Below are 57671 nucleotides of genomic sequence, written 5' to 3'. Positions count from 1 at the left end.
TGCCCTTCTACCCGAATCGACAGCGAGGGGTAGGCTTGCATGATCTGAATCAAGTCGTTGAGGTTTGAGCGCGAGTCAGTCGTGATCCGGGCCGACCCTGTCTCGAACGTCAGGTTATCGAACCGGAACGTACGCGGGGTCGATCGTTCTTTACCCGCCATAAACGCGGCCAGATTCGCGTTAAACGATTTTTCCGCCACGTTGATCTGCCGACCACCGGGTAGTTGCACAGGCGTTCGGATGCCCAGCGCACCGGGTACCGTGGAGTCGCTTGCCTGCCCGTTAGCGTCTTCAATATTCTGCAAAGTCGAGGCAGTCGTGTCTTCTACGGCGTCGGGTTCGGCCCGGCGCGTGGTATCGGTGTACACACCATCAACCCCGTTTTGCGGCTCACGGCACTTTTGCACAATCAACGCGATGACCAGCGCGGCTAAGGCAAACATGGCCCAGCGCAACCACCGTATGTTCTCGCGTTGGCGTTCGCCGTCGGTGCTTTTCGGAATGTTCGGATTGAGCGGAGTTCCACTAAAATAGTCGGCTCCCTGCACCTCGGCAGGGCCGCCGGTGGGCGTACGCAAGGCATCGAGCCCCAGTAGCCCGGCCACGCCCGACAGCCCAGCGGGCAAAGCCCCCCTGACGATGTCGGTTTGGCCTAGCAGGAGCGACTTCAGATTCAGGTCCGACAGGCCCTGTTCGTGTTGCTGCCGCCCCAGCACCCCCATCAGTACCGAGCCCGCCAGACTCATAATAGACAGGGCCGATGCCGGTTGTACTCCGCTGTACTGCGCAATGTGTTCGGCAATACGGGGGGCATTGTCGCCCAGAATGCCATCAACGAAGGTGCGTCCGTTGGCCACGGCCCGCCCGGTTTCTTCACGGGTATCCACCACCTGCGAGGCATCGATGGGCGTAGTTTCTTTGCTGTAGGTCCCTTTTTTGAGCAGATCGATGATGTCGTCAGCTCCGCCTTGCCCGGCCCGGCTTGCCAACCCACCCAACAGGGCAGGCAGCGTGCCACCCACGGCTTTCTGCACATGGGCGGGGGTCTCATTCAGATGTTGGCTCAGTTGATCGACAACCGAGGGTGAAAATTGATCAGTGAGGTAGGATAAAACGTTGAGCGCCATGACACGAGTGATTGTGTACATGACGCTAACCGGCCCTTTCGGGCGAATGTTCGGGAAAGAAAGGCAACGGGCTTACGACACGGCGGCTGCGGGCTGCATTACGATAGCGGGCTCATCTTTAATACGTTGCGTCCGGTGACGGAGCAGCGCTTCAATTTCCTCCTGACTCGAAAAGGCCCCGTTGATATTGACCACGTGGCTGGCCAGAACGTCGTACCGTTTGCGCATCAGGTTGTAAAATACACCCAGAAAATCGAGCCGGTCGAACACAATAGCCTTGTTCTGAGCATACTTGTCAACCGTTTTCAGAAAAAAGGCGGGGTGTTCGGTCCAGTGCAGACCGGGCCGGTAGTGGTGGCTGATGTGGTAGCCATCATTCCAGCACTTATGGTTGTACTTGACGTTGATGCAGGTAATGCTGTTTTTGTACGGATTCAGCGGCTCAGTGGGGCATACAAAGGCGTGTTGAGTCCAGTTACCGAGCATGGTAATAAGCCGGAACATGAAAAAAGGCAGGATAAACACCACCACCGTGGCTGGGAAATTGACAAACGACAACCCGATACAGAGGGCATAAAAACTCAGTTCGCCCAGCAAGGCCCGGTACAGCAGTTTCATACGGTTTTTCCGGCGCAGGTACGCAAGCAACTCAAGTACGCCAAAGAAAAAGAAGTCCAGAAAGTAAGCCAGAAAACTCCGCACACTATCGCGCTGATACGGCATCGTTGTACTCTCGTCGGGAGCCACGTTATTTTCGGCATGGTGCATGCCCATGTGGTGGCTGTAGTACGTTTCGGGGGTATTGCCGAAAAGCGGGGCCAAGACCCAGGTCCAGAAATAGTACGCGTTTTTGTACTCGGGTTTAAAGAGCGGCCGGTGGCTCGTGCAATGTAGCATGAGTCCAAAAGGCCCCTTAAACACCAGATTATTCAGATAAAAATACAGCACCGCCACCGCACCCCAGGCCCATCCGTTCAGAAACGGCATGTACAAAAGCACCGCTATCGGCATCAGTACCGCCACAATTCGGAGCGTTAGATAGATAAATGGCAAATCGCGCTCGTCTTTGAGAAATTGGAGCCAGAACCGGTCGAAACGGGTGTAGGCTGGCTGCACAAATCCGGGGTCGCTGAGGGGGCCGAGTGTACGCATAGGCTTGAAGGCTAAGGGAATACCTAAAAATAAAGAACGGCAATAGGACCTAACCCATTGCCGTCTACCAAAGATATAGTTTTAATTCAGTTAGTCAATAGCAGGTATGTTTAGCTATCAACCGCTTACTTACACGTTGCCAAAATCCCCTTGTGGTTTTTGATGTAGGCATCGTCACCGGCTTCCTGCGCCATTTTCAGGCCAGCCTCGGCGTCGGCACGGGCGGTTTTGCAGTCACCCTGCTTGGCGGCAATCTTACCCCGCAGGAAGTACGTCCAGTATTTTTTATCGGCTTCAACCACCTTATCAGCCCAGGCGCGGGCCTTGGTCAGGTCCCGGTTGGTATCGAAGTAGTAATTAGCCGCGGCCGAGAACACACCGGGCTTGGCATCGGGCTTGCTTACCTCCGCGTCGATCTGCGCCATAATTTGGGCATCGGAGTCCTGCTTGAGCGGGAATTTCACCTGCACATTTTCCCAACGCATGGCCAGATTGGCGGTAGTCGGTGTAAAGTCGGTAAATTCAACGGTAAAGTATTCAGCTGGTGTGCTCAGTTTCTCGGGCTTCACAGTAAAGCGCAGCACATCCTCCGCTTCTTTGTAATCGAATGCCCCAAACGCCTTGGTGTTTTTATTCAGAATGATGGTCCACTCGTTTTGGCCGGGAATAGTAAACAAGGCATAGCTACCCGCCGGTACCGCTTTCCCGTTTACGCTCATTTCAGCGTCGAGGGTAAGCTTGGTTGCCATGTTGGCCCCCGTACGCCATACTTTACCGTAGGGTACCTGATCACCAAACATTTTGCGGCCTTTCAGCGCCGGGCGGCTGTATTCAACCGTGGCTTTTGAGAGGCCAATACCCTGCGAAACAGTAGCCATTGGGCTGGCTTGTGGGGTCCGAATCTGAGCCTGTACGCTACCGGCAAGACTGGCAACCAGGGCCAGTGTCCATAGTGATTTGGTCATAGTGAAGTGATTTTAAACGAAGCCGCAAGTTACAAAGAAATAGGCGCGATTGGGGCAAAAAAAGCCTTGTCTACGCGTTTCAGCCGTACGCCCGATTTCCGCCCGGCTCCCTCGCCCACAAAAGGTCTGTTTAATTCCCCACTCTGTTCGCTGGGTGTAGGACAAGTTCTTTGTGATAGGGGTTCGACAGAAGTTTTTTTCTGACCGCCCGACGACCCGGAGGATTACAGGATAAACAGGATTTTTTTGGGGCTCAATCAATCCTGTTTATCCTGTAATCCTGTCAGAAAAATAAACTTGTCCTACCCCCTGTTCGCTAAATCCGATTAGATACCGCGTATTTTCGTGTTTCTTGGTGTAATACAAGCTGATTCAAGTTTTTCTCCCCCTCATACATGCACATTATCGCTCCTCCCCAAACTTTCGACGCCATCGTGGTTGGCTCTGGCGTCAGCGGGGGCTATGCCGCCAAAGAACTCACCGAAAAAGGCCTGCGCGTACTGATGCTCGACCGGGGCAAACCCCTCGAACACGTCACGGGCTACGAGTCGGCCATGAAAGACCCCTGGGAAATGCCGCACCGGGGTAAACTGACCAACGAGCAGATCAAAGCTCACCCCTACCTGAGCCGCGACACCATTTTTCAGGAAGCCAACGCGCAGTACTGGATCAATGACACCGACTCTCCGTACACCGAAACCAAACGGTTCGACTGGTTTCGGCCCGACATTGTGGGCGGTAAGTCGATTATGTGGGGGCGGCAAACCTACCGCTGGAGCGACCTCGACTTTGAGGCCAATGCCAAAGAAGGCATCGCCGTCGATTGGCCGATCCGGTACAAAGACATTGCCCCCTGGTACAGTTATGTGGAGAAGTTTGTGGGAATCAGTGGCGAAAAACTGAATCTGCCCCAACTACCCGACAGCGATTTTATGCCCGCGATGCAGATGAACTGCCTCGAAAAGCACGTAGCCTCGGCCATCAAGTCGACCTACAAGGGCGATCGGGTCATGACCATCGGGCGGGTAGCGAACCTGACCAATGCCCAGAAGCTTCATACCGACCTGGGCCGTGCCAGTTGCCAATTCCGAAACCTGTGCAGCCGGGGCTGCCCCTTCGGCGGCTATTTCAGCACCCAGGCGGCTACGTTGCCCGCAGCCCAGAAAACGGGCCGACTGACCCTCCGCCCCCACTCTATTGTGGCCGAGGTGCTGTACGATGAGCAGAAAGGCCGGGCCAAAGGCGTACGCGTGATTGACTCACAAACGGGCGAAAGCATGGAATTTTTTGCCAAGCTGGTGTTTGTCAATGGTTCTACGCTGGGTACGACTTTCGTTTTACTCAACTCGATCTCGAAGCGGTTCCCCAACGGGCTTGGCAACGATAGCGGGGTGCTGGGCCAAAACCTGATGGACCACCATTTCCGGGTGGGGGCTTCGGGTACGTACGACGGCTTCCAGGATAGCTACTACTACGGTCGGCGGGCCAATGGCATTTATGTGCCGCGTTACCGCAACATTGGCAACGACAAACGGGATTACCTGCGCGGCTTTGGGTATCAGGGCCGGGCCGCACGGACCCGCAACGAAGGCGCTGAAGGGTTCGGGGCCGATATGAAAGAGAAAATGACCCAGCCGGGCGAGTGGACCATGGGCCTCGGTGGCTTTGGGGAGTGCCTGCCCTACGCCAGCAATCAGGTTACGCTCGACCGCACAAAAACCGACAAGTGGGGCCTGCCCACGATGGTTTTCAACGCCGAATTCCGCGAGAACGAGAAAAAGATGCAGATCGACATGATGAACGATGCTGCCGAAATGCTCGAAGCCGCCGGACTCAAAAACATTCGGGCCTACAACAACCAAAGTGCGCCGGGCATGGCCATTCACGAGATGGGTACCGCCCGCATGGGCCGCGACCCCAAAACGTCTATTCTGAATGGTTGGAATCAGATGCACACTGTCAAAAACGTGTTTGTAACCGACGGAGCCAGCATGACCTCGTCGTCGTGCGTGAATCCCTCGCTCACCTACATGGCCCTGACCGCCCGCGCCGTCGACTACGCCGTGCGGGAAATGAAGAAGAATAACCTGTAAGGAATTAGGAGTTGATCGTTAAGAGTTCGGAGTTGCCCATTCGCTCTCCCCGAACTCTTAACGATCAACTCCTAACTTTTCACTATCCTACAGAAATACTATTCTAAGTCGACATACGTTGTTTCATTACCACAAAACCAACGCATGTCGGCATGAGTAACCGATTCACTCGCTTACCCCTATCGCTCGTTTTCTCTTTATTCTGGCTCGCATTGCTGACTTCCTCCGGTTGTCGGCGACCGGTGTCTACGGGCGAATCGGGCGGGAAAGCCACGCGAGCCAACCTCTCCGAAGCCATCGACTGGGCCGATAAACGGCGCCAAGGCATCGATTTCGTGGCTATGGGCACCGCCCCCGCAGCCACGACGATCGGCTGGCGACTCGACATCGACTTCTCGAAACAGATGCTGTTTCAGTCGTTCGACGGGCCTCAGCTGCTGACGCCCATTCCCAAACCGCAACCTATGGGCAAAACCATGGGTGTTGTGCTCGACGCGAAAGCAACACCCGTGTACGCATCCAACACACGCCGAACAGCCGCGAGCCGCAATGCAGCCCCCAAAGTAGCGCGGCTGAAGGTGTACATTGAGCCCATTGCCTGCCGAGACCCGGTCAGCAAACGCGACTATGCGTACACGGTTCGGATTGATGCCAACGGCAAACGATTTACGGGCTGCGGGGCGTTTATCAAGGGCAGCGACCGACTCAATGGTGCCTGGGTGCTCGAAACGTTTAAAGGGCAGCGCCTGCGCCCCGATCAGTTCGGCGACAAGCAACTGCCCTATCTGGAAATCGACCTGGCGGGACACAAATTAGTCGGCTCCACCGGCTGGAATAAAATCAAAGGGGCTATCGATGCCGAGGGCGACCATCTCGATCTGGTTCCCAAAACCACCACCCGCCGAACAGCCCCGGGTACGTTTGAGACCGATTTTCTGACGGCCCTCGATCAATCATCGCTATTTCGAATTGGTAAAGACCGGCTTACGTTGCTCGTCAATGGCCAGTATGCCATGACGTTTCGGAAGAAATAAGCCCGGTTTTATCATCGCGTACTTAGGCCATACATCCGCAACGGCTGGCTGTTGACACCAATCAGCAAACGGTCGCCCACGGGCACCACGGCGCGCACATCGCCCCGGAGGTCGAAGCCGGCCTGCTGTTGCGGCACCGCCGTGAACGTACCTTTGCCATCGCCCCGCAGCAGAAGCCCCCGGTTGGCATCGGCCCGCCCAAACCGCAACCGGGTCTGGTAGGTGTTGCCCGCTACGAGCAAATCTTTGCGACCGTCCTTATCAAAATCGACTGGGGTCAGCGTAAACACCGGCGACGCCTGTGCCGCCATCGGCAGCGGGGTAGCCGTTAGCTTGCCTGCGCCCGTGCTCATAAATACCATCGACCGAAACTCATTGGCGGTAAGTTTCTGCGCGTTTTGCAGTTCCTCGGCCGAAAACACATCAGTAAGGGTCGCGTTGGCGTAGCTGTCGTAGGTTGTAAACCGCTTGCGGAGCATCGCCATCTGATCGAGCAGTTCGTCGCGGGTGGCGTGAGGGTATGCTTTACCCTGTACGTATAAGCACAGCACCGGGTCGAGCGTGCCGTTGTCGTCAAAATCTTTATACACCAGCTCGGCCGGTTCGCGGTCTGAGGCCCGGCACTGCGTATTAAGGCCCAGATTACCCACCGCCAGATCGGGGCGGCCATCGCCGTTCAAATCGTCGACAGTGAGTTTGTTCCACCAACCCCGGTACTGTTTGCCCAAAAACGCGGTGGTCTGATCGGCCAGCTTCCCGCCCGACCAGGCCAGTACGGTTACGGGCATCCACTCGCCCACAAGCACCAGTTCGGGGGTACGGTCGCCGTTCAGGTCTGTCCAGGCGGCATCGGTCACCATCCCGATTTTTTCGAGTAAAGGAGCCATTTGTTTCGTCTGATCCACAAAGCGCGGGCTGGTTCCTCCCCCCGCATTGATCAGCAAGAACGACCGGGGCGTTTCGGGATACCGGCCCGGCACCACACGCCCACCCACAAACAGGTCGGGTCGGCCGTCGTTGTTCACATCGGCCACCCGCACGCAACTCGTACTGGTACGCAGGCTGGGCAAAGCCCCGGTTTGTTTGGTGAAATTGCCTTTCCCGTCGTTCAGATACAGCCGGTCGTCCAGACGCGGGTCAGTACCGGGTTGCAAATCGCCGTAGCCGCCACTGCACACGTACAGATCGGGAAAACGGTCGCCATTGGCATCAAAAAACAGAGCGTCGGTGTCTTCACAGGCTTTATCAGCCGAGAAAGCGGGCTGGGCTTTTTTCGTAAACGAGCCATTGGCCTGCTGCATGAGCAACACGCCCGGCTGTCCGGCGCTGCCGCCCGCATACACATCCTCGCGCCCGTCGCCATCTACGTCGGCTTTGGCCAGGCACGGCCCCGCATACGACTGCGCATTGACCAGCAACGGCTGCCGCTTAAAATCATTGACCGTAACGGCCGGGTACGTATGATTGACCACCGCAGGCAACTCCCGATACAACAAGGCCGGGGTAGTTGTAGACCGGAATGTAGCTTTGGCGTCCGTTTCGCGGAGGGTAAGAATCTGGTCGGCTTTAACGCTCGTCAGCAGCTGGGTTTTGCCCGTGGGCCACACCACCCGCACCGAGTCGACAGTAGCGGTAGTACCCAGACCCACATGCAGCCGGGGTGACACGCTCGACTGGAAACCGCGCGTCGGCATTTGCTCAACCAACTGCGACCGGCCGCCCTGATACACGGTCACTTTGGTCCCTACACCTTGGGTATTGGCCCCACTGCCCTGCAACGCAAATGCCAGATAGTGATGTTTGCGCAAACGGTTGGCATCGTTCTGAAAAATAAAGGCTAGCTGATTGGTGTTATTGACTACCAGATCCAAGTCACCATCGTTGTCGAGATCGGCGTAGGCTGCGCCGGTGCTGTTGGAAGGCTGATTCATGCCTCCAGCAGCGCCCATACTGGCAAAAGCTGGTTCAGACTCGCGCCCATCGCCCATCTGGTTCCTAAACAGGTAGTTGGTCACGTTTGACGCCGGCATCTGGTGTACCAACTCAAGTACATCATTGCGCTGCACATCGGTCGGCCGATTCTGCATAAAATCAGCCATGTACTTCAGAAAATCGAGGTTGGTATAGTCACGGACGTACCCGTTCGTAACAAACAGGTCTTTCCAGCCATCGTTGTCGTAATCGGCAAAGAGCGGAGCCCAGCTCCAGTCGGTATTCGATACACCGGCGAGCTGCCCCACCTCTCGGAAAACAGGCGTAGTTCCTCCTTCATTGATATGCAGCATGTTGCGCATATACTGATGATGAAATCCCGACTCTACCCCAAAAGCAAACTTCTCGTAATTGTCGGGAGCCATCAGGAGTTTTTGCCGCCGGTTGTCTTCGGGCAGCATATCGAGGGTCATCAGGTCAGGGCGGGCATCGTTGTTGATGTCGGCCACGTCGTTACCCATCGAGAAATTAGAGGTATGGCCGAGGCTTTTGCCCAGCACATCCCGAAACGCGACTCCCCCCTTACCAGCTGTGTTGAGGTAGAGGTAATCGGGCACGGCATAGTCGTTGGAAACGTAAATATCGGGCCAGCCATCGCCGTTGATGTCCGACACACCCGCGCCCAGCCCGTAGCTCAGCACTGAACTACTCAAGCCCGAACCGGGGGTTATGTCAACAAATTTCTGGCGTCGGTTTTCGAAGAGCCGCAACCCAATTTCCGGGTTCGATTCGCTCAGCAACACCGAGGTGGTTGCTTTATCGAGTACCGGCAGCGACTTGGGATTGTGGTTGAGGAGCAACAGGTCGAGGTCGCCATCGCGGTCATAGTCAAAAAAGGTGCCCTGCGTCGACTGAGCGGGCTTGTCGAGGCCAAACTGGGCCGTTTGGTCCGTAAACCGGGGCACGCCCTGCGCATCGGCCCCCTCGTTGATAAACAGTTGGGGCGTCCGTTTTTCGGGGCGCAGACTACCGGAGTAACACAGAAACAGGTCGAGCCGCCCGTCGCCATTGACATCGGCCATCGAGACCCCCGTGCGCCAGGGGCCTTCGCGCCCGGCCACGCCCGCAGCCGAGGTCACATCGGTAAATTTCATGCCGCCCCGGTTGAGGTACAACTGGTTAGGCACCATGTTGCCACTGAAATAAATATCCTGTAGGCCATCGCCGTTGAGGTCGCCCACGGCTACCCCGCCCCCGTTGTAGAAGTACTCGTACATGAGCACATTGGTGTTGAGACCTTCGCTCAGGTTATTGGAGAAAGTCACGCCCGTCTGATCGGGAGAGAGCGTCGTAAAAAGCGGAGGTCCGGCGGGTTGTGCGTCGGGTTTTGACTCAGTCGATTCACTCGATTGCCCACAAGCCGACAGCAGGAGTGCAACGAGCGAATACGGGAAAAGGAAACGGGTACGTAAGGCCATCAGAATAGGTAAATGAACCAGAAATTTACAAAAAATCCCCGTCGGTTCGGCGTCGACCAACGGGGATAAGCACTATTCCAACCTTGATTGTGAATTATAGTAAACCAACGTTAGTATCCGGGGTTCTGAACCAGCTTGTTGTTCCGGTTCATTTCATCGCGGTTAATGGGCAGGAAGTACATCTTATCAGACCAGGCACGGTTTTCTTTACCAGGGTCACCTTCTGCAACCCGATACGTGTAATCGTAGCTAGTCGGATCATACCGGTAAAGCGAAACGGTTTTACCGGGTTTCAGTGTACCCGTAATAGCAATCCACTGCACTTTGCGGCCGAGCGTAGTGGGAGCAATCATCCAGCGCCGGGCATCGTGGTAGCGTTGTTCTTCAAACGCCATTTCGATGCGTTTTTCGTTGCGCATACGCTGCCGAAGGGCATCGCCCGACTCTGTCAGGGCAGGCATACCGGCCCGGAACCGGATTTTGTTCAGCCAGGTGCGCGCTTCGGCATCCTGCCCTAACTCGATACAGGCTTCGGCGTAGTTGAAGACGGCCTCCGTGTAGCGCAAAAACGGCCACGGAATCTGCTGCCAGGTGTTCTGGTCTACAATACCTGGGTTAGGGTCAATGAACTTACGCATGTAGTAGCCGGTGTAGCTACCGTTCCAGTCCTCAATGGGGCTATTGCGCGTATCCAATCCGAAGTGGGTTACCTTGGCGCCTGAAGAGTTAACAACTTCGTAACGGCCGGTCTGAATTTGTCCGAGTGGGTCACGCGCAGCATTGGCCGCCGAACGGGGTTTCCACTGCGCTCCATCGTACAGAATAGATCCGTAGAAACGGGGGTCGCGGTTGGCATAGGGAGCACTGGCGTGGGTCGGGTTGGTCCAGCTAAACCGGGTTCCATCCATCATCTCGTAGTCATCTACCATCTGCTGAATAGGCGTGTTGCCGGCCCAGTTGTTGTAGCCATTGGGTCCGTTGAAAAGCCCCTGACGACCGCCGTCTTCCTGTTTGATGTTCGTAAACAAGCGAGAGAAGATGATGTCTCTCTCGCCCCCGTTGCGGGCCAAGGCGATGTTCATGTAGTTTTCCGTACCTACAGTAGGCGTTACCGGAGCCGCCAGGTTCATCTGGGAGCCAAAATTTGGCAGGTCCAGCACAGCTTTGGCAGCATTGCGGGCTTTAGTCCAGCGTTCAGTACGGCTACCACTCACATAACCCAGCAGTTCGGGTTTAGAAAAGGCAGCGTGTGCACTCGACTTGGCCTTTGCCGTAGCCACGTCGTAGAGATCACTGGCGGCATAGGTCAGGATACGGGCCTTCAGAGCCAGGGCGGCCCCTTCGTTGGCCCGGCCCAGTGCCATTGTCCGGCCCTTTAGCAGAGCAGCGGCATCGTCGCAATCCTTTGCAATGAAGTTAATACACTCCTCCATGGTATTGCGGGGTGCCGTATAGTCGGCTTCTCCGAGCTTATACGTCTCATCCACAATGGGTACACCACCGTAATACCGAACCAGTTGGTGGTAATAATAAGCCCGCATAAACTTGGCTTCACCGGTGAGCCGCTCCACAATATTGTTGGTATTGGGAAAGCCGGGCTTGGCCAGATTCTCAAGCGCCAGGTTACACGCCCGAATGCGCAGATACATCTGATTCCACTCGATGGTGTTGTTGATCCACCCCTGATCGGCCGGGTTCGAGCGCGACTCGGTAATGGTCGTGATGTTGCGACCGGGGTGCGTAAACTGCGTTTCGTCGGTGAGCGAAGCCAGCTGCTGCTCATTAAAACCACCTTGTCCCAGACCCGCATAAATACCGGTGATAAAGGCTTCGGCCAGGGCCGCATCGGACCAGACAGCCGTCCCCGACACCTGATCGAGGGGTTGGGTATTTACAAAACTATCGTTACAGCCCGTTACGGTCAAACCACCAATTAACAGGGTGAGAGCTATCGTTTTAACGTTACGTATCATCTTGAATGAGGAATTAGAATCGTAGCGAGGCACCAAAATTGATCACACGAGCCTGTGGGTAGTACTGCCCTGTCGAGTTGGACGATTCTGGATCGAACGAGCCCAATTTGTTGATTATGTTAGCTAAGTTCAGGCCGTTGGCATACACCCGCAGGTTGTTCAGTCCTACCCGGCGACCCAGGGCTTCGGGGATAGTGTAGCCCAGCTCAACGTTTTTCAACCGGATATAATCAGCCGAACGCAGCCAGTACGTATTCCCGTTGGAGAAGTACTGATCGCTCCGGTTGGCAATGCGCGGGTGTACGCTGCTGGGGTTGTCGATGGTCCAGCGATTCGTATAGAACTCCCGGAGGTAGTTACCAATGTTGCCCGACTCGCCCAAGCTAATGTACTGACGTGCGCCTGCCGAACCCTGGAACAAAACGGTCAGGTCGAAGTTCCGGTAAGAGGCTGTAATGTTCATACCGCCCTGGAACAAAGGCAGGTTAGTGCGCTCGAGCCGATACTGATCGTCGGGTGTGATTTTACCGTCGCCGTTGTAATCTTTATACTTCATATCGCCGGGGCGGAGCGTTTTCACAATGGCGGTATAATCGATCTTATTGGCATCAATTTCGGCCTGATCTTTAAACACGCCATCGTATTCGTACACCAGGTAGGAGTTCAAAGCCCGACCCGTGGTCCGCTGCCACTCAGGGGCACCGGGGGCTTCGTCCCAGAACAAGATTTTGTTTTGGGCGTAACCACCGTTCAGAGCTACCGAGTACTTCAGGCCACCCTGTTGGCCGTTGTAGGTAATCTGCGCATCAAAGCCCCGGTTACGAAGCTTTCCGATGTTTTCGGGCGGCAGAGTGAGACCAGTGGAGCGCGGAATAGACGCATTGCGCGGAAACAGAATCGAGGTCCGTAGGTTGTTGAAATAGTCGAACTCAAAGCTGAATTTCCCGTTCAGGAACTGCCCTTCCAGACCAATATTCATGTTGTTGGCCACCTCCCACGTAATGGTTGGGTTCGGAATACGAGCTTCCGACAAGGTAGTTTGGGGGGCATTGTTGATAATATACGTATTGAAGCCGTAAGTGGCCAGGTACTGGTAGGTAGCCAGCGTTTCCGTGTTTGGCAGGTAGATCTGATCGTTTCCTAACTGCCCCCAGGAGCCCCGCAGCTTCAGGTAATTGACCGATGGCACGGCATTTTTCCAGAAACCTTCTTCGGAAATCACCCAACCCGCCATAAAGCCAGGGAAGAAACCGTAGCGGGTCTCTTCGGGAAAGATGTCAGAGCCGTCATACCGCCACAGAAACTCGGCCAGGTATTTTTCTTTGTAGTTATAGGCCACGCGTCCGAAGTAGTTGATCCGCGCCCGGTTGTAGGCTCCACCTGTTCCGTTACGCTCCAGGTCGCCCCCGGCAAATAACTGATCAATGGCTGGCGAGATAAAATACCGCCGGAAAGCCTGCACATTGTCGCCCTGAACGGTTTCGCGGTTTACCCCTGCCAAAACGGTCATACCATGATCGCCAAACTTCCGTTCGTACGTACCAATGCCCCCGAGCAGTATGTTCAGCTGCGTTTCACCATAAACGTTTAGGTTTGGCTCAGCAGGACCACGCAGACTGGGTACCAGGTTTGGGTTACCATTGGCATCAGTGCCGGAGCCGAGCTGATACAGTGTCCAGGGGGTTTGCCAGAGCCGCCGGTTCCGCTGCCGATTGTCGATAGCCGCTGTACCGCTGAACTTCAGGCCCTCAATGCCAGGAACTTTAAAATCTACCTGTCCATTCGACTGGAAATAATCCTGCTTGTCGCGGTCATAGCCAGTGGCATTGGTAGTGATCACCACCGGGTTTTCGCCGTTTTCAATATCCGGGCCTGGCCGACCATCGGGCCAGAAAGCAGGCTGATTGGGCTTGCCGCGCATCTGCATCCGGAAAATTGCACCAGCCCCACGAGTTGGGTAGAAACGGAACTCCCGACGACCCAGCAACCCAACGGCTACGTGGATGTACTTGTTGATATTGGCGTCCAGGTTGACCCGCATATCATACTGCTTGTAGCCCGTAGCCGATTGTTTGTAGTAGGCATCCTGATTCTGATAGCCCAGCGAAGCCAGGTATTTGAAATCTTCGGTGCCACCTGTCACCTGCAAATTATGCTGCTGCTGGGGCGACCAGTTTTTGAGTGTTGCCGCATACCAGTCGGTATCTGGATAACGCCAGGGGTCCGAACCGTCTCTGTATTTGGTGATGTCGGCTGGGGAGTAAGGAGCCGTCCGCACCGATCCGTTAGGCCGGGTGAATGAACCCGTTGATTTATAGGCCTGATTGGCAGTCGCCCACTCTGAAACCGGCAACTCATAAATGTTCAAGTCATTGAGCATTTCGGCGTACTGAGCCGAGTTGGCCAATTTCGGAATAACGGTAGGTTGCGAGAAACCCTGGTTGAACGAGTACGACAATTGGGGTTTACCGGTTTTACCGCGCTTTGTGGTGATCAGAATAACCCCGTTAGCAGCCCGCGACCCATAAATAGCGGCCGAGGCATCTTTCAGCACGGAGATATTCTCAATGTCGTTGGGGTTGATACGGTCCAGACCACCTGCCCGCGCCGGAATACCATCCACCACAACCAGGGCATTGTTGTTGCCGATAGTGTTGGTACCCCGGATACGAATAGCTGACCCGTCGTAGCCAGGTTCACCACTTCGGTTCACCGCAACAACACCCGGCAGCCGCCCCGCTATAGAATTTGAAAGGTTCACGGTTGGCGACTTAACCAGGTCAGACCCTTTCACCGACACTACCGAACCGGTTACGGTTTCTTTGCGCTGCGTACCGTAACCTACCACCACCACTTCATTGAGCGACTTGGTGTCTGTCGCCATTGTGATGTTGACAGTTGTCTGTCCGTTGAGGGGTACTTCCTGCGTTACGTAACCAATGTACGAGAACACAAGCGTGCCGTTACGGTCCGTCGCATTCAGCGAGTAACCGCCATTGACATCTGTTACCGAACCGGTTGTTGTACCTTTCAGTACCACACTCACACCGGGCAGAGCTTGTCCCTCATCGTCGATTACCTTTCCGGTAACTTTCGACTGGGCCATAGCACCCACCGAGCAGAGCATTAAAAGGAGGAGCGTTACGTTGAAAAGAGCATCACGTAACCTCATAAAGGATGGTTTGTCCCGCCGAATCGGGGGCGCTACATCAGGAGTAAAGGGTGTTTCCATACATGCACAAGGCTTAATATTAAACACCTTTTAAAGTAGGCTACTGGCTTACCCTACTATCTTAAATCTTAAAACAACTACGTTTTTTACTATTTGGTAAAAATAGAACTAGCATTAGTCAATATAGGCACAAACAGTACCGTATATATACGCAAACAAAAAGGTTACCGGTCTCATCAATCGATGTACCAGTAACCTTATCTGTATGTTTTTCTGCAATGTATCGCCTATTCAGCTTTCACTACCGCGTGCCCGCCAAATTCGTTGCGCAAAGCAGCCACTACTTTACCGGTGAAGGTATCGTCCTGCAACGAGCGGTACCGCATTATCAGCGACATGGCAATTACCGGAGTGGGTACACCGAGGTTGAGCGCCGTTTCGAGCGTCCATTTACCTTCCCCGGATGAGAACATACGTCCTTTGATACCTTCCAGCTTGGCGTCTTTCTTAAAGGCGTTCTCGGTTAACTCCATGAGCCAGCTCCGAATCACCGACCCATTGTTCCAAAGCCGGGCTACGGCTTCGTAATCGAACGGGAAGGGGCTTTTCTCCAACACCTCAAACCCTTCGGCAATGGATTGCATCATACCGTACTCGATACCGTTATGCACCATTTTGGTGAAGTGACCGCTACCGGCCGGGCCCGTGTACAGGTACCCATTCTCCACCGAGATTTCCCGGAATACGTCGTCGAGTTTACCAACGGCCTCAGGGTCTCCACCGACCATGGTACAGGCCCCGTTGAGGGCACCACTTACCCCACCACTTGTGCCGCAATCGACGTACGAAACACCATGTCCTTTGAGCAGTTCGTACCGCCGGAGCGTATCCTGATAATGTGAATTCCCACCATCGATCACAATATCGCCCGCCGACAAACCAGCGGCCAACAACTGATCGAGTACTTTATCAATAAGGGGGCCGGCCGGGATCATCAGCCAGATAACCCGAGGGTTGGGTAGCGTGCTAAACAACTCTTCGTACGAGTTTACGCCCGTAGCACCTTCGCCCTTGATGGCAGTCACTAACTCGGGATTAATATCAAAACCAACGACTTCGTGCTTATGCCGCAACAGGTTTACGACAAGATTATAGCCCATCTTGCCAAGGCCAACGAATCCAATCTGCATGGTTGGGAATCTATGAGGTTTTTACAAAGTACTACGATAAACGGGAGAACACCGTCTTTTTGGCCAAAATTCTCGTTGATGGACATCCGATATGGGGCATCCTGGGCCGCACAAAAAAAAGACGGACAGCTACCGTTTACTATCCGTACCTCCGTTGTAAATTAGGTGTAACAAACCGTTGTGCCGTTTTACGCAGCCCCCCACATGAAGCTTCTCTGCTGTATCCTGTTTGGCCTTTTAGTGGGTGCCTGCGCCCGCAACCGGGCGTTGCCCGGCCCACCTGCGCCCGTCGATGAGGCTGAGTACTACTCGCCGGGGGTCTCGGCCGCAGACGTTAGCCGACGGAAGCTCCTGCCCGACCCCATCAACGGGCTGGGCCAAACCAACGACCCTAACATCCGACTGACCGACATCCGGCAAACCAGCAGCTACACGGTACTGTACATGACGTTTTCGCTCGGCGACCCGCAGGGCCGCGATTACACGTATAGCTCGGCTACGTCCGAAATTTCGATTCAATCGGGGGCCGTGCTCATGCCGTTCAACAGCCTTGACACGTACAAGCTCGTCAAAGCAACCGGCATACCCGTATCGCCCAATACGCAAACGGTGCGTGGCCACGAACGGGTCGATTTTGTGCTTTACTTCGAACGGCTTCCCGACACCGTAGAACAGTTTGCCATGTTTGAGTGCAAAGACACCCCCACCCAAACCTGCTGGAACATCACCGGAATGCGGCTACAGAACGCGCCCAAACCCTAAGGTTTAGACCATTCTGACCGGTTTACCTTCTATCTTTACGGCTCATTTCGGGTTAAGTTACCGAAACACGCCCTTCTTCCATGCAGCGTACTCTTTATATTGTTCGGCACGCCAAAGCCGAAGACCACAGCCCTTACCTCCGCGACCACGACCGCGACCTTACTTCGGATGGAATTATGGCGGCCGCCCGTATGGGTCGGCACTTGCGGCAGCAGGGCATTAAGCCCGATGTGCTGGTAAGCAGCACCGCCAACCGTGCCCGCGACACCGCCAAGGTAATTGCCGAGCAACTGGGCATTGAGCCCGAGACCATTCAACTCGACGAACACCTCTTCGACGGGGGGCCACGGGCCTATCTGGCGGCTGTAAACGCCCTGCCCGAGACCTGCGAGTCGGTGATGATTTTTGGGCATAACCCCGATGTATCCTACTTTTCGGAGTACCTGACTCATCAGTCGGTTGGTTCTATGAGCAAGGGGGCTGTTGTAGCCGTCACGTTTGAGGGGTTAAACTGGGCCGAGGTTTCGGGACGCACCGGGACGCTTGCTTTTCAGGTCGCCCCCAAACAACTCCACGATTAAGAGCGTTTTAGGCCTGTATTCGCATACTACCTGTATGAACCGTAACCGTCGTATCTTCATCATCATTTTTATCGCCTTCGTGCTCATTGTGGTTCTGATCACCATCGACATGGCCCGGCGAACCACCGCCCCCTGGAATCGGCGCAAACAACTCGAACGCGCCCTGCCCGGCCAAACCCTGCCGCCCCCAGCCGATGGCATCACGATTGATACCACCGGCCTCGACACACTGCGGTAACGACTACAACTGCCGGACGAGGGTATCGACAAAAACGGCCACGTCGTCTGCATCGTTGTACACATGCGGGGCCACCCGGATAGCCCGGCCCCGCACCGAAATGGATACATTGTTAGCCAGCAGCGCCTGTTGAATCCCAATCGGGTCGGCCGAGTCGGGTAGCCAGATACCCAGCAGATGGTGCGTCCGCCAGCTGGTTTCCTCTACACCACAGCCAACAGCCTGTAGCTGCGGAATAGCCTCGGCCATGAGGTCGCGGCCGTATTGTTCAATGCGGACCGGTTGCCACTCGAGCAGTTGGGTCAGGGCGGCTTCGAGCATGGGCATGTGGATAAAATGGCTTTGCTCCCCTACGTTATAGCGGTAAGCCTTGGGCCGGTAGGCAGGCTGATACTCTGATAGTTTATGAAACTGATCGCTTTCGAGCCGGGCCATCCAGCTTTCTTCGAGCGGCACGCCGTTGTCGAAGGCCTCGCCGTAGTAAGCCAACCCGGTGGAGTACGGCCCCATCAGCCACTTGTATCCCGCACAAATAAGGGCGTCAGGTTGTATTTTCTCCAGATCGAACGGCATGGCACCCACGGCCTGCGTTCCATCAATGGCAAGCCAGGCACCTACCTCACGGGTACGGCGGGCCACCGCTTCCAGGTCGACCCGAATGCCGTACATCCAATGCGTAGGGGGAGCCACAACGAGGGCCGTTTGCGGGCCGATGGCATCGAGCAGCCGTTCGTTCCAGGCAGCTCCCCTCGGTAGCTGGGTGGGCATAGGCACGGTACGAACCGTGAGCCCGAGTTCGGCACAAACGCGGTCCCAGGCGTACACATCGCTCGGAAACTCGGCATCGAGCAGCACAATCTCCTGCCCCCGCGCTATGCCCGGCTTGCGGTGCAGGTTGCGGGCTACCACACCCATACCATACGATACCGACGGAATAATTGCGATACGGTCGGGGTCGGGATTGTTGATCAGCCGGGAAAACAGCTGACGTACCGGTTCAGGTTGCGCAAAGAAGTGCGCTGCGGTAAGCCCAAAGGGATTGGTCTGCCGCCGGATCGCTTCAATACCAGCCTCCTCAGCCGCCCGGCTAAATGGCCCGCGGGTAGCGCAGTTGATGTAGTGCAAATGAGCAGGCAGCGAAAATTGTTCTTTCTGGCAGGTAAGTTGATGATTTTGGGTTATCATACATTCAGGATGTTTTCGTCGGGAAGTTACCGTAAAAAGTCGTAGCCTTGTAGGGCCGTTAAACCTACAAGTTGCCTGTATGAATACCCTGATCTCGTTTATTAAGCGTAAAGTTTTCCGTATCAACCGCGACCGCTGGAATTACCAGTACGAAAAAGGCCTCTGGGACGGCCTGAAAGCGCTGGACGAACTGGCTCGTTTTAGCGTGATTGTAGGTTACGTGAAGTTTCTGAAACCCGGCCAACCCGATGTTCTGGAAATTGGCTGCGGAGAAGGCCTGCTCCAACAACGGCTTCAGACCCAAAACTACGGCCGGTACGTCGGGACCGATATTTCGGACCTGGCCATTCAGAAAGCCGCCAACGATGCCGGGGATACCAAATGCAGGTATCTGGTGGCCGACATGGACACCTACAAACCCGAAGGACAGTTTGATCTGATCATTTTCAACGAGGTGATCTACTACAGCAAGCACCCACTCAAGACCCTGCAACGGCTGGCTACCTTCCTCAAACCCGGCGGTCTGCTGATTGTGACGATCAACGACCATAAACACAGCGCCAAACTCTGGACCGATATTAAAGACGGTTTCCCGCTACTCGACGAGACCACTACTCTTACCTCGAAAGGCACCTGCGTTTGTAAAGTGCTGCGGGGCAACTAAAGTCCTTTCTCTCCACTCTTACGTCGCTCTTCGGTGTATTGTTTCATAGGCTGGACAACCACTGGCAGGGGTTGCTAAAAGTGGTTTAGGGTGTATACTGTCCATAACAGCGAGGACAACGTAGCCTTTATTTGGCACAAATGTTGCCACCCGTTCTGCTTACGTACGTTTATCGTTTTGGGCTCAGGGCGGCCGGTGTTTCTATTCAGTGCGAATAGCCTGATAACAAAGCTATTCACATACTATGAGCCACCGTATCGTACCCCAAAAACGATAAACCCAAAAATCACGAACGATTTTACAAGCTATGCAGACGTTGCTGGGTGTCGGCTCTCGCGTGGAGCATCCTGAATTTGGGCCGGGAGTTATTATCAATCTGAAATCCAACGGCTACACAATCACGTATATTAATCACGGCGTGCGGGTAATGCGTTTCGACGCGCCCCTCACGGTGATTGAGGCTGTGGAGCCGGATGGTGATCTGGTTAGTTTGCTCGATGTGGAGCAGGCACTCTCGCGGGTGTTGCAAAAGTGGGCCGACGTGACCGAACTCGTACCGCTGGGCGATAAATGGAAAGGTGGTAAGCTGATCCTGAAACCCGGCCGAGCCGATTTGGCCTCCAAAGAGCTACCGATCGACACCTTCTTTCATAAGATTGTGATGGTGCGCGACCGGCTTCGGACGCTCGAACAGCGGGTCAACGCCAGTGGATTAGACGATGAATCGAAGGTCAATATTCAGCAGTACATCACGCGGGTGTACGGTAGCCTGACCTCCTTCAACGTCTTATTCAAACACGCTGAACACCAGTTTATTGGCGACAAATCATCGGCCGACGCAATGGCATGATTTGTGCACAAATCTGAGTGAAAATAAGTTTTAAGTCTATTGTTTTAGTTGTCAGGATGGTTGAGTTAAGGCCTCTCTCTGCGAGGCCATTAACTCTACAAATCGCCGTCGGTTCTGACAATTGGCAACCAACCATATAGTTTCATCGATGAGCCATTCATAGTGGTTTAGGTTAGGGTTAACAGGTGTTCGGGACACCCCGTGGTTGATGGCCGCGGGGTGTTTTTATTGGTTGCATTAACCCGCCTAAATAAAGCCTACCGAACCACAACCCGGTACTGAAAAAGCTCACTCTGCCGGTTCTTTCCATCTGCGTACCCAACCGCGAGCTTCAGCCAATAGCTACCCGGTTTCAGGTCGTCGGGGAGCGTAAATCGGGGGACACTTTCGACTGATTTGGGCAGCGTAACCCGAATTCGATATACATCTGCCGAATCAGCTGTACTAATACACAGTACCTCGGCCTGTTCGGCACCGGCGTATGGGGCCAGGTAGCCTGCCTGTCCATTACCAGACACCGTATACGGAACCCCCAGCGTGTATAATTCGCCTTTTTGCAGAACGTACTCGTCGTTAGGCTGACACTTGGCCGAGAAACAATTCAGCATGTTGAAGTACGGTTGACCGCTATATGCCAGAACACTAATGGCGTAGCAGTCCGACACAGGTTTGCCCGCTCGCACGAGGCTCACCGTGTAGTTGCCCGCCCGCATCACCGAATCGACCGTAACCACCACATCTCCGGTTTCACGCACAAAATAACGGGGTGTCACCACGTACTCGCGCTGCCCATTTTTAAATCTAACGCGCAGGCTATCGGTCATGTCCTGACCTTTCAGCGGAATAGCCAACGGCTGACCCGCCAGAAAATAAGGCCCCACGCAGGACGTGCCGTCGTACAGAGTGTAATAGTTCAGTTGATCTTTTGAGACGTACTCAACTGGCCCTTTCTCAATGGTTTGAGCCTGTACCGGCGGTTGCATTACGGGCACGGAGGCCTCTTTTTGGGTTTGCGTACAGCCCCAGCCACCGATAGTCAGAACCAACGCGATAAGAAGACAGGTAGGTGTGAAATGCATAATTGTAGATTCAGATTTTGTATTCAGTACCTTACCGGAAACTTCGTTTGCGCCCCCGGGGGTGATAATCGATCATGGTTTGGGTGAGGTACTCGCGATCGAGGTGGGTGTAAATTTCGGTAGTCGTAATCGATTCGTGCCCAAGCATTTGTTGCACCGCCCGCAGGTCGGCCCCGCCCTCGATCAGGTGCGTGGCAAACGAATGCCGGAACGTGTGCGGGCTGATGGTTTTGCGAATGCCAGCCTCATCGGCTACCCGCTTGATCATGGTAAACACCGACACCCGCGAGAGCGACCCACCCCGCGCGTTCAGAAACACCCGGTCCTGCGCTTCTTTCTTCACGTCCAGATGCACCCGCACCGAGTCGATGTAGAGTCGAGTGTAGTGCATGGCATCCTGGCCAATAGGCACCAGCCGTACTTTACTCCCCTTGCCCAGCACCCGTAAAAAGCCCATATCGAAGTAGCAGTTGGTAATGCGCAGGTCGAGCAGCTCAGACACGCGCAACCCCGAACTATACAGCACCTCCAGCATGGCCCGGTCGCGCGGGCCGGCCGGGGTCGAGAGGTCAATGGTGTCGAGCATGGCCTCAATCTCGGGGAAGCTGAGCGTATCGGGCAGTTTCCTGACGGTTTTAGGGCCTTCGATCAGCTGGGTCGGGTCGTGGTCAATCAGGTTATCGAGCAGCAGGTATTTGTAAAACGCTTTCAGCCCCGAAAGCATCCGGGCCTGGCTCTGAGCCGACAGCCCCAACTCACTCAGATAGGCCAGAAACCCCAACAGATGCCCCTCGGTCACGGCATCGGGCGGTATGGGTTCGCCGTGTAGGGAGAGGTACTGCCACAGCTTCTGAACATCATGCTCATAGGCTTCCACTGAGTTTTCGGCCAACGACCGCTCCAGTTTGAGATAACTAATGAAGCTGTTACTATACCTTTGCCACATAAAATTTTAGTGATGAGTGATAAGCTATGAGTGATGAACGTTCCGCCGTAGCGGTTTGTACCGGTAGATTCACTCATAATTCATCGCTCATCGTTCATCGCTCATGAAAAAGATTCTGATCCTAAACGGCCCGAACCTCAACCTGCTGGGTAAGCGTGAACCGCACATTTACGGCAGCCGCACGTTTATTGATTACCTCAAAACAATCGAAGCGCAGTTTCCGGAGGTGCAAATTCACTATTTCCAGTCGAATCACGAAGGCGAACTGATCGATAAAATTCACGAACACGGCTTTACCTTCGATGGTATTGTGATTAATGCCGGTGCTTACACCCACACGTCGATTGCCATTGCCGACGCCCTCTCGGCCGTGACGGCACCCGCCGTGGAGGTACACATCTCAAACGTACACGCCCGCGAAGCCTTCCGGCACCACAGCTACCTCTCGGCCAAATGCAAAGGGGTGATTGTTGGGTTGGGGCTGACAGGGTACGAACTGGCAGTGCGGTATTTGGTGCAAGAGTAACTCCGCCCTCCTAAAACCCCTATTATGCCAACCTTCTACCCCGGCCCCTCGAAAGTATATCCCCAGGTTGCCGAATATGCCGCTGAGGCCGTCCGGTCGGGCATTGTGAGCCTGAACCACCGGAGTGCGGGCTTTATGGACATTGTGCGGCAGGCCGTTGAGCTACTGCACCAAAAGCTGGCCATCCCGGCCGATTACCACATTGCCTTTGTCTCATCGGCCACGGAGTGCTGGGAGATTGTGGCCCAGTCGCTCACGGGGAGCACGAGCCTGCACCCGCACAGTGGGGCATTCGGGCAGAAATGGATGGAGTACGCCCACCGGATTCGTCCGATGGTCCGGCCCGATCTGGCCGATACGCTCTGTCTGGTGCAAAACGAAACGTCGAATGGCACCCAACTGAACCGGGAAACATTGGCTCAGTTTCGGCGCGACTTCACGGGCCTGATAGCCGTCGATGCCGTATCGAGCATGGCTGGTATTACGCTCGACTGGACACTTGCCGATGTCTGGTTTGCGTCGGTGCAGAAGTGCTTCGGCCTACCTGCCGGGCTGGCCGTGCTGGTGTACTCGCCCGATGCCCTGACCCGCGCTCAGGCCCTCGCCGAAAACGACCATTACAACAGCCTGCTGTTTATACACGACAATTTTAGCCGGTTTCAGACCCCGTACACACCCAACGGTCTGGGCATTTACTGCCTTATGCGGGTGCTCGAACAGCTGCCCCCCATTGCCGAGGTCGACGCGCGAACCCGGAGCCGGGCCGCCGAGTGGTACCGTTTTTTGGAGCAGGAGGTACCCCAACTACCTTTTACCCTGCTCATCGACGAACCCGCCCGGCGTTCGGATACGGTGATTGCTGTGGAGGGCACGTCCGAGGCAATCAAGGCGGTAAAAGCGGCTGCGAACGCGGCCGGTATTACGTTGGGGAATGGCTACGGTGCCTGGAAAGACACCACGTTTCGGATTGCTAACTTCCCGGCCATCAGCGACGGAGAGATCGACGAACTAAAGGCATTTTTACGGCAATATCGTTCCTGATGCTTTATTTGCAGCTTTCCTAAACCCTTCACGTACATGGAATTAGTGGCTACAATCATGACGGCTCTTGTTGCTCTTGAGCACCTGTTTATTCTCTACCTGGAGATGTTTGCCTGGGAAACGCTCGGCAAAAAGACGTTTAAAGGCGCTTTGCCCGACGAGCTGTTCAAACCGACCAGGGTGATGGCCGCTAATCAGGGGCTATACAACGGGTTTCTGGCCGCGGGCCTGATCTGGAGCTTTACCATTACCGACGCCCGGTGGTCCGAAAATGTAGCGGTCTTTTTTCTCAGCTGTGTGGCCATTGCAGGCATCTATGGAGCCTTTACGGCGAGCCGCAAAATCTTCTTCACGCAGGCGGTTCCGGCTTTACTTGCCTTGTTGTTCACTTTTCTGGCCCGGATGGGTGAGTGAGCCAAACCCAGGGTCGGCACTGGTTTAGGGGCTTCCTGTCCGGCTTATTTGCCCGTACCACCTGTTTGCCGTAATCTTGCGCCCTCATCGGGGCACACGCCCGCTCACCACCATGTTCAGTTTCAAAGAAATTATCTCGGTCACACTCATTCTGTTCTCGGTCATCGACATTATCGGCTCGTTGCCCATTATCATCGACCTACGCCGGAAATTCGGGGCTATCGAGTCCGAAAAGGCCACATTTGTGTCGGGCGCGCTGATGGTAAGTTTTCTGTTTGTGGGCGAAAAAATCCTGAAACTGTTCGGCGTCGATGTGTCGTCGTTTGCGGTGGCCGGAGCCCTCATTATTTTTCTGCTGGGCCTCGAAATGATTCTGGGCCGGACCATTTTCAAATCCGAAGTAGAGGCCGACGGGGCCGCGCACATCGTACCCATTGCCTTTCCACTCATTGCCGGTGCCGGCACCATGACAACCCTCATCTCGCTGCGCACCGAGTACCAAACGGCCAACATCATTGTGGGTATTGTCATCAATCTGGTGCTGGTGTACGTGGTGCTTAAATCGTCGGAATGGCTCGAAACCCGGCTCGGGCCGGGCGGGTTGGCCGTTTTGCGGAAAGTGTTCGGCATTATTCTGCTGGCTATTGCCATCAAACTTTTCAAAACGAATCTGTTGCCCCAGTTTTAGCGCGGCTCGCCCAGATACCCGGCTTTCCCCTAACTTTGCGCGATGCAATCACCTGATTCTTTACGTGCGGTGGCCGAGTTCCACCATACTTTTCACGCCCCTGTACTCGATACGCCCCAAATTCCGGCCGAAGGGCGGTGCCGCCTGCGCGTGTCGCTGTTGGCCGAAGAGCTCGATGAATTTCGGGAGGCCATTGCCGCAGGCGATATTGTGGCCGTAGCCGATGCCCTCTGCGATTTGCAGTATGTACTTTCTGGTGCCGTGCTGGAATTTGGGCTGGGCCATCAGTTCAAGGCCCTGTTTGATGAGGTGCAGCGCTCCAACATGAGTAAGGCCTGCCTCACTACCGACGAAGCCGAAGCCACCGTGGCCTTCTACCAGGCCAAAGGCGTTGCCTGTCACTATGTTGAGTCTGACGGGCGGTATCTGGTCTTCCGGGATGAAGACAAAAAAACGCTCAAAAGCATCAATTACTCACCGGCCAACCTCGCCGGGATTCTCCAGCCTTAGTTAATGCGGCAGTTCCGGCTTTGCCTTTCCGTCAAAGCTGGGACTGCCCGCTTGACATTGTGCCAGCGATTCGATAGGTTAGGGTGCTGTTTTTCAGCCATTTGTACCTAAAACCTCTTAATCTTTTCGCTATGACACAACAAGCTGTGCTGGAGCCCGAACTGGCCCCTCTCTTTACGGAAAAAGCCCCATTTCAGTTGCCCGAAGAGTTTCGGGAGGGTTTTGCCAAATACGTACCATACATAGCCGTCATCTTTTTACCCCTATCTATGCTGGCTATTATTTTTGGGGGCGGGGTGGCTATTCTGAGTGGTTTCTTTCTGAATCTGCGAGCCAGTTTATCACTTTTACTCGTGGTAGCATCGCTGATTATAGGGGTGCTGGCCATTCCGGGCCTGTTCAAACGCACCCGCGAAAGCTGGACCAAGATGTACGTTGCCGAGTTGCTCTACATCGCGTCGGCCATTATTTCGTTTGACATTATCGGTGTTATACTGTCGTTTTTACTGGGTCTGTACCTTTTGTTTCAGGTACGGGGCAAGTACATGGTTTAAACCATTTGCCCACTTCCGACGTATATACCTTGTACTCGCCCCGGCAGCTCTGCTTCTGAGTAGCCGGGGCGAATTTCGTTTTGCTCAACGTCTCTATCCCTTTATGAAAACTCTCTTCCTTCGGCTTCGCCCGAGCCTCACTCTGCTGTTTGTTAGTCTGTTTTTTCTGAGTCTTGCGGCCTGTAGCCGGAAAGAAGACGATCCCATCGACCCCGAGAACCCAGGGGCCGCCGTGGTGGGTAACTATACCATCGACTACTACAATGCCAACGGGACCGAATACGACAAAGCGAAAGTTGGCGCTATCGGAACAATCTCGGTGGTGAGCAGTGGTCGCGAATTTGTAGACGTTAGTCAGGTGCTAAGCCTCCAGAACACAACGATCTTCAGCCCGTTTCCCACGTCCATGCGCATCGTGAAAAACGGCAACAAATCAGTACTGCTGCAAACGTACGACAGCAAGCCCATTGGCTCTATTACCGACGGCGCTCTCGACATTACCACCGTCGATCGGCTCTACACCACAACGATCCGGGCCCGGCGGCAGTAATACGTCCTTCCGGTCTGATGGCGTTCATCCCCTAAAAAAAGGGGTTTGTCACACGCCGGACATCGTTTGTCCGATTCTATGCCGCTGCCACCGTTTAGACCGTATATTTGGTCTGTACTCTTAACTACCTGGCAAACGGACTTTAGCCTGTGATCCCAAAATCTATTCTCGAAACGCGCAATATTGTCAAACAGTACGCCCAACACCGGGCACTCGACGATGTTAGTCTGACCGTACCCAGCGGTAGCATTTTTGGTTTGCTGGGACCGAACGGGGCGGGTAAAACCTCTCTTATCCGCATCATTAACCAGATTACCGCCCCCGACGCGGGCGAGGTGTTTCTGGGGGGCGAGCCCCTCCGCCCCGACCACATCCGGCGCATTGGCTACCTGCCCGAAGAGCGCGGGCTCTACAAAAAAATGAAGGTAGGCGAGCAACTGCTGTATCTGGCCCAACTCAAGGGCCTGACCGAGCGGCAGGCTATGGAGAAGCTCAAAATCTGGTTCACCAAGTTTGATATCAAAACCTGGTGGGAGAAAAATGTAGAAGACCTCTCAAAGGGAATGCAGCAGAAAATTCAGTTTGTGGCTACGGTTCTGCACGAGCCCGACCTGATTATTCTGGACGAACCCTTCTCGGGCTTCGACCCAATCAACGCCAATCTGATAAAAGATGAGATTCTGGAGCTGAAAAAGAACGGGGCTACCATTATTTTCTCGACCCACCGCATGGAATCGGTCGAGGAGTTGTGCGACCACATTGCCCTCATTAACCGCTCGCGCAAGGTACTCGATGGCCCCAAGCGCACGATCAAGGAGCAGTTCAAAACGCACACCTACCACGTTGAATACCAGGGCAGCCTAACGGATCTACCTTCGGCGTTTCAGGTAGTTGGCAGCAAGCCTACCGACGATAACTTCACCCGTGCCGACATCCGGATTCCGCCCGATGCGTCGGTCAATGACCTTATTCGGACCCTGCTTGAGCGGGTAGCCGTCCGCAGCTTCGGCGAGAACATCCCCAGCATGAACGACATCTTTATCAAAGCCGTAAACGAAAAATAATGCATAATGATGACTGCGTAATGCGCAACAATTTGCGCCAACCCCAGTACACCCTACGCATTCATCATTGTGCATTATCATCACTCCCATGAGAACCATATTCCTAGTCCTTCAACGCGAGTATCTGGTCCGCGTCAAGAAAAAGTCATTTATCGTGATGACGCTCCTGACGCCCATACTGATGTCGGCCATCTGGCTGCTGCCGGTGTATTTGGCCATGCGCAACACCGACCTCAAAAAAGTACAGGTCATTGACGACAGCAAGCGGTTTGCCTCGGTCTTTAAATCGACCAACGAACTGAAGTTTGAAGCGGGTAACCTGCCGCTCGAAAAAGCAAAGAAAGAGTTTACCAAAAGCGGCTACGACGTACTGGTGTACATTCCGGCCGATATTATGGAGAACCCTAAATCGTTGAAGCTGTATGCTGAGAAAAACGTGAGTTTGGGGGTTCAGAACGGCATTGAAGACGCCGTTGAACAGGAAATTGAAAACCAAAAGCTGTTGCAGGCCGGTATTGACCGCAAGGTACTGGAAAGCACGAAGGTGAAAGTTACGGCCGATACGTACAACCTGAGCGACGAAGGCGAAAAAGACAGTAGCTCAGGCGCGGCTACGGCCCTTGGCTACCTATTTGCCTTTGCTATTTACTTCACCATTTTTCTGTACGGCGCGCAGGTAATGCGGGGGGTACTGGAAGAAAAAACCAACCGGATTGTTGAGGTTATCATCTCATCGGTGAAGCCGTTTCAGCTCATGGCGGGTAAGATTATCGGGGTTGCGCTGGTAGGGCTTACCCAGTTTCTGCTCTGGATTCTGCTCACGTTCGGGCTGTCGTCGGCCCTATCGGCTGCTTTTGGCCCCGACACCGTGGCCAAAATGGGCAACAGTAGCATGTACAACCAACCGGGGCAGGCGGCCAACGGCACAACCGTGACCGACGCGAACGCACCGGCCGTACCCACGGCAAGCCCCGCAACAGCCAACGTGTTCAGTAAGGCCAAAGCCGCCGTTAGCACGCTCGACTGGACCATGCTACTCGTTTGCTTCGGGATTTACTTTGTGGGAGGCTACCTGCTCTACAGCGCCCTGTTTGCGGCCGTTGGAGCCGCCGTCGACAACGAGACCGACGTGCAACAGTTTATGTTCCCGATCACGATTCCGCTCATTCTGGCCTTTATCATGGCCCAATTTGTGATTCGGGAGCCCGACGGTCCCATTGCCTTCTGGTTTTCGATGATTCCGTTCACCTCCCCCGTCATTATGATGGTACGGGTACCGTTTGGCGTTCCACTTTGGGAAATTGCCTTGTCGGTTGCGCTGCTGATTGGGGGCTTTATCGGGGTTGCGTGGGTAGCCGCCCGCATTTACCGGGTGGGTATTCTAATGTATGGCAAGAAACCTACGTTTGCCGAACTATCGAAGTGGATTTTCTACAAAGCCTGATCGGCTAATACCTCTCTACAGAGAACCTCCTGAGCAAATCGGGAGGTTCTTTTTTTTCGTATGTGACTAGCCCCCGAAGCTCACAGGAACCGTTTTGATATTATGTACGAATCCATATGTTTGCGCTTTAGTCTCTATATTATGTACAGTATTCGTACTTACCTTCTTCTCATTTTACCCTTTTTATTAACATTCACACCCGCATGGGCACAAAATGTACCTTTTCGCCAACTTGAGCAGAAAATATATACTCTTAACAATCAATTAAAGTATACCGAGTCACAGGCCTTACTACTGCCTGTTCTGGAGAGCGATTTGTACAGTGCCGATGAGAAGTATCAGGCTGCGCTCTGGCTTTCGTACACGTACAAACGGGTGTCCGATTACCAGTCGACCCTACGGTTTTTGACAACAGCCCGGCGCTTTGCCGATCAAACAACAAACAGGGATAAGTATCTGGCCACTATCGAAAGTCAGGAAGCGTTTGTTTACTTCGATATTCACGAGTACGCCAAAGCCGATAGTCTCATGAAGCGGCTGGAGGCTACCTACTTCCGGCATATTGACCAGGAGAATAAAGCTAAACTGGTGATGCAGCAGGGATACCTCTTGTTTCTGAACAAGCAATACACCGAAGCCGAAGCGGCTTATGACCGAGCCCTTGGCTGGCTGCGCACGTCGTCGCCCTGCGACCTGCCGATGATTCTGGTCAAGAAAATGCAGCTTTACGCAGCCATCAACCGGATGGATAAGCTTCGGGCCGCTCTACGTCAATCATCGGCGCAGGCTGATTCGTGCGGTATCATCAAATACCACCTCTACGCCTACGAAGAACTCCTGAATATATACCGGCAACGAAACGATGTAACGGGTATCACCAATACAACCCAAACCCTCGACTCGCTTCGGAATCTATACGCTCAGGAGGAAAAGCTTTCGGCTCTGCACAACCAGAAAGAGACCATTCTGCTGCGCGACAAAGACGATCAGTTAAATACCGAACGTTCCAACCGCCAACTCGTGACGGCGTTGGCCATCGGGCTTTTGCTAGCCAGTATTGGGTTGCTTTTCTGGCTGGTCACCTACCGACGCAAACAGGCTCGCATTGAGACCGAACTAACGCAGATGAAGGCAGAGCTGGAACACTACATTATAGCGAGTAAAACCGCCCAGCCCGAAGCGGTCATGACCGAACAATCGTACCTCAACGCCCTGTCGGAACGGCAGCGCGAGGTGCTCAACTACATGGCAGAGGGATTATCGAACCGCGAGATTGCTGACAAACTCTTTATTTCGGAAAATACGGTCAAATACCACATCAAAAACATTTACCAATTACTTGATATTAAAGACCGAAAAGAGTTTTTAGTGAATATCAAGAAGTAACCAAATCACTTCAAGTAGAATTATACAGACTACCCGATGGGGTAGTCTGTAAACTTTGCGGAAATACTACCCATTGGGATAGCAGAGATGAAGTACTTATCCAATAGGTTTGGTCTGTATGTCGGCCAACGTAACTGAACCCCTTACTGACCGGCAAAACCAATTGAGGATTACCTAACCTACCATACTAAACTGAGTATGTTTTAAAAGCAAAACCGGTCGGAAATCCGACCGGTTTTCTGTTATGGAGCATGATGTGCTAATTCCTTACACCTCCTCATCTACCGGCACTTCACGACCGGGATGATACTCTCCTTCCCACTTCGCGACTACGGCAGTAGCCACGGCATTGCCCGCTACGCTCGTAGCCGAGCGGCCCATGTCGAGGAAAGGATCGATACCGAGAATAAGGGCCAACCCTTCGGGCGGCAGGTCGAACATAGCCATGGTACCGGCAATCACCACGAGCGAGGCCCGTGGAACCCCCGCAATACCTTTCGACGTCACCATCAGGGTCAGCAGCATGAGCACCTGCTGTTCGAGCGTGAGGGGCACGCCATAGGCTTGCGCCAGAAAACCCGTAGCAAAGGTCATGTACATCATGGAGCCATCGAGGTTAAACGAATATCCCAACGGCAATACAAAGCCAATAATCCGCGACGAGATACCGAAGTTCTCAAGCGCTTTAATCTGCTGCGGTAATGAGGCCTCCGAACTCGCCGTACTGAACGACAGCAGCAGGGCGTCTTTGACCTGCGCCATCAGCTTAAAGAACGGGATGCCTACCACCGTACAAATGGCAAACAGCACCACGAAAATAAAGAACAGCAACCCACCGAAGAAGCAGATCAGCAGGTACGCGTATGAGACCAGAATGCCCAGCCCTTTGGCCGCTACTACGGCGGTCATAGCACCCAGCACCGCAAACGGCGCCATCTGCATCACGTAGCCTACCATCTTAAATACCACCTCGCTCAGAGCGTCGAGCGCTTTGAGTAGCCCTTTGCCTTTCTCACCAATGGCACCCAGCGCAACCCCAAAAAACAGGGCGAAGACCACAATCTGGAGAATTTCGTTCTCGGCCAGGGCCCGGAACGCACTGTCGGGGAAAATATGCAGGATAAAGTCTTCAAGGCTGTTTAGCTTCTTGCCTTCAATGCCGGTAGCCGTACCGGCCGACGGGCGCGGCCAGCTTTGGATTTCGCCGGGGCGCGTCACGTTAACAACCACCAAACCGATGATTAGCGACAAAATAGTGGCGAAATAAAAGTAGCCGAGGGTCTTGATACCGATGCGACCTACGGCCTTAAAGTCGCCCAGTTTGGCAATACCTACCACCAGCGTTGAGAACACCAGCGGCCCTACAATCATCTTAATAAGCTTCAGAAAAATGCGGCTAAGCAACTGGAATTTGTCGGAAACAGATTTGGCCGTTTCGGGATCGGTGGTACTGTGTAGTATCTGACCAATCACGACACCCAGCACAAAGCCAATGACGATTTTGGTCGTAATGTTTAGTTTCATTCGGTTTGTCTGTCGAAAGGGGTATCTGCAAAAATAGCAGAATTTCTGAGGGTTTGTAGCACCGGCCTATGGCGGGTGAGCCGAAGGGTAAGCAGGGGTTATTCGGAAAAATTAGCCTTTGACTGGTAAGCCAAAGGCCAGTGCTACTTAAATACCCGCCGGTAAATAGGCTTGCGGTAGGCAAACTGAAGCCACATCAGTGGGTAAAACAGGTAATCGGTCAGGCGCGAGGGCGTGCGGAAGTTAATGTCGTCGATAATCAGGGTACCGCCCGTTTTGGGGTCGCGCACGAGCCGGTGCCGGTGTTGCCAGTAGCGCAGAAAAAAAGGGAGCCGCGTGCCCTGATCGACAAAGAAAATTTCGTCAGGCTGCGCTGTCATCCCCTGGTTCGGGACAGTTTGCTGGTCGATAATGTCGCTGATCCAGTCCTGTTTGAACAGGATAAAATTGAGCCGCAGATGCACCACATCGCCTTTCAGACAGCCATCAAAACGCACGACCTCGACGGGCGGAAACGGGGGGGCTAACCGGTTAAACAATTGACGGTCGAAACCGGCCCAAACCTGGGTGACGGATTGGCGTACAGGGGTCGTAAGAACTAATTTCATGAGTCGACAAGCTACCTCCGTTTAACCGGCTAAAAATTGGATTGTTTTCCACATGAGGTAGCTCCAAAAAAAGCGATGACATCTCGTTCGGAGAGATGTCATCGCTTTTCTTGAAGTGCAGCAGAATTAAACGAAAGTATTTAAAACAGACGCTTTTGTCATCCCGACCGCAGGAGGGATCTTTCTAACTCATTGACTGTAAGATTCCTCCTGCGGTCGGGATGACAAAACACCCGCGCTAAACAAATCTGTTAGATTCTTTAGCTTAAAGCTCCTAAAATCTACAACTGCTCCAGAATCCGCTCCATCGAAACGGCATAGCCAATTTTGGCTTTCAGTTCGCTAATGGGGACGCGCTCCTGCTCCATGGTGTTGCGGTGACGGATGGTCACGGTATCGTCTTCAAGCGTCTGGTAATCAACGGCAATACAGAACGGCGTTCCGATCAAATCCTGACGGGTGTAGCGCTTACCGATGGCGTCGCGCTCTTCCATAATCACCCGAAACTCCGACCGCAGAGCTTTTACAATCTGCTCCGCTTTTTCGGGCAGTCCATCCTTCCGCACGAGCGGGAACACGGCCGCTTTCACGGGTGCGAGCGCCGGATGCAGTTTCAGGTATGTCCGCTCTTTCTGTTGCTCTCCTTCTCCGACAGTCTCTTTTGTGAAGGCATTGCAGAACACCGCCAGGAACAGGCGGTCAGCCCCAACAGAGGTTTCGACCACGTACGGGATGTAGTTACCGTAGGGTTTGCCCGTGGCGGGGTCGATGTCGTTATCAAAATACTGTTGTTTCTTCTTACTCAGGTCCTGATGGGCCTTCAGGTCGAAGTCAGTCCGGGAGTGGATACCCTCAATTTCGCGGAAACCAAATGGGAATTGGTACTCAATATCCACGGCCGCGTTGGCGTAGTGCGCCAGCTTTTCGTGATCGTGGTATTTGAGTTTTTCGGCCGGTAAGCCCACCGCCTTGTGGAACGCCAACCGGGTTTGTTTCCAGCTATTGTACCACTCCATTTCGGTGCCAGGGCGCACAAAGTACTGCATCTCCATCTGCTCAAACTCCCGCATCCGGAACGTGAACTGACGGGCTACAATCTCATTGCGGAATGCCTTACCTATCTGCGCAATACCAAACGGAACCTTCATCCGGCCGGTTTTCTGCACGTTCAGGAAGTTCACAAAAATACCCTGCGCGGTTTCGGGGCGGAGGTAGATGGTGCTGGCATCTTCGGCCACCGAGCCCACCTGCGTCGAAAACATCAGGTTAAACTGACGCACTTCGGTCCAGTTGTCGGTACCCGAAATAGGGCACTTGATCCCCTCGGCAATAATCAGGTTGCGCACCCCATCGAGGTCGTTTTCGCCCAGCAACCGACCCATTTCGTTGAGCAGTGCCTGCGCCCGGGCTTCATCGCCCGCGTTGGCATACGCTTCGGCCTTGCCTTCGAGCAGCTGATCGGCGCGGTAGCGTTTCTTGGAATCGCGGTTGTCGATCATCGGGTCGTTGAACGAGTCAACGTGGCCCGAGGCTTTCCACGTGAGTGGGTGCATAAAAATGGCCGCGTCGATACCTACTACTTCGTCGTGGAGTTGGGTCATTGCCTTCCACCAGACGGTCTTGAGGTTGTTTTTCAGTTCGACCCCGTTCTGCCCGTAGTCGTACACCGCCTGAAGGCCGTCGTAGATTTCGGAAGAGGGGAAAACGAATCCGTATTCTTTCGCATGTGCGATAATATCCTGAAGGGAGGTCGCCGGAGCGCCGGTCGCCGAAGCAGTCGTTGCATTCATAGTGGCCGCAAAAATAAGTGATTGTCGATAAGCAGCTATTTTACAAGCCGGTTAATTTCAGTTTGTCCCTATCCGACGCCCCAAAACAGCCTCCTTCCGCTTAAACGGTCATAGCAAGCTGCTCCACTCGTTTCGATAAACCCTGACAGTGGTCAAAGACCCCACAACGGAACGGAGATTGGTGTCAGTGGTTTATGTCTCCACACAACCGTCGTGTCACCGAACACACACTACCCATTGACTATACCCCGATTATAGCCTAAGTTGCACGTAAGTAACCGAACCGTAACTAAGCTATGTTCAAACGCCTTATTGCCCGCATACGCGATCATTTTGGTTTCTCACAGCGCGAAGCCAACGGCTTTATAGTCGTGCTGCTCATTGGTTTGCTGGCCTTGCTGACGCCGTTTCTGTACCGATGGCTCATACCCGAACCTCAGCGCGACACCTCAGCCGCTGACGCCCGCAAGCTCGACAGTCTGGTTTCGATAATGCGCACCCAGGAATTGGCCGACGAAGCCGAACGCCGTAGCCGGTACGGAAACCGCTACGGTAAGCCCGACCGCGAACGAACCACCGCCGAGCAGTTTCATGAGCCCAAACTCTTCCGCTTCGACCCCAACACGGTGAGTATTGCGGGCTGGCAACAACTGGGGCTACCCAAATACATGGCCGAGCGCATCGACAAGTACCGGCGCAAAGGCGGGCAGTTCCGCCGAAAAGAAGACCTCCTTAAAATTTACGATTTCCCGCCCGACCTCTACGAGCAGCTTGAACCCTACGTGCAGTTGCCCGAACGCAGTGCGCCGACCGGGCCAAACACCCTGCCCAACAACCCCAACCGGCCCACCGAGGCCGTAGCCGCCAACGAACCGGCCCGGCCGCGCTTTGAGAAGCCCGCTCCCCCGCAGGTGTTCGACATCAACACGGCCGATACCAACGACCTCAAGAAACTGAAAGGAATCGGGTCAGGGCGGGCCCGTCAGATTCTGAAGTTTCGGGATGCGCTCGGTGGCTTTGCTTCCCCGGAGCAGTTTGCCGAGATTTTCAACATCGACTCGGTGGCCCTGAGCGAGTTGCAGAAGTACGCCCGGGTACAGTCGGCAGTTCGGCGGATTCGGATCAACAGCGCGTCGGCCGAAGACCTGGACCGACTCCCCTACCTGTCGCGTCGGCAATCCGAAATTATCATTGCGTACCGGCAGCAGCACGGAGCCTTCACCTCGCTCGAATCGCTACGGCCCATTCGGATTCTCGACGCCCGGCTCCTCGAAAAGCTGGGGCCGTATCTGGAGTTTTAGGGAGAAAGCAGAAGGAGCTGGGAGAAAGGGGTGCTCGTGCCTTCCGTTTCTCCGCAAGCGCAATACCGGTGCTATTGGCGAAGTCAGGGTGTACTCAGAACGTTAGGGTTACGGGGTAAATCAGACCTCCGCAGGCTGTTGCGACTGCTCGACCAACCCCAAATTAACCCCAGATTAACCCCTTGGGGTTATTGTTTTGAACACGCCCGCCGAGCACCTTTGTAGCCAGCATCGTTCAGGATGCAACCTGCCATGAAACGAACCCCACCCCGTCGGGCTTTTGTCCGCATAACCCTCTATCTGCTCTATCTGAGCGGGTTACTCAGCTACTGCCGCCCTCCCCAGATAGAGCAGCCAACGACCCTCCCCTTGCCGCCCGAAGGTTGTAAGATTGTGCGTACCATTTACAAGAATCGTGTCGCTTCTATAGCTAATAGCAAGGAAGTTGACTCCGAGCGGCTCACGCTCGATGATGGCCGACAGGTGAGAGTTTCTTTGGCGACTACGACTACCTACAGCTATGACCAACAGGGCCGAATCACTGAGGAGAACAATCAGAACCCCGACGGCTCTTATTATATCATCAACTTTGCCTATAGTGATCGCCAGCTTATTCAATCAATAAAGAGCTATAACAAACCAGATAATCTATCTTTTACCGATACAGACACTATATCTATCAATCAGGTTGGTTTGTGGACTATTTATAATTCCGATGGAAAATCACTTTACGTCTACAATGCAGAAGGTCAGATGGTGAGCAGCAGCCCGGATCGGCCTGCCATTCTAAATCGATACCTCAACGGGAACCTCACCGAGCAAACACGCTTTGCCACCTGGGTGCAGCAAAACGGCCAATGGATACCTACCGACTACCAATTAATTCGGCATGAACATGACCTTGCCCGGCCCAACCTGCCCGAACCTCGCCAGTTCTTAGGGGCAACCTCCCGCAACCTGCCTACAAAAGAAGTGTGGGAAATGTGGCTATCGAGTGCCTTTGACGACGGGCCGGTCTACCAGCGTACCTTCCGATACAGCTTCGACAAGCGGGGGTTGGTCAAACGGCGTATCGCCAACGGTAAGGCGTTGAACCCGCAGTGGTTAATGGAAGAGGACCCTTATGGTGTGGGGGTTATTGATTACGAATACGCCTGCCCATAGGCATTACAAAATCATGCGCATTTTTTATTTCTCTTCCCCTGAAGGCCAGGGTTGGGAATGTATTGTCATTACCGTTAACACAACCATCTTTCCATGAAAAAGCATCTCCTGTACTTTACAGTTTTTTTATTGGCTTTTGTAGTAAGGCCAGGCAAAGCCCAGCGATTAACCATTAGCCAACCTCTTGATGGAGCGGTCTATCAGCAAAATGCGCAGGGCTCAGGGCGCATCATCATACGCGGAGATTTCAATTCCAGGTCGTTTTTGTTAGGTACCGTTTATATTCTGATCGGAGAGCTTCAAAAACTGGATTTGGTAAACGGACAACCCACTGCAGATACCCCTATTCGGTTCCCTTTGCGACAACGTCGAACAACCTTTGCTCAGGAAGTAAACGTTCCTAAAGGCTGGTATCGGCTCACAATTACAGCCCAAAGAGTGTCGGGGCTTCCGTTTGGCCCGGGAACCTTTACCAGTTCCTTAAAAGTAGGGATAGGCGAAGTATTTATTATAGCCGGGCAATCAAACGCCGAAGGCGGGCACCGTGAGTTTGGAGACACAGGGTCTTTTGTGCTACCCCCAAACACCGACCAATGGCGTATGGATGCTGTGCGTGTGATCAATGAAGCAGACCCACCACAAGACTGGCGGGATTATCCGAACGATTACAAACGAGTTAAACAACTTACCTCTACCAAACAGGCAACCCAGATTGGGCCACGTGGGCGAAGCTTATGGTATTGGGCCTCAGTGGGTGGTCAACTGGCACAGGATTGCGGGGTTCCGGTCGCTTTCTTCAATGCGGCCTTTGGGGGCACAACCATTACCCAATGGGCTACTTCTACCAATCCTGATGCTCTTGCATCGGGTCAATATACTCCTACTAATATTCAATCACCAACTGCCGACCGTTTCATTGCAGGGTCTCCTTATGGTTTTTTCGGTAATATGCTACGCCTGTACACCAGTACCTACGGTGTTCGGGCAGTCCTATGGATGCAGGGCGAATCGGACACAAAAGCTCTTGTCCAAAAAGAAGACCCCTTGTATAAAGATGGATGGGCTGACAGACCTCTATTTAACAGACTTCGGAATCAAGTACTTCCTCCGACCAACGCAGCCAATGAACCGAACGAAAAGTTGTGGGTCAGAAATAGTGCCGAATATGCAGCTAAACTGAGAGCTGTCATTCAAAAATCCCGTACGGAGGTTCCGGGTAAAGAAGTCCCCTGGGTTATCTCCCAGACTTCTTACATAGGTGCTAACCCTTCACGCCGTGACTTAGACAACGGTGGAGTATCATCCCAGATAGTGCGTGATGGGCAACTGATTTCTGCTATTGGCCTACCCGGATTGTATCAAATGACAAATACAGATGATCTGCTTTCAACTTATCGGATTCTGTTCGGTGCGGATTGGCCAGTACATTTTAATTCAGCCGGTACACAAATTATAGCAGACCGCTGGTCATCTGCCTTAAAAGACATCTGCCGAAACAACCGATTACTCCCTGTCACCCTACAAGATTTGGGCACCGAACCTCGCGAACTTGAAATCAGCGAGAATGGCGCCGAATTAACAGCACCTTCAGGCTTTGCTGATTATAGGTGGGTATCAGGCCGATACTCCTTCGATCTGAATACGCCTATTGCCCAAACACAATCGATTGCCACTCCAAGTGAGGTAGCCAGGTATGGTTCAGGAACCAGCAAGACGGAAGTTTTTGCCAAAAGTGCTGTACAGACTTCTGGAACTTATCAAGTCGTCCTCCAGAATAGCAATGGCCTGCCTATACTCACTCAGGCAGTAGATTTTCCTTATGTCATCGTTGACGATACAGGCTACACTCCGCCCCCTACTACCACCACCAACCAATGCAAAGCAGGTAACGAAAACAGCGGGGGCAACCGCACCCCCAACGGAGCCATTGTGGGCGGATTCGGCAACAGCAGCGAGTTTATGGAGTACACCTTTACCAACATTCCTTCGGCAGGCAATTATACCTTCACCATACGCTATGCCTCCGGCGATGCCCAGGCTGGCATCAACCTGCGCGTAAACGGCGGGGCCGTACAGCCCATGCGCCCCGCCGGAACGGCCTCCTGGACGCCCGGCCCCGAAGCGAGCCAAACCCTGGCTCTCAATGCGGGCACCAATACCATCCGTATTGAGGGTAGTGGGCAGGGGAACTTTACCTTCGACCGCCTGTGTATCAACGCTGGCGGAGCCGGCACCGGCACAACTACACCCCCACCCCCTCCGCCTACCTCGTTTGCCATCACGGGTGTTCAGCTCAATTGCAGCAACGGCGTGGTTACTATGAGCCTGAGCGGGGCTAATGCCAACCCCGTTGAGTACAGGGCCATCGGGTTGCAGGACTGGAGCACCAACCCCCTGACCATTCCGAGCTGGCAACGCAACGGAACCACCTTCACCTTGTGGGCACGGCAGGCGGGCAACCCCGAAGTAAGTACAAACTTTACCAGTACCTGTAGTAATGGCCGGTTGGCGTTGGCCCACGACGAACCCGAAACTACGCAGGGTCTGCTCATTAGCCCTAATCCAACAACGGGCCGTGTGGTGGTACGCTTTACGCTGACCGACAAACAGGCGGGCACCCTGTCGGTAGTAAACCTGTCGGGTCAGACGCTACAGGCCCAACCCGTATCAGGAACAGGCCGGATGCAGGAGGAGTCCGTAGACCTGAGCCGTCAGCCTGCCGGGGTGTATGTGGTCCGATTACAGGCGGGCAACCGCGTCAGCAGCAGCAAAGTAGTCCTCCAACGCTAACTGCCGTTGCGAGGGCCATATCTGGAATTTTAGGCAGCAGGGAGAAAGGGGAGAAGGGAAGGCAGGTGCCTTCCCTTCTCCCCTTTCTCCCTGCGCCCCTATTTCGGGCAACCCATACTTGTTTATTTGATGGATGATTAGTATATAACGCAACCATTCCAGACACAATACACACCCCATGCCCAACAAAACCACGCCCCCCCCCTCGATACGAGTACCGCTGACCAAATCAGGTCAAAAATCACACTTCGCGAACACCGGGTGCTACGGTTAGCCGCCCAGGAAATGACCAACAAAGAGATTGCCCAGGCTCTTGGCATCAAAGAGGAAACAGCCAAGTGTCACCGCAAAAATGTACTCAGAAAGTTAGGGTTACGGGGTAAATCAGACCTCCGCAGGCTGTTGCGGCTGCTCGACTAACCCCAGATTAACCCCAAGGGGTTATTGTTTTGAACACGCCCGTCGAGCACCTTTGTAGCGCGCATTCACCCTGAAAAAACCTGCCATGAAACGAACCACACCCCGTCGGGCTTTTGTCGGCATAACCCTCTATCTGCTTGCTCTGAGCGGGTTACTCAGCTACTGCCGCCCCCCCCAGATTGAGCAGCCAACCACCATCCCCTTGCCCCCCGAAGGTTGTAAGATTGTGCGTACCATTTATAAAACACAAGGAGCCTACAAGTTAAATTTAAAAATAGCTGACCCCGAACAAGTCACGCTCGATGATGGACGACAGGTACGCGTTTCCTTGGAATACATAACCACTTATCACTATGATCAACAGGGCCGAATCACAGAGGAGACCGATAAGGGACCTAGCGGCTCCTCTCGAGTCATCAGCTTCATTTACGGAGATCGTCAGCTTACCATGCTCATAAAGAGCTACGATAGCCAGAAGACACTAGTTCGTCAGGATACAACCTTTTTACCGCTCAACTCAGATGGTTTACTAACTTACTATACCCCCGTCGGTCAATCGCAGTACGTCTACAATGCAGAAGGTCAGATGGTGAGCAGCAGCCCGGATCGGCCTGCCATTCTAAATCGATACCTCAACGGGAACCTCACCGAGCAAACACGCTTTGCCACCTGGGTGCAGCAAAACGGGCAATGGATACCTACCGACTACCAATTAATTCGGTATGAACATGACCTTGCCCGGCCCAACCTGCCCGAACCTCGCCAGTTCTTAGGGGCAACCTCCCACAACCTGCCCACAAAAGAAGTGAGGGAGATGCGGCTATCGAGCAGCTTCGCTGATGGACCGGTTTACCAGCGTACCTTCCAGTATAGCTATGACAAGCGGGGGTTGGTCAAACGGCGTATCGCCAACGGTAAGGCGTTGAACCCGCAGTGGTTAATGGAAGAGGACTCTTACGGTGTGGGGGTTATTGATTACGAATACGCCTGCCCCTAGGCATTACAAAAACAGGGAGAAGGGATTGCACGAGCGCTCCCTTCTCCCTGTTCCTTTCTGCCTTCTGCCCTATTAAAAATTAGGCTTGAGCAGGTATTTCGAGTAAAACTCATCAATCACCTTCACGGCTTCGGTTGGGGTATCTACCAACCGGATCAGCTTCATGTCTTCGGGGTTGATGTTGTTTTCCTCGCCCAGCATTACGCCCTCAATCCAGTCGATAAGGCCCTGCCAGTACGTCCGGCCCACCAGCACAATCGGGAAGCGGGCAATCTTCTTGGTCTGAATCAGGGTGATAGCCTCAAACAGTTCGTCGAGCGTACCCATACCACCCGGCATGACAATAAAGCCCTGCGCGTACTTGACAAACATCACTTTCCGAACAAAGAAGAAATCGAAATCGATACTCTTGTCGGCGTCGATATAAATATTGCTGTGTTGCTCAAAAGGCAGCTGGATGTTCAAACCCACCGATTTTCCGCCCTGCTCGAAAGCCCCTTTGTTACCGGCTTCCATGATACCGGGGCCACCGCCCGTAATGACGCCGTAGCCATGCCGTACCAGTTTGGCGGCAATTTCTTCGGCCATTTTGTAGTACGGGTTGTCGGGCTTGGTGCGGGCCGATCCGAAAATCGAAACGCAGGGGCCAATCTTCGACAGTTTATCGAACCCTTCGACAAACTCGGCCATTACTTTAAAAATTACCCACGAATCGGCCGTTTTGATTTCATTCCAGTTCCGATCCTGAAACGCTTCTTTGATCCGTTGTTCGTCGGGTGTAAGGAGGAGTTCGTCACGTTTGGGTAAATCTTTCTGAATCTGGGTCGTGCTCTGTACTTCGGAGCGCTGTACCGTTTCTTTCGTTTCTGTGTTCATACGCTTGGTTGATGCAGCGGGTGAGCAGTAGCCCACCATGTCGTTAACATGTATTTTAAGGTTGTGTTTCCCTGCCCTGAACGTACCGGCTTCTTTATCAGGACTTAAGCGCAGCCGGGGCCCATCAGCTATCCTCTTCCAACGACGAAATGCCTTTTTTCGGAGGGCATTTTGCTAAAGGCAGGAATGCAATAACGTATTTTTGCCTAAAATTTGTTCAATTCCTACCAAACTGTTTAGTCAATGAGCCTGCGCATTGCCATCGGAGCCGACCATGCTGGTTTCACCTACAAAGAAGCGATTCGCCAACACCTGACCGATGGTGGCTACACCGTGGAAGATTTCGGTACGTATTCAACCGATTCGGCCGATTACGCCGATTTTGCGCACCCCGTAGCCTCGGCCGTGGAAGAGCACCGCGCCGATTGGGGCATTCTGATTTGTGGGAGTGGGCAGGGCGTTTCCATGACGGCCAACAAGCATCAGGGTGTTCGGGCGGCTCTGGTCTGGAAACCCGAAATTGCGGCCCTCACCCGGCAGCACAACAACGCCAACGTGCTCTGCCTGCCCGAACGGTTTATCTCGCTCGACGACGCCCTCGAATGCGTTCGGCTGTTTCTCGAAACCGAGTTTGAAGGCGGCCGTCACGAACGCCGGGTACAGAAAATGGCCTGTGCGTAATTAGTGCTATCGACGCTGATACACGCCCGGCGTATTCGTCGGGCGGTACATGGCCCCCAAAGCCGGGGCACGTTGAAACAGCTTTTCGACCACATTTTCGCGGTCGATGATGTACGTAGGTGGGTCTTCGCGGAAATGAGCGTACACATTCACCACAGCCTCGTAGTTGTCGAGGTTGCGGAGGTCGTACTTGGCCAGGTCCCAGTTGAGGTACGGGGTAGCGGGGCGGTTTTGCCAGTACGCACTCAGATCTTCGCCAATCACCAGCAGTTTCTGGTTACGAATGTCGCCGGGCAAAGGCGAAGGCTTCACCTGTAGCTTATCCAGCCGCCCCACATTAATGCCCGGAAGAATACCGAGTGCCCCCTGATAAAAGATGCCCAGCATCAGGGCAACTAGGCCGGTAAACGTCAGTTCGGCCAGCCACGCCTTGCGGACGTTCATGAAGTACAGCACGGCGAAGAACGCCATGGGCGGCACAAAAATCAGGAAGCCCATAGGCGCAATAAACGGCATGAGCGCAATGGTCAGCACGGCCGCAAACGCCCAGAAAAGCATGATTTGCTGGCACCGTTGCTGAAAGTTGACGTACCGGTTGGGTGAGTTGAACAAGCTGAAAAAGCCCAAAATCCCAATTCCGAGTGGCACAATTAGCGACACGATCAAGGCCCGGTAGTCGGACAGAGCATATTGCCGCACCCGAAATACCGACGCCAGCAGGTTACGGTTAAAATCGTCGAGACTATCGTTGAGATAATAAAAAAGGACCGTGACGGCCACCGGAAACGCAAACCCAAACAAGGTAAGCGAATGCTGCCGGAAGGTAGCCCCCGTAAAGAGCAGCAGCGAGGCCGACGCCCAGATAATAAACACCGCCGAGGGTAGATAACACAAGGCCGCCAAACCCACGTAAATACCCACTTCAAAGACTTCGTCGGTTACGCCCTGGCGTTCGAGTTGCTTGATGAGCGTACCGAAAGCCAGCAACAAAAACGAAGTTGAGAGTAACACGGGCGAGAGCGTCAGGCAATCGAACGAAAGGTGTAGAAACAGGGCGTAGAGCAAGCCCGGCCAGAAATTCCGGTCGGGGTACACATCGCGGTTGTTCATGACGTAGTTGAAGTACACGATCTGAAACACCGACACCACCGTTGCCATGGCGTGCAAAGCCCCCTGCGACCGCCCAAACAACGCGTGCAGCACCCGGTACACCAGGGCCGACAGCGGGCTCACACTGTCCCAGATGTCACGGTACAGCAAATAACCCTGACTCATTTGTTCGCCCACGAGCATCCAGTTCAGCTCCGGGATGAGCAAAGGCAGGGGCGAAACCAGGAAAGGAATTCGGATAATGAGCAGCAGCACCATCAGGCTGATGTACTGATACGGTGCATACGTTCGGAAAAAACTCAGCATATTGGCGAGCAATAATGGGCGATCAGCTAACCCAGAAAACGGCCCCACGTTAAACACTGTTGGCGGCTCGCTGTTCACTGTTCACTGATGCGAAGTTACGGCGCATTTCGGCGATCTGAAAAAAGGTACGGATATTTGCACAAACATGGAATCGAAACGACAACAAAAGGTGGCCCGGCAGTTGCAGAAAGACCTCGGTGAGATTTTTCAGCGCGAACTGCCTCATTCCTTCAACGGGGCCTTTATTACGGTGACCAACGTGCGGGTTTCGCCCGATCTGAGCGTAGCCCGGGTGTACCTGAGCTTTCTGGGTACGAAAAACAAGGAGATGCTTCTCGATGATATTCGGGAGAAAAGCCGCACCATCCGGCAATCGTTGGGTGAGCGCGTGCGGCATCAGCTCCGCATCGTACCCGAACTTAACTTCTTCGTGGACGATACGGCCGAGTATGCCGAAAAAATGGACAAGCTCTTTGCGGGCCTTGATATTCCGCCCGCGCCCGAAGAAGATGATGAAGACAATTAATGCGTGAACGAGTGAATGAGCGAAAGAGTGGTGCTGAGTAACTGTTTCTCCCTTTCGCTCATTCACTCTTTTACTCGTTCACCTATGAATCTGCCCTTTTTTATTGCCCGCCGGTACTTCTTTACGCGCAAAAAACGCGGCTTTATTGGCTGGCTCTCCATACTTTCTATTATCGGGGTGGGCGTTGGTACAATGGCGCTCGTGGTGGTGCTGTCGGTATTCAACGGCATGGAAGAGCTTAACCGAACGTTGTTTCGCTCGGTTGAGGCCGACCTGACCATTACTCCCCGGCAGGGCAAACGATTTGAGGCTCCTCCCACCCTGCTTACGGCCCTCGGCCGCACGCCCGGTGCCGACCTGGTTACGCCCGTCATTCAGGACAATGCCCTCGCCCGGTACAACGGCGCTCAAACCGTAGTGACGGTGAAAGGCGTGGCTAACAACTACTTACAGCGTTCGCAGCTCGACTCAGCCCTCGTCGACGGGCGGTTTCGACTTCAGACCAACGGTATCAACTACGCCATTGTGGCCGAAGGCATCCGCAACGACCTGAGCATTGTAACGCAGGATATTCTGACTCCGCTCGAACTGCTGTACCCGCAGAATCAAAGCGGTAGCCGAACGCTCAACTTACTGAACGAGAATGCCTTTTCGACGCAGGCCCTGACGGTTTCGGGTGTGTTTTTTGTGGATGCCCAGCAGTACGGTGATTTTGTGATTGCCCCGCTGCCCGTGGTACGCGAACTGGTAGGCTACGGCCCCAATGAACTGACGAGTATCGAACTGCAACTGAAGCCCGGCACCGATCTGGTAGCCGCCAAAGCCGCTGTACAGACGCTGGCAGGCGACCAATTACTGGTACGCGACCGCGACGACCTGAACGTAGACCTCTACCGGGCCATCAACATCGAAAAACTGACCGTAGGCCTTACCCTTTCGTTTATTATCCTGATTGCGTCGGTTAATATTTTCTTCTCGCTCTCAATGCTCGTTATTGAAAAGAAAAACGACATCCGCACCCTGCTGGCACTCGGCGCTACGCCGGGGCTCATTCGGCGGGTATTCCTTACCGAAGGGGCTATCATCTCCCTCTCAGGGGCGGTTACGGGCCTGGTGTTGGGGGTTGGGCTGTGCTGGATGCAGGAGCGATACGGGCTTGTGGGGGTTGGCACCACCTCATCCATCATCGATGCCTACCCGGTCCGGGTCGACACAACCGACCTCTGGATTACGGCTCTGATTGTACTCGGCATTACGGCTCTTACCTCGTGGTTTCCGGCCCAGCGAGCCGCCAAAATCCGCCAGACAACGAATTAGGAAACAATGCAAAATGCTTAATGAATAGCGGAATTAGCTGCTGACAATCAGCGAATTCATTATGCATTTTACACTATTCATTATACATTTAATTCTGCTTGAATACACCTAATACCTAAACCATTCATCCGGTTTGCGGCTGCTTTCCAGCCGGCGTTCCAGATCGTCGGGGATAAACGGAAAAAAGTCGATGCCGGTGAGCCGCTCAATCTGATCAACTGGTACCACAAACGACTGGAGGGGTTCGTTGGACGGTTCATTATTCATCAGAAACCCGATCATCCGAATGTCGGGCTTGTTGCAGTACAAAATCACTTTGTAGAACTGCTCAGGTACGGCAACTTCCACCTTTTTCCCGATTGTTTCCAGACCCGGCTTCAGCACCGGGCCAGTCACCACGTACACACCCCGGTCGCGCCGGGCCCAGGTACGCACCTGATCTTCCAGCTCTTTCCAGATACCCCGGTTAAACTGCGGAGCCTGCGGACTTATGTTGCTCATATAAAACGACTCGCGGGTGAGCCGTTGCGAAAACTTAAAATCGCCGGCCGGTGCCAGGTGCCCCCGGTCGTACCCCGACCGCGTGTAATCAGTGGGGTACGCCGTGCCACTTTCTACGAGCGGATCGGGCTGAAACCGCTCGTAATCGCGGTCGGCATCGCCTGTGGTTTCAAACGCCAGCAGCGGATAGGCCACCCAATCGGCCTGTTCGTACTGATCGCGGTAGCGAAGAATGTAGCCATCATGGCGCACAATTTCGTCAGACGATGAAAAAGCAGGCAGGATAAAATCGGGTTTCTTCTCAAAATCGAACCGCTGATTACCCGATTGGCTCGCCTGTTCATCGGGGGTACTTCCGTCGCTCGCGCCCCCCTCATCCGAGGCACTACTTTCGTCCGAAGCCTCGTCAGAGGCCACATCCTCAGTGGGTTCGGGCGCCTTGTACGGATTCGTCTCTTTTTCCGACCGGTCCGACGACGGCCCTATTCCGACTATCCCCTTGAGGTCGTTCCAGAAAGCCACGAGGGGTCTTGTACGGCCGCCGTAGTGCAGAAACAGCCCCACCATGAAAAAGAAAAACAGTAAAACAAGCGAGTTACCACGCAGCCGGAACCCGCGCTGATAAACGCCGGACCGCCGATGGTACGATTTGTTAGAACGAAAAAACATAGTACAAAGGTAAGCAGGGTTGTGGTTTTGGGGCTTCGTATTCGAATGAAACCCGGAACCGGGTATGACTGTTAGGCGGGTATGTCTTCATTACGCATTGCCGTGATCGGCGGGGGGGCAGCGGGGTTCTTCGGAGCCATCACCGCGGCAGAAACGTACCCCGACGCAACGGTCACGATCTACGAGAAAAGCCGACAGGTATTGGGTAAAGTACGGGTTTCGGGCGGAGGGCGCTGCAACGTCACCCATGCCTGTTTCGACAACCGGCAGTTTATCAAACACTACCCACGGGGCGAACGCTGGCTACGGCCCTTGCTCAATCAGTTCGACGCGCAGGCTACCGTACGCTGGTTCGAGTCGCGGGGGGTAGCCCTCAAAACCGAGACCGACGGACGCATGTTTCCCACCACCGACTCGTCCGAAACCATCATCCACTGCCTCACCCGCACCGCCGACCGGCTGGGTGTTCAGATACGCACAAGCTGCGGCATTGCAGCCCTTACCCCCGCCGAGGATGGCTGGACACTTCAGCTCCAAACGGGCGAAACCCTCACCGCCGACCGCGTGCTGGTGGCCGTGGGTGGGTATCCGCAGAGTCCGTCGTACGGCTGGCTACCGCCGGTTTCCCACCCCGACGTGCTCGTGTCGCCGGTACCCTCGCTGTTTACCTTCAACACGCCCGACAATCCCTTGCTGGCTTTGGCGGGTGTATCGGTACCCAACGCGCTGGTGAGCGTACAGGGTACTAACCAACGTCAGAACGGCCCCCTGCTCATTACACACTGGGGATTTAGTGGCCCGGCTATTCTGCGACTTTCGGCCTGGGCCGCCCGCGACCTCGCCGGGGTCGACTACCGGTTTACCCTCCGCGTTCAGTGGCTTGGTGACCGCACGGAGGCCCAAATCCGCGACGGTTTTACCCTGTTCCGGCAGCAGCACCCCAAAAAGCTGGTTACGTCGCAAAACCCGTTTGGGCTACCCGGTCGGCTGTGGGATGCATTTTGTGCCGAAGCGAGTATCACCGAAACTACCCGCTGGAGCGAACTACCCGGTAAAGCACAGAATCGGCTCATCGAAAAACTAACCAACAGTCAGTTTGCCGTGAGTGGTAAGAGTACGTTTAAGGATGAGTTTGTGACCTGCGGGGGTATTGCCACGGGCAGCCTGAACCCGCAAACACTGGAAAGTACCACCCACCCCGGCCTGTTTTTCGCGGGAGAAGTAATCGACGTAGACGGTATTACGGGCGGCTTCAACTTCCAGAATGCCTGGACTACGGGTTACATTGCCGGGAGGCATTTGGGAATATAACAAAAAACCTGCAAGGTCTCGAAGACCTTACAGGTTTGTGCTTAATACACCCGCTCGTAGTACTCCCGTGCCATACGGGCTGAGGTGAAGTACGCGTTGACATCGGCCATACTCCGAAGCTGAAGCGCACGCCAGGCTTCGGGTCGGTCGTAGTACATCGGCAGAATATCTTCTTCCAGCAGCCGGTACAGGTGCTCGCGGTCGTGCGCATCGGGGTTCCGAAAATCCGCGTCGCCGGGCGTAGGGACAATAAACGCGTTCTGATCGGGGCCGTTAGGTTTGGCAAACTCACAGATCCAGCCGTCGTTTGTCGACAGGTTAATGGCGCCGTTCATAGCGGCCGTCATCCCGCTCGTACCCGAGGCTTCGCGGGGAACAATGGGCGTATTCATCCACACATCAGCTCCGTCTTTCAACGCTTTGGAGAGCGCCAGTTCGTAGCCCGTCAGCACGGCCATACGTGGGTACAGGTGGCTCAGATAATACAGGTGATTGAACGTCCGCACGGCTCCCTCATCGAACGGATACGGCTTACCGGCCCAGATCATCTGCACCGGATAATCGCGGTTGTTCATGAGCCGCCGGAACCGCTCGCCATCCTGCGTGAGCAAGTCAGGGCGCTTGTAACCCGCAAACCGACGCGCCCATACAATGGTGAGTATATTGGGATCAAAGAGCTTACCAACCTGATCGGCAACAAGGTTGAATAGTGGCTTCTTCATGGCCTTTTTGCGAGCCGCCAGCGTCCGGCTGTCGGATGCCGACCGAGCCGCATCCAGCTGGGTATCGGCCCAGTAGCCATGATTTTGCGCGTTGGTCACGTGCGTAATCTCGCAGATGCCCGCATACGAGCCCCACATCCGGCGCGACACCTCACCGTGCAGCTTCGACACCCCGTTGGCTTTGCGGCTCAGCCGAAGAGCTACCAGCGAATGGTTGAAAATACTATCGTCAACCCCCGCTATTTGCCGCACCCGTTCCAGTGGCAAGCCCCCGAAGAACCCCAGCCGTTGCAGAAACCCAATATCGTGTTTTTCGTTGCCAGCTTCTTCGGGCGTGTGGGTCGTAAACACCATCCGGTCACGTACGGCCTCTACGCTGCCCAGCGTCTGATACAGGTGAAAAGCCGCCGACAGTGCGTGCGCTTCGTTAAGGTGATACACCTCGGGCGCATAATTGATCTGATCCAGAAATTTAGCTCCGCCTAAGCCCAGCACCATGCACTGCGACACTTTCAGGGCCGAATCGGCATCGTATAACCGGTACGTAATACTTCGGGCTTCGGTATCATTGCCGGCAACGTCGGTCGTCAGAAAAAACATCGGCACCGTGTTAAAGTGCTTCGGGTCCAGGTAATAGGCCTCCACCCAAACCGGCCGACCGGCAATGTCGATCGAGAACCGAACGCCCGTATTTTGCAGAAACCCGTAAATCTTCTCCCGAAACTGCACGTCCATAGCGTTGTCGGTCCGGCGAATCTGATCATAATACCCGTATTTCCACAACATCCCGATCCCGATCAGGTTCTGACGCTCGTCGAAAGCACTTTTCATGTGCGAGCCCGCCAGAAAACCAAGCCCTCCTGAGTACACTTTCAAGGCCTGATCGACGGCAAATTCCATAGAAAAGTAAGCGACCGATTTACGGTAAGCCGGAGCAAACGAATACGGATGACGAAAGGCGGGTGGCAATTGTGATGAAGTCATGGAGCGCAAGTACGAGTAAATGGGATACTAAAACGAAGGGCCAAAGGTACAACGAAAGCCCCACCCGTATGATAACCTGCTAATATAGAAACAGCCTACAAAGCCCATCAGAACCAAATAAGAGTCTGTAAATGAAGCTAAAACACAAGACTCTGTCTGCTAAGCATGTCTACATTTTAACCACATTTCAAGGTAAGTCTATACGCAAATGGGCGAGCGGATTTCTCCACTCGCCCGTTTGCATACGTCGATTGATACAATTGTCGCTTACAGGTACGGCTGCGCAATAGCCAGCACGGCCGCACGATCGAGAGGCTCATCGAAGGCTTCCCGAACGCGGTCGGCACTTTTGCCTGTCAAAGCGACCAGATCAACACCTGCCTGGCTGGTTACGGCCTCACCCGCATACACCGGAGCCGGTGCCTCGTCGGTAGCCGATACCCAGCCGCGCAGTCCCCGCAACCGGCGCACTTCCGATGCGTGACGCGCTTCGACCGAGTGGATTTGCAGCGCCGTTGTGAGCACATCCATACCCAGCAGATTACCTGCCTGACCTTTGTAGGCCCGAACGCCCGTATCTTCAAACGCCTGTGCCAGCAGCAAAAACGTTTGGTAATCGGTAAACGTAGCCGCCGGGTATTTAAAAGCAGGCTTGGCAACAGCCGCTGAGCCCAGTGCTCCACGGAGCAGAGCCACGTGGGCCGTTTCGTGCTTGCCGATCTGGGTAAAAATGGCTTTGTCGGCGGCCGGAATCAGGTTAGCAGCGGCATTGCCTTTCTGGTAATAGTCGTCTTCGAGATACTCCAGCGTAAGGGCGTAGTTAAGTACGTCCTGCACTGACGACGACTGCGCGTAAGCCTCGTTGAGCACACTGGCCATAACGGTCGGTGCCGATACTGCCAGCGCTTTAGAGCCCAGCCGCAGCAGGCTCCGCCGTGAATAATAACCCAACCGCTCGGTGGCATCGCCATCTACGGCTTCGATATCCTGGAATAATTTGAATAAGTTCATGGGGTCAGCCTGGTTTACTTGGGCAGATTGTTAGCCGTGATGGTTGTACGAACAAAAGGTTGCGCCAGCGGCAGCACCACCGAGGGGGCACTCGCCGGGTCGAGGCCCGTAGCGGGCGTTACCACGTCGTCGCCCGCGAAACTGGTTGTTTTGGGGCTCAACAATGACCGAATAGCAGCCGCGTGCCGCGCTTCAACCGACACAATCTTGCCGGCCAGCAAGAGGTAGTTCACATCTTTGATCAGCTTACCCGCGCCGTTGTAAGCCGCTACACCCAGATCTTCAAAGGTCTTGGCCGCGTTGAGTACGCTCGCCCGGTCGGCGAAGTTGATGCTTGAGAAATTAACTTCAAGGCTGGCAATGGCACTGTTGCCCAGAGCCGCCTTGAAAAAGTCGCGGTGGATGATTTCGTGGTCCCGGATTTCGGTGAGCAGGCTACGCTCGGCATCGGTAATACCTGAGTAAGGCGTAGCAATTACCTGCGTGTAAAAAGCGGCTTCGAGCTGCTCCAGCGCATACGCATAATTCAGAATACCAACATCGCCCGAACCCAGATCAACCGTAGCCGCCGAAATGGGCGTAGTCATGTAATCCTTGTCAACACACGATTCGAGCAATACTGCACCCGTCGCTATGGTCACCCCTGCATACCGCAGAAACAACCGCCGATCTACCGCTTGTGCGGGCCGATCTGTTTTTGTCTTTTCCATACTGTTCTTGCGATTTTAAGCGGCACCGGCGAGCCTGAACGCTTTGGGCGGCACCTGTCATAAGTACGCGCCCGGTTTCGGTCTGGATTTTTCAGGCCCGCGCAATTCAGACCCTCCGGCCGCCCAATCACTGAGAATCAGCCCTATACAAACGAATAAAAAAGACAAAAATGGTCACTACTCGTCGTCGTCCTGAAAGGCACGGTACGCTCGCTGAAGCTCATCGAAGGTTTTTTGATTTCCTTGCTGACGCGCCAACTGCAACCCAAAATCATAATACATGGCCGCTTTGGTCCGGTCGCCGAGGTCGGCATAGAGCTGGGCAGCGTGGTAATACGTGGGCAAATACTGCGGGTGCTCGTTGAGCAGTTTCTCGAAATAATGCTGAGCCTGACCGGGGTTGGTGTTCAGGTACTCCATGGCCAGCGCGTAAACATTAAAGGGTTCGTGGGGTTCATCCTGTACGAACTGGAGCAATTGTTGGATTCGTTCGGTATTCATTTGCACAAAAAATTAGTATGCATGCATACTGTTTTTGAAAGAGGTTTGTAAATTAGCCCCAAAATTGAGGTTTTGGGGCAGCCGTTGAACCGGGATAGGTGCAAACCGGCCGTTTTTAGGCTAAAACTCGAACCAGTAAACTAAAAACTGATTTCCTATGAAAATCTTAGTGTGCGTGACGAGCGTGCCCGACACGACGACCAAGATTACCTTCACTGACAACAACACCAAGCTCAACAAAGCAGGTGTGCAGTTTATCACCGGCCCCTACGACGACTACGCCCTGGCGCGGGCCGTTGAACTGAAGGAACAAACGGGCGCATCGGTAACGGTGCTTAACGTAGGCGAAGCCGACGCGGAGCCGGTTATCCGGAAGTGTCTGGCTATCGGTGCCGACGACGCTATCCGGGTCAATGCCGACCCTGTAGACGCGTATTTCGTGGCCGAGCAAATTGCGGCCATCGCCAAAGAAAACAGCTACGACCTGATTCTGATGGGTCGCGAATCGATTGATTACAACGGCGGGCAGGTACACGGTATCGTGGCCGAAATGCTGGGTATTCCGTCGATTTCGCCGGTAATGAAACTCGATATTTCGGGAACTACCGCCAAGATGACTCGCGAGATTGAAGGCGGCAAAGAAGACCTCGAAGCAAGCCTGCCGCTTGTGCTGGGTTGTCAGGAGCCAATTGCCGAATGGAAAATCCCGAACATGCGCGGCATCATGACCGCCCGCACCAAGCCCCTGAAGGTGGTAGAGCCCAGCAGCCGCGAAACCCTGACTCAGGTGGTTAGCTACGAGCTGCCCGCTCCGCGTGGGGCCGTCAAAATGATCCCTGCCGATCAGGCCGAAACACTTATCCAACTGCTCCGTACCGAAGCGAAAGTCATCTAAGCAAAGTTTACTGTTTTCAGTGTTCAGTTCACAGTTGGCCAACGCCCGTGAATTACCCCAAAACACGAACTGAAAACCGTAAACCCTAAACTGAAAACTTATTTATGTCAGTCCTCATTTTTGTCGAGTTAGACGAAGGTAAAATCAAGAAGTCCTCACAGGAGGCTATATTCTACGGCGCTAAGGTGGCCGGTATGATGGGAACAGCGGCTACGGCTGTAGTACTTGGAGAGGCCGATAGTGCCGAACTCGCTACGGCGGGCCGGTTTGGGGCGACCAAAGTCCTGCATGCTGCCGACCCAAAGCTGAACGAAACCAACGGTATGGCCTATGCGTCGGTGGTGGCCGCGGCCGCTCAGCAGGAAGGCGCCAAGGTTATCGTGCTGGCTAAGTCGTCGCTGGCTGATGCCATGGCAGCCCGGTTGGCGGGAAAACTCAAAGCGGGTCTGGCGGCCAACGTTATCGACCTGCCTCAGCTCGGGGATAGCTTCCGCGTGAAGCGCAGCATCTACACGGGCAAGGCGTTTGCCGAAACCGAGTTGACAGCCGACACCAAAATTCTGGCCATCAAGAAAAATACCATCACGCCCGAAGAAACCGACGCCACGGCTTCGGTTGAGGCATTCAGCCCCGCGCTGAACGAGGGCGATTTTGGTTTGAAAGTGACTAACACCGAAAAAGCAACGGGCGACGTACTCCTGCCCGAAGCTGACCTGGTGGTATCAGCAGGCCGTGGCCTGAAAGGCCCCGAAAACTGGGCCATCGTAGAAGACCTGGCCAAAGCCCTGGGTGCAGCCACCGCCTGCTCGAAGCCCGTGTCGGATCTCGACTGGCGTCCCCACCACGAACACGTGGGCCAAACGGGTATCAAGGTAAGCCCAAACCTGTACATTGCCGCCGGTATTTCGGGTGCCATTCAGCACCTGGCGGGTGTCAACTCCTCGAAGGTGATTGTGGTCATCAACAAAGACCCCGAAGCGCCATTCTTCAAATCGGCAGATTACGGTATCGTGGGCGATGTGTTTGAGGTATTACCCCGCCTGACCAAAGCTGTACAGGCTCTGTAAAGGCCCCTACAAACGGACCGTTTCCCCAAAATAGCCAGTGCCCGGAAGGCCACTGGCTATTTTTTTGGCCATGCGCCAATGGGGGGCCTGCTCGCTCAGGACATCAATTGACCATTGGGCAGAAGCTCAGTAAAGAGGTATTTTACAGCCCATAACCTTACAACACGGGCCAAAAATGAAAGAATGGGCGTGAACTCCCCTATGGGTATTATAGTTATCCTGTAAGACCCTGCCCGTCCGGTCTTAAGGGCCGTTTTGGTTTGTTTGGCGTGCTTTCGGTGCAGAAAGAAACACCCAGACAAACAAGCAAACAGACAAACAGGTAAATTCGCGCCGTGGAAAAAATTAAGTTAGAAATATTAGGTTTATCGCCCAGCCAGTCGCAGGCGGGTTCGTTTGCCCTGGTACTTGGCGAAGAGTACGGAAATCGCCGGCTGCCGATTATCATTGGCATGTTCGAAGCCCAGGCAATAGCTATAGAAATTGAGAAGATTGTGCCCAACCGGCCCATGACCCACGACCTCTTCAAGCAGTTTGCGGAGAAGTTTAAGTTTACGGTTCGGGAAATCGTGATCTCCGATTTACGCGAAGGTATTTTCTTCGCCCGGATTGTCTGCTCCGACGGTGTCCGGGAAACCGTTGTCGACGCGCGCCCGTCCGACGCCATTGCCATCGGTATCCGGTTCGGGGTGCCTATCTTCACCTACGAGGCCGTTCTGTCGGAAGCGGGTATTACTACCAGCGCGGCCGATGAAGAAGACGAAGAGCAACCAGAAGTGGTGCGTTCGTCGAGCCGACAACCCCGCGCTTTTGGCGAGCAACTGAAAGATATGACCGTGGACGAACTTCAGAAGATGCTCGACGAAGCCCTCGGCAACGAAGAGTACGAGCGGGCCGCCAAAATCCGCGATGAAATCAGCAAACGAAACTAATTTTTATTGGGCATTAACTACCTGAGCAGCAACAAGCCCCGCCTTTCGGCGGGGCTTGTTTTTTTGGCATACTTCTTGCGCCACATACGTTTGGTTGAATACTAACGTTGTTTAACCGGCTTGACATCCCAAATTCACCAGCATTATTCTTTCGCAAACCATGAAACGTTCGTTCCTGTTTTTTGCCTTGTTTCTGGGCCTTTTGACTTCCTGCAAGCAGTTAAGTGGCAAGGAAGCCGAGGTTGATCCCCGCGATCAGTACATAGGTGTTTACGACGACGGTGGCTACACCGGACAGGTATTTATTGGTTCCATTGTATCGGAGCGGCCTTCGGGTACAGTCACGATCACGGTGGGCAAGGCTGCGGCTCCTAAAGAGCTGACCATGTCTTTCCTCTACAACAAGGGCAAGCAGTTTGAATACACCGAAAAACTGACCGCCGAACTCGACGGAACCAAGTTTACGATTATCGACAAGAAGTCGGAGCAGATCACCGTGGGCGTAACCACCATTGATGCCCCCTATCAGGGTAAGGGTGAGTTTGCCGACGGAACCAAGTTTGCCATGACCACCAGTTCGGAAAAAGATCAGTCAGGTACAATTGTTAAAAAAGTGCTGGGTATCACCGGCTTCAAAAAATAAGGCGTTTTTCGCCATCTATTCGAAAGCTTCCGGCCACCCGGAGGCTTTTTTTGTGGTCGGGGCAAATAGCTGATCACAAAAAAAGCCCGGTTGAAAACCGAGCTACCCGCCTTAACATCAGGCCAATGGGTACGGATTAATCGCCACAACTAATCTGCCCCGACTTGATGGTCTGCGCCAGCATTTCGTAGGTAGCGGGCTTAGTCAGAAACGCACAGGCCCCCAAGGCTTTGCTCCGTTCCTGATCGTGTACGTCGCTCGATGTAGTCAGAATAGCCACGGGCACCTGCTTCCAATCTGTATGCTCTTTGAGCGCCTTCAACGTATCGAAGCCATTCATGCGGGGCATATTCAGGTCCACTAATACCAGTTCGGGCAGGGCGGCATCAGGGTGCTGCTCAATGTGCAGCAGAAGTTCTTCACCGTCTTCGAAACAAACCAGCTCGGTATCGGAAAAATGCTGTTGAAACGTCAACTTTGCAAAAAACCGGTCGTCCTCGTCGTCGTCGACTAAATAAATCAGGGAAGAAGCCATGCGTTTAGTTTGGTACATGCATGTAACGAGAATGACGCCCAAAAAATTCGATGCCAGGGCTCCTGTTTTTAGGTAACGTCCGTAGTTTCGCTCCCCTGTTTCTCCTTAACACAACCCACTTATGCGCTCTGTTTTTACCCTTCTTTTTCTCTGCCTGCAACTAACCGTTTCGGCCCAGAAACCGCTTGCTCCAGTATTGCAGGAGGCCCGTCCCGAAACCGTCGGTATGAGTGCCGACCGGCTCCAACGGCTCGACCGGGTGGTGCAACAGTACATCGACGAAGGCAAACAAGCCGGAGTGGCCGTGCTGATTGCCCGTCACGGAAAAATTGTTCATCACAAAGCCTACGGGTACGACAACCTGGCCCAGAAAACCCCGCTTCGGCGCGACGCTATTTTCCGGATTGCTTCGCAAACCAAAGCCATTACGAGCATGGGGGTGCTTATTCTGCTGGAAGAAGGCAAGTTGCTGCTCGACGACCCCATTTCGAAATACATCCCGGCCTTTAAAGCAACGCCGGTGCTGGATAAATTCAACGAGAAAGACACCTCATTTACTACCGTTCCGGCCCGGCGCGAGATTACCATCCGGCACCTTCTTACGCACACGTCGGGCATTGGGTACCCGCAAATTGGCAGCAAAGAAGCCAACGCCATCTACGCCAAATATTCGATTCCGAGTGGTATTGGTACCCCCAACGCGAACCTCGCCGAAGCAGTGGATCGGCTGGCGAAGCTACCTCTACTGAGCCAGCCCGGCGAACGCTGGATTTACAGCCTGAGCATCGACGTGCTGGGGCGGCTTATTGAGGTGGTTTCGGGGCAATCGCTCGATGCGTTTCTGCGCACCCGGCTGTTTGAGCCCCTCGGCATGAACGACACATTTTTTTACCTGCCGACCTCTAAGCACAACCGCCTGACTACCCTTTACACCGAAGATGCCGACAAGAAAACGATTCCGTACCCGGCCCGTAACGGCCAAAGCGCCGACTACCCCAAACAGGCGGGCGGTTTTTACTCGGGCGGGGCAGGCCTCTCATCCACCTTACTCGATTATGCCATTTTCCTGCAAATGGTCATGAACGGCGGCACCTACAACGGCAAACGGATTCTGAGCCCCACCACCATACGCATGGCGCTGAGCAATCAAATCGGCGACCTAAACGTAGGCGCGGGTAAATT

The 57671-nt window shown here is 54.1% G+C and carries 52 protein-coding genes and 1 pseudogene (2 of these 53 cut by a window edge); 32 read left to right on the top strand and 21 right to left on the bottom strand.

Features of this window, described 5'->3' with window-relative positions; all coding sequences use genetic code 11:
• The 3 genes from F5984_RS01990 to F5984_RS01980 form a co-directional block, all read right to left on the bottom strand.
• On the bottom strand, positions 1-1127 hold the 5' portion of the coding sequence (locus tag F5984_RS01990) for an OmpA family protein (protein ID WP_152122302.1). Its footprint begins 208 nt before the window's first position; the window shows 1127 of its 1335 coding nt (coding positions 1-1127); it begins with the start codon at positions 1125-1127; its stop codon lies off the left edge, out of view.
• Between the two features lie 72 nt (positions 1128-1199).
• Entirely contained in the window at positions 1200-2279 is a 1080-nt protein-coding gene (locus F5984_RS01985; protein ID WP_152122300.1) for a fatty acid desaturase family protein, read from the bottom strand.
• 125 nt (positions 2280-2404) lie between these two features.
• Positions 2405-3244: a DUF2911 domain-containing protein gene (locus tag F5984_RS01980; protein WP_152122298.1), complete on the bottom strand. Its 840-nt coding sequence runs from the start codon at positions 3242-3244 to the stop codon at positions 2405-2407.
• Positions 3245-3639: 395 nt separating this feature from the next.
• Between F5984_RS01980 and F5984_RS01975 the strand changes: the two genes are divergently transcribed.
• Together F5984_RS01975 and F5984_RS01970 are read left to right on the top strand one after the other, a co-directional pair.
• Positions 3640-5337, top strand: coding sequence for a GMC oxidoreductase (locus tag F5984_RS01975; RefSeq protein ID WP_152122296.1), 1698 nt, complete (start codon positions 3640-3642; stop codon positions 5335-5337).
• 152 nt (positions 5338-5489) lie between these two features.
• Complete coding sequence (locus F5984_RS01970) at positions 5490-6371, top strand: META domain-containing protein (protein WP_152122294.1); 882 nt, start codon at positions 5490-5492, stop codon at positions 6369-6371.
• Positions 6372-6382: 11 nt separating this feature from the next.
• Here F5984_RS01970 and F5984_RS01965 read toward each other — a convergent pair whose 3' ends face one another.
• The 4 genes from F5984_RS01965 to gnd all read right to left on the bottom strand — a co-directional run bounded on the left by F5984_RS01965 (position 6383) and on the right by gnd (position 16116).
• Positions 6383-9781, bottom strand: a complete 3399-nt coding sequence (locus F5984_RS01965; protein WP_185155392.1) for a VCBS repeat-containing protein — start codon at positions 9779-9781, stop codon at positions 6383-6385.
• Positions 9782-9891: 110 nt separating this feature from the next.
• Complete coding sequence (locus F5984_RS01960) at positions 9892-11754, bottom strand: RagB/SusD family nutrient uptake outer membrane protein (protein ID WP_152122290.1); 1863 nt, start codon at positions 11752-11754, stop codon at positions 9892-9894.
• A gap of 13 nt (positions 11755-11767) precedes the next feature.
• On the bottom strand, positions 11768-14860 hold the full coding sequence (locus F5984_RS01955) for a SusC/RagA family TonB-linked outer membrane protein (RefSeq protein WP_152123129.1): 3093 nt from the start codon (positions 14858-14860) through the stop codon (positions 11768-11770).
• A gap of 353 nt (positions 14861-15213) precedes the next feature.
• Complete coding sequence (gnd, locus tag F5984_RS01950; protein ID WP_152122288.1) at positions 15214-16116, bottom strand: phosphogluconate dehydrogenase (NAD(+)-dependent, decarboxylating); 903 nt, start codon at positions 16114-16116, stop codon at positions 15214-15216.
• A gap of 204 nt (positions 16117-16320) precedes the next feature.
• Here gnd and F5984_RS01945 point away from each other — a divergent pair, with 204 nt between their 5' ends.
• The 3 genes from F5984_RS01945 to F5984_RS01935 all read left to right on the top strand — a co-directional run bounded on the left by F5984_RS01945 (position 16321) and on the right by F5984_RS01935 (position 17697).
• Positions 16321-16878: a hypothetical protein gene (locus F5984_RS01945; protein ID WP_152122286.1), complete on the top strand. Its 558-nt coding sequence runs from the start codon at positions 16321-16323 to the stop codon at positions 16876-16878.
• Between the two features lie 80 nt (positions 16879-16958).
• The gene (locus tag F5984_RS01940) at positions 16959-17459 is read left to right on the top strand and encodes a SixA phosphatase family protein (RefSeq protein ID WP_152122284.1); all 501 of its coding nucleotides are present in this window, start codon (positions 16959-16961) and stop codon (positions 17457-17459) included.
• 34 nt (positions 17460-17493) lie between these two features.
• Positions 17494-17697, top strand: a complete 204-nt coding sequence (locus F5984_RS01935) for a hypothetical protein (protein ID WP_019987783.1) — start codon at positions 17494-17496, stop codon at positions 17695-17697.
• 3 nt (positions 17698-17700) lie between these two features.
• On the opposite strand, the gene F5984_RS01930 is transcribed toward F5984_RS01935, so the two are convergent.
• Positions 17701-18882, bottom strand: a complete 1182-nt coding sequence (locus F5984_RS01930) for an aminotransferase class V-fold PLP-dependent enzyme (RefSeq protein ID WP_152122282.1) — start codon at positions 18880-18882, stop codon at positions 17701-17703.
• 79 nt (positions 18883-18961) lie between these two features.
• Here F5984_RS01930 and F5984_RS01925 point away from each other — a divergent pair, with 79 nt between their 5' ends.
• Together F5984_RS01925 and F5984_RS01920 are read left to right on the top strand one after the other, a co-directional pair.
• On the top strand, positions 18962-19546 hold the full coding sequence (locus F5984_RS01925) for a class I SAM-dependent methyltransferase (RefSeq protein ID WP_152122280.1): 585 nt from the start codon (positions 18962-18964) through the stop codon (positions 19544-19546).
• Positions 19547-19853: 307 nt separating this feature from the next.
• Positions 19854-20396 (top strand): hypothetical protein, encoded by a 543-nt coding sequence (locus tag F5984_RS01920; RefSeq protein WP_152122278.1) that lies wholly within the window; start codon positions 19854-19856, stop codon positions 20394-20396.
• Between the two features lie 257 nt (positions 20397-20653).
• Here the strand turns inward: F5984_RS01920 and F5984_RS01915 are convergent, their stop codons facing one another.
• Complete coding sequence (locus tag F5984_RS01915) at positions 20654-21475, bottom strand: hypothetical protein (RefSeq protein ID WP_152122276.1); 822 nt, start codon at positions 21473-21475, stop codon at positions 20654-20656.
• Between the two features lie 31 nt (positions 21476-21506).
• On the bottom strand, positions 21507-22421 hold the full coding sequence (gene xerD / locus F5984_RS01910) for a site-specific tyrosine recombinase XerD (protein WP_152122274.1): 915 nt from the start codon (positions 22419-22421) through the stop codon (positions 21507-21509).
• A gap of 103 nt (positions 22422-22524) precedes the next feature.
• Between xerD and aroQ the strand changes: the two genes are divergently transcribed.
• The 10 genes from aroQ to F5984_RS01860 all read left to right on the top strand — a co-directional run bounded on the left by aroQ (position 22525) and on the right by F5984_RS01860 (position 30598).
• Complete coding sequence (aroQ, locus tag F5984_RS01905) at positions 22525-22947, top strand: type II 3-dehydroquinate dehydratase (RefSeq protein ID WP_152122272.1); 423 nt, start codon at positions 22525-22527, stop codon at positions 22945-22947.
• Between the two features lie 24 nt (positions 22948-22971).
• Positions 22972-23988 (top strand): aminotransferase class V-fold PLP-dependent enzyme, encoded by a 1017-nt coding sequence (locus F5984_RS01900; RefSeq protein ID WP_152122270.1) that lies wholly within the window; start codon positions 22972-22974, stop codon positions 23986-23988.
• 36 nt (positions 23989-24024) lie between these two features.
• On the top strand, positions 24025-24402 hold the full coding sequence (locus F5984_RS01895) for a DUF1304 domain-containing protein (protein ID WP_152122268.1): 378 nt from the start codon (positions 24025-24027) through the stop codon (positions 24400-24402).
• Between the two features lie 112 nt (positions 24403-24514).
• A complete protein-coding gene (locus F5984_RS01890; protein ID WP_152123128.1) occupies positions 24515-25090 on the top strand; it encodes a MarC family protein in 576 nt (191 codons plus the stop codon).
• Positions 25091-25132: 42 nt separating this feature from the next.
• Positions 25133-25600, top strand: coding sequence for a pyrophosphohydrolase domain-containing protein (locus F5984_RS01885; RefSeq protein ID WP_152122266.1), 468 nt, complete (start codon positions 25133-25135; stop codon positions 25598-25600).
• Between the two features lie 131 nt (positions 25601-25731).
• Complete coding sequence (locus F5984_RS01880) at positions 25732-26154, top strand: chromate transporter (protein WP_152122265.1); 423 nt, start codon at positions 25732-25734, stop codon at positions 26152-26154.
• A gap of 103 nt (positions 26155-26257) precedes the next feature.
• Entirely contained in the window at positions 26258-26704 is a 447-nt protein-coding gene (locus tag F5984_RS01875; protein ID WP_152122263.1) for a hypothetical protein, read from the top strand.
• 152 nt (positions 26705-26856) lie between these two features.
• Positions 26857-27768: an ABC transporter ATP-binding protein gene (locus F5984_RS01870; RefSeq protein WP_152123127.1), complete on the top strand. Its 912-nt coding sequence runs from the start codon at positions 26857-26859 to the stop codon at positions 27766-27768.
• 88 nt (positions 27769-27856) lie between these two features.
• Positions 27857-29212, top strand: coding sequence for an ABC transporter permease (locus F5984_RS01865; RefSeq protein WP_152122261.1), 1356 nt, complete (start codon positions 27857-27859; stop codon positions 29210-29212).
• Positions 29213-29527: 315 nt separating this feature from the next.
• On the top strand, positions 29528-30598 hold the full coding sequence (locus F5984_RS01860) for a helix-turn-helix transcriptional regulator (RefSeq protein ID WP_246168770.1): 1071 nt from the start codon (positions 29528-29530) through the stop codon (positions 30596-30598).
• 267 nt (positions 30599-30865) lie between these two features.
• Here F5984_RS01860 and F5984_RS01855 read toward each other — a convergent pair whose 3' ends face one another.
• The 3 genes from F5984_RS01855 to F5984_RS01845 all read right to left on the bottom strand — a co-directional run bounded on the left by F5984_RS01855 (position 30866) and on the right by F5984_RS01845 (position 34520).
• On the bottom strand, positions 30866-32122 hold the full coding sequence (locus F5984_RS01855) for a dicarboxylate/amino acid:cation symporter (protein ID WP_152122259.1): 1257 nt from the start codon (positions 32120-32122) through the stop codon (positions 30866-30868).
• Between the two features lie 143 nt (positions 32123-32265).
• On the bottom strand, positions 32266-32730 hold the full coding sequence (locus F5984_RS01850) for an SRPBCC family protein (RefSeq protein ID WP_152122257.1): 465 nt from the start codon (positions 32728-32730) through the stop codon (positions 32266-32268).
• A gap of 281 nt (positions 32731-33011) precedes the next feature.
• A complete protein-coding gene (locus F5984_RS01845; RefSeq protein ID WP_152122255.1) occupies positions 33012-34520 on the bottom strand; it encodes a glycine--tRNA ligase in 1509 nt (502 codons plus the stop codon).
• Between the two features lie 296 nt (positions 34521-34816).
• Here F5984_RS01845 and F5984_RS01840 point away from each other — a divergent pair, with 296 nt between their 5' ends.
• The 6 genes and pseudogenes from F5984_RS01840 to F5984_RS01820 all read left to right on the top strand — a co-directional run bounded on the left by F5984_RS01840 (position 34817) and on the right by F5984_RS01820 (position 41192).
• Complete coding sequence (locus F5984_RS01840) at positions 34817-35821, top strand: helix-hairpin-helix domain-containing protein (RefSeq protein WP_152122253.1); 1005 nt, start codon at positions 34817-34819, stop codon at positions 35819-35821.
• 252 nt (positions 35822-36073) lie between these two features.
• Positions 36074-36985: a hypothetical protein gene (locus tag F5984_RS01835; RefSeq protein WP_152122251.1), complete on the top strand. Its 912-nt coding sequence runs from the start codon at positions 36074-36076 to the stop codon at positions 36983-36985.
• A 93-nt stretch (positions 36986-37078) separates the two neighbouring features.
• Positions 37079-38035 (top strand): annotated as a pseudogene (locus F5984_RS26995) (sialate O-acetylesterase); the annotation flags it as partial.
• Positions 38036-38512: 477 nt separating this feature from the next.
• Positions 38513-39775 carry a T9SS type A sorting domain-containing protein gene (locus tag F5984_RS26715; protein ID WP_246168769.1) on the top strand — a complete coding sequence of 421 codons (1263 nt, stop codon included), beginning with the start codon at positions 38513-38515 and terminating at the stop codon, positions 39773-39775.
• Between the two features lie 144 nt (positions 39776-39919).
• A complete protein-coding gene (locus F5984_RS01825; protein WP_317163080.1) occupies positions 39920-40195 on the top strand; it encodes a helix-turn-helix domain-containing protein in 276 nt (91 codons plus the stop codon).
• Between the two features lie 85 nt (positions 40196-40280).
• Positions 40281-41192 (top strand): hypothetical protein, encoded by a 912-nt coding sequence (locus tag F5984_RS01820; RefSeq protein ID WP_019987803.1) that lies wholly within the window; start codon positions 40281-40283, stop codon positions 41190-41192.
• A 72-nt stretch (positions 41193-41264) separates the two neighbouring features.
• On the opposite strand, the gene F5984_RS01815 is transcribed toward F5984_RS01820, so the two are convergent.
• Positions 41265-42068: an LOG family protein gene (locus tag F5984_RS01815; RefSeq protein WP_019987809.1), complete on the bottom strand. Its 804-nt coding sequence runs from the start codon at positions 42066-42068 to the stop codon at positions 41265-41267.
• A gap of 243 nt (positions 42069-42311) precedes the next feature.
• Between F5984_RS01815 and rpiB the strand changes: the two genes are divergently transcribed.
• The gene (gene rpiB, locus F5984_RS01810) at positions 42312-42749 is read left to right on the top strand and encodes a ribose 5-phosphate isomerase B (RefSeq protein ID WP_019987810.1); all 438 of its coding nucleotides are present in this window, start codon (positions 42312-42314) and stop codon (positions 42747-42749) included.
• 6 nt (positions 42750-42755) lie between these two features.
• On the opposite strand, the gene F5984_RS01805 is transcribed toward rpiB, so the two are convergent.
• Positions 42756-44165: a hypothetical protein gene (locus tag F5984_RS01805; RefSeq protein WP_152122247.1), complete on the bottom strand. Its 1410-nt coding sequence runs from the start codon at positions 44163-44165 to the stop codon at positions 42756-42758.
• Positions 44166-44310: 145 nt separating this feature from the next.
• Between F5984_RS01805 and rbfA the strand changes: the two genes are divergently transcribed.
• Together rbfA and F5984_RS01795 are read left to right on the top strand one after the other, a co-directional pair.
• Positions 44311-44691 (top strand): 30S ribosome-binding factor RbfA, encoded by a 381-nt coding sequence (rbfA, locus tag F5984_RS01800; protein WP_152122245.1) that lies wholly within the window; start codon positions 44311-44313, stop codon positions 44689-44691.
• Between the two features lie 84 nt (positions 44692-44775).
• Entirely contained in the window at positions 44776-46008 is a 1233-nt protein-coding gene (locus F5984_RS01795) for an ABC transporter permease (RefSeq protein WP_152122243.1), read from the top strand.
• Positions 46009-46116: 108 nt separating this feature from the next.
• On the opposite strand, the gene F5984_RS01790 is transcribed toward F5984_RS01795, so the two are convergent.
• Positions 46117-47178 (bottom strand): DNA/RNA non-specific endonuclease, encoded by a 1062-nt coding sequence (locus F5984_RS01790; RefSeq protein ID WP_152122241.1) that lies wholly within the window; start codon positions 47176-47178, stop codon positions 46117-46119.
• Positions 47179-47259: 81 nt separating this feature from the next.
• Here F5984_RS01790 and F5984_RS01785 point away from each other — a divergent pair, with 81 nt between their 5' ends.
• Entirely contained in the window at positions 47260-48489 is a 1230-nt protein-coding gene (locus tag F5984_RS01785) for a BaiN/RdsA family NAD(P)/FAD-dependent oxidoreductase (protein ID WP_152122239.1), read from the top strand.
• A gap of 41 nt (positions 48490-48530) precedes the next feature.
• On the opposite strand, the gene glgP is transcribed toward F5984_RS01785, so the two are convergent.
• The 4 genes from glgP to F5984_RS01765 all read right to left on the bottom strand — a co-directional run bounded on the left by glgP (position 48531) and on the right by F5984_RS01765 (position 52417).
• Positions 48531-50195: an alpha-glucan family phosphorylase gene (glgP, locus tag F5984_RS01780; RefSeq protein ID WP_152122237.1), complete on the bottom strand. Its 1665-nt coding sequence runs from the start codon at positions 50193-50195 to the stop codon at positions 48531-48533.
• Between the two features lie 267 nt (positions 50196-50462).
• On the bottom strand, positions 50463-51206 hold the full coding sequence (locus F5984_RS01775; RefSeq protein WP_152122235.1) for a ferritin-like domain-containing protein: 744 nt from the start codon (positions 51204-51206) through the stop codon (positions 50463-50465).
• Positions 51207-51220: 14 nt separating this feature from the next.
• Complete coding sequence (locus tag F5984_RS01770) at positions 51221-51916, bottom strand: ferritin-like domain-containing protein (protein WP_152122233.1); 696 nt, start codon at positions 51914-51916, stop codon at positions 51221-51223.
• A gap of 177 nt (positions 51917-52093) precedes the next feature.
• A complete protein-coding gene (locus tag F5984_RS01765) occupies positions 52094-52417 on the bottom strand; it encodes a tetratricopeptide repeat protein (RefSeq protein ID WP_152122231.1) in 324 nt (107 codons plus the stop codon).
• A 157-nt stretch (positions 52418-52574) separates the two neighbouring features.
• On the opposite strand from F5984_RS01765, the gene F5984_RS01760 reads away from it, so the two are divergent.
• The 4 genes from F5984_RS01760 (at position 52575) to F5984_RS01745 (ending at position 55954) form a co-directional block, all read left to right on the top strand.
• Entirely contained in the window at positions 52575-53312 is a 738-nt protein-coding gene (locus F5984_RS01760; RefSeq protein ID WP_152122229.1) for an electron transfer flavoprotein subunit beta/FixA family protein, read from the top strand.
• Between the two features lie 104 nt (positions 53313-53416).
• Positions 53417-54379 carry an electron transfer flavoprotein subunit alpha/FixB family protein gene (locus tag F5984_RS01755; RefSeq protein ID WP_152122227.1) on the top strand — a complete coding sequence of 321 codons (963 nt, stop codon included), beginning with the start codon at positions 53417-53419 and terminating at the stop codon, positions 54377-54379.
• Positions 54380-54714: 335 nt separating this feature from the next.
• Positions 54715-55311, top strand: a complete 597-nt coding sequence (locus F5984_RS01750) for a bifunctional nuclease family protein (protein ID WP_152122225.1) — start codon at positions 54715-54717, stop codon at positions 55309-55311.
• 160 nt (positions 55312-55471) lie between these two features.
• On the top strand, positions 55472-55954 hold the full coding sequence (locus F5984_RS01745) for a hypothetical protein (RefSeq protein WP_152122223.1): 483 nt from the start codon (positions 55472-55474) through the stop codon (positions 55952-55954).
• 136 nt (positions 55955-56090) lie between these two features.
• On the opposite strand, the gene F5984_RS01740 is transcribed toward F5984_RS01745, so the two are convergent.
• On the bottom strand, positions 56091-56489 hold the full coding sequence (locus F5984_RS01740) for a response regulator (RefSeq protein ID WP_152122221.1): 399 nt from the start codon (positions 56487-56489) through the stop codon (positions 56091-56093).
• Between the two features lie 121 nt (positions 56490-56610).
• Between F5984_RS01740 and F5984_RS01735 the strand changes: the two genes are divergently transcribed.
• Positions 56611-57671, top strand: partial view of a serine hydrolase domain-containing protein gene (locus F5984_RS01735; RefSeq protein WP_152122219.1) — the 5' portion only. It continues 214 nt past the right edge of the window; 1061 of the gene's 1275 nt are visible here — the first part of the coding sequence; its start codon is at positions 56611-56613; the stop codon falls past the right edge of the window.

Source organism: Rudanella paleaurantiibacter (assembly GCF_009184635.1).
Lineage (GTDB): Bacteria > Bacteroidota > Bacteroidia > Cytophagales > Spirosomataceae > Rudanella > Rudanella paleaurantiibacter.
This window is presented reverse-complemented; position numbering and strand designations above follow the sequence as displayed.

Excerpts from the sequence above, each read along its gene's own strand:
- F5984_RS01985 (WP_152122300.1), bottom strand. The coding sequence starts at position 2,279 with ATGCGTACACTCGGCCCCCTCAGCGACCCCGGATTTGTGCAGCCAGCC.
- F5984_RS01980 (WP_152122298.1), bottom strand. The coding sequence starts at position 3,244 with ATGACCAAATCACTATGGACACTGGCCCTGGTTGCCAGTCTTGCCGGT.
- F5984_RS01975 (WP_152122296.1), top strand. The coding sequence starts at position 3,640 with ATGCACATTATCGCTCCTCCCCAAACTTTCGACGCCATCGTGGTTGGC.
- F5984_RS01970 (WP_152122294.1), top strand. The coding sequence starts at position 5,490 with ATGAGTAACCGATTCACTCGCTTACCCCTATCGCTCGTTTTCTCTTTA.
- F5984_RS01965 (WP_185155392.1), bottom strand. The coding sequence starts at position 9,781 with ATGGCCTTACGTACCCGTTTCCTTTTCCCGTATTCGCTCGTTGCACTC.
- F5984_RS01960 (WP_152122290.1), bottom strand. The coding sequence starts at position 11,754 with ATGATACGTAACGTTAAAACGATAGCTCTCACCCTGTTAATTGGTGGT.
- F5984_RS01955 (WP_152123129.1), bottom strand. The coding sequence starts at position 14,860 with ATGGCCCAGTCGAAAGTTACCGGAAAGGTAATCGACGATGAGGGACAA.
- gnd (WP_152122288.1), bottom strand. The coding sequence starts at position 16,116 with ATGCAGATTGGATTCGTTGGCCTTGGCAAGATGGGCTATAATCTTGTC.
- F5984_RS01945 (WP_152122286.1), top strand. The coding sequence starts at position 16,321 with ATGAAGCTTCTCTGCTGTATCCTGTTTGGCCTTTTAGTGGGTGCCTGC.
- F5984_RS01940 (WP_152122284.1), top strand. The coding sequence starts at position 16,959 with ATGCAGCGTACTCTTTATATTGTTCGGCACGCCAAAGCCGAAGACCAC.
- F5984_RS01935 (WP_019987783.1), top strand. The coding sequence starts at position 17,494 with ATGAACCGTAACCGTCGTATCTTCATCATCATTTTTATCGCCTTCGTG.
- F5984_RS01930 (WP_152122282.1), bottom strand. The coding sequence starts at position 18,882 with ATGATAACCCAAAATCATCAACTTACCTGCCAGAAAGAACAATTTTCG.
- F5984_RS01925 (WP_152122280.1), top strand. The coding sequence starts at position 18,962 with ATGAATACCCTGATCTCGTTTATTAAGCGTAAAGTTTTCCGTATCAAC.
- F5984_RS01920 (WP_152122278.1), top strand. The coding sequence starts at position 19,854 with ATGCAGACGTTGCTGGGTGTCGGCTCTCGCGTGGAGCATCCTGAATTT.
- F5984_RS01915 (WP_152122276.1), bottom strand. The coding sequence starts at position 21,475 with ATGCATTTCACACCTACCTGTCTTCTTATCGCGTTGGTTCTGACTATC.
- xerD (WP_152122274.1), bottom strand. The coding sequence starts at position 22,421 with ATGTGGCAAAGGTATAGTAACAGCTTCATTAGTTATCTCAAACTGGAG.
- aroQ (WP_152122272.1), top strand. The coding sequence starts at position 22,525 with ATGAAAAAGATTCTGATCCTAAACGGCCCGAACCTCAACCTGCTGGGT.
- F5984_RS01900 (WP_152122270.1), top strand. The coding sequence starts at position 22,972 with ATGCCAACCTTCTACCCCGGCCCCTCGAAAGTATATCCCCAGGTTGCC.
- F5984_RS01895 (WP_152122268.1), top strand. The coding sequence starts at position 24,025 with ATGGAATTAGTGGCTACAATCATGACGGCTCTTGTTGCTCTTGAGCAC.
- F5984_RS01890 (WP_152123128.1), top strand. The coding sequence starts at position 24,515 with ATGTTCAGTTTCAAAGAAATTATCTCGGTCACACTCATTCTGTTCTCG.
- F5984_RS01885 (WP_152122266.1), top strand. The coding sequence starts at position 25,133 with ATGCAATCACCTGATTCTTTACGTGCGGTGGCCGAGTTCCACCATACT.
- F5984_RS01880 (WP_152122265.1), top strand. The coding sequence starts at position 25,732 with ATGACACAACAAGCTGTGCTGGAGCCCGAACTGGCCCCTCTCTTTACG.
- F5984_RS01875 (WP_152122263.1), top strand. The coding sequence starts at position 26,258 with ATGAAAACTCTCTTCCTTCGGCTTCGCCCGAGCCTCACTCTGCTGTTT.
- F5984_RS01865 (WP_152122261.1), top strand. The coding sequence starts at position 27,857 with ATGAGAACCATATTCCTAGTCCTTCAACGCGAGTATCTGGTCCGCGTC.
- F5984_RS01855 (WP_152122259.1), bottom strand. The coding sequence starts at position 32,122 with ATGAAACTAAACATTACGACCAAAATCGTCATTGGCTTTGTGCTGGGT.
- F5984_RS01850 (WP_152122257.1), bottom strand. The coding sequence starts at position 32,730 with ATGAAATTAGTTCTTACGACCCCTGTACGCCAATCCGTCACCCAGGTT.
- F5984_RS01845 (WP_152122255.1), bottom strand. The coding sequence starts at position 34,520 with ATGAATGCAACGACTGCTTCGGCGACCGGCGCTCCGGCGACCTCCCTT.
- F5984_RS01840 (WP_152122253.1), top strand. The coding sequence starts at position 34,817 with ATGTTCAAACGCCTTATTGCCCGCATACGCGATCATTTTGGTTTCTCA.
- F5984_RS01835 (WP_152122251.1), top strand. The coding sequence starts at position 36,074 with ATGAAACGAACCCCACCCCGTCGGGCTTTTGTCCGCATAACCCTCTAT.
- F5984_RS01820 (WP_019987803.1), top strand. The coding sequence starts at position 40,281 with ATGAAACGAACCACACCCCGTCGGGCTTTTGTCGGCATAACCCTCTAT.
- F5984_RS01815 (WP_019987809.1), bottom strand. The coding sequence starts at position 42,068 with ATGAACACAGAAACGAAAGAAACGGTACAGCGCTCCGAAGTACAGAGC.
- rpiB (WP_019987810.1), top strand. The coding sequence starts at position 42,312 with ATGAGCCTGCGCATTGCCATCGGAGCCGACCATGCTGGTTTCACCTAC.
- F5984_RS01805 (WP_152122247.1), bottom strand. The coding sequence starts at position 44,165 with ATGCTGAGTTTTTTCCGAACGTATGCACCGTATCAGTACATCAGCCTG.
- rbfA (WP_152122245.1), top strand. The coding sequence starts at position 44,311 with ATGGAATCGAAACGACAACAAAAGGTGGCCCGGCAGTTGCAGAAAGAC.
- F5984_RS01795 (WP_152122243.1), top strand. The coding sequence starts at position 44,776 with ATGAATCTGCCCTTTTTTATTGCCCGCCGGTACTTCTTTACGCGCAAA.
- F5984_RS01790 (WP_152122241.1), bottom strand. The coding sequence starts at position 47,178 with ATGTTTTTTCGTTCTAACAAATCGTACCATCGGCGGTCCGGCGTTTAT.
- F5984_RS01785 (WP_152122239.1), top strand. The coding sequence starts at position 47,260 with ATGTCTTCATTACGCATTGCCGTGATCGGCGGGGGGGCAGCGGGGTTC.
- glgP (WP_152122237.1), bottom strand. The coding sequence starts at position 50,195 with ATGACTTCATCACAATTGCCACCCGCCTTTCGTCATCCGTATTCGTTT.
- F5984_RS01775 (WP_152122235.1), bottom strand. The coding sequence starts at position 51,206 with ATGAACTTATTCAAATTATTCCAGGATATCGAAGCCGTAGATGGCGAT.
- F5984_RS01770 (WP_152122233.1), bottom strand. The coding sequence starts at position 51,916 with ATGGAAAAGACAAAAACAGATCGGCCCGCACAAGCGGTAGATCGGCGG.
- F5984_RS01765 (WP_152122231.1), bottom strand. The coding sequence starts at position 52,417 with ATGAATACCGAACGAATCCAACAATTGCTCCAGTTCGTACAGGATGAA.
- F5984_RS01760 (WP_152122229.1), top strand. The coding sequence starts at position 52,575 with ATGAAAATCTTAGTGTGCGTGACGAGCGTGCCCGACACGACGACCAAG.
- F5984_RS01755 (WP_152122227.1), top strand. The coding sequence starts at position 53,417 with ATGTCAGTCCTCATTTTTGTCGAGTTAGACGAAGGTAAAATCAAGAAG.
- F5984_RS01745 (WP_152122223.1), top strand. The coding sequence starts at position 55,472 with ATGAAACGTTCGTTCCTGTTTTTTGCCTTGTTTCTGGGCCTTTTGACT.
- F5984_RS01740 (WP_152122221.1), bottom strand. The coding sequence starts at position 56,489 with ATGGCTTCTTCCCTGATTTATTTAGTCGACGACGACGAGGACGACCGG.